This window comes from Pseudomonas sp. D47 (assembly GCF_045447305.1).
In the GTDB taxonomy this organism is placed as follows: domain Bacteria; phylum Pseudomonadota; class Gammaproteobacteria; order Pseudomonadales; family Pseudomonadaceae; genus Aquipseudomonas.
In genome coordinates this window covers 57,672-113,680 of record NZ_JBJGXU010000014.1, presented here as the reverse complement: position 1 = coordinate 113,680, position 56,009 = coordinate 57,672, and the positions used below count along the sequence as shown (strand labels likewise).

56 protein-coding genes and 1 pseudogene (1 of these 57 only partly in view) are annotated in these 56,009 nt (G+C 58.6%); 24 read left to right on the top strand and 33 right to left on the bottom strand.

All coding sequences use genetic code 11. The features are described from left to right. Positions 1-661, bottom strand: the 5' portion of a protein-coding gene (locus ACI77I_RS12490) for a WD40/YVTN/BNR-like repeat-containing protein (RefSeq protein ID WP_406997697.1). It extends 374 nt beyond the left edge of the window; 661 of the gene's 1,035 nt are visible here — the first part of the coding sequence; it begins with the start codon at positions 659-661; the stop codon falls past the left edge of the window. A 421-nt stretch (positions 662-1,082) separates the two neighbouring features. Between ACI77I_RS12490 and ACI77I_RS12485 the strand changes: the two genes are divergently transcribed. Further along, on the top strand, positions 1,083-2,198 hold the full coding sequence (locus ACI77I_RS12485; protein ID WP_406997691.1) for a Gfo/Idh/MocA family protein: 1,116 nt from the start codon (positions 1,083-1,085) through the stop codon (positions 2,196-2,198). A 326-nt stretch (positions 2,199-2,524) separates the two neighbouring features. Then, a complete protein-coding gene (locus ACI77I_RS12480; RefSeq protein WP_406997690.1) occupies positions 2,525-3,907 on the top strand; it encodes a M10 family metallopeptidase C-terminal domain-containing protein in 1,383 nt (460 codons plus the stop codon). A 219-nt stretch (positions 3,908-4,126) separates the two neighbouring features. Here the strand turns inward: ACI77I_RS12480 and ACI77I_RS12475 are convergent, their stop codons facing one another. Beyond that, a complete protein-coding gene (locus tag ACI77I_RS12475) occupies positions 4,127-5,752 on the bottom strand; it encodes a methyl-accepting chemotaxis protein (RefSeq protein WP_094950693.1) in 1,626 nt (541 codons plus the stop codon). Positions 5,753-5,986: 234 nt separating this feature from the next. On the opposite strand from ACI77I_RS12475, the gene ACI77I_RS12470 reads away from it, so the two are divergent. The 3 genes from ACI77I_RS12470 to ACI77I_RS12460 are packed head-to-tail and all read left to right on the top strand — an operon-like array spanning position 5,987 to position 8,445. Next, a complete protein-coding gene (locus ACI77I_RS12470; RefSeq protein WP_406997689.1) occupies positions 5,987-7,414 on the top strand; it encodes a nucleobase:cation symporter-2 family protein in 1,428 nt (475 codons plus the stop codon). Positions 7,415-7,426: 12 nt separating this feature from the next. Further along, a complete protein-coding gene (locus tag ACI77I_RS12465; RefSeq protein WP_094950691.1) occupies positions 7,427-7,888 on the top strand; it encodes an LEA type 2 family protein in 462 nt (153 codons plus the stop codon). 5 nt (positions 7,889-7,893) lie between these two features. Further along, positions 7,894-8,445: a GNAT family N-acetyltransferase gene (locus tag ACI77I_RS12460; protein ID WP_094950690.1), complete on the top strand. Its 552-nt coding sequence runs from the start codon at positions 7,894-7,896 to the stop codon at positions 8,443-8,445. 520 nt (positions 8,446-8,965) lie between these two features. Here the strand turns inward: ACI77I_RS12460 and ACI77I_RS12455 are convergent. Further along, on the bottom strand, positions 8,966-9,892 hold the full coding sequence (locus ACI77I_RS12455) for a carbon-nitrogen hydrolase family protein (RefSeq protein WP_406997688.1): 927 nt from the start codon (positions 9,890-9,892) through the stop codon (positions 8,966-8,968). A gap of 91 nt (positions 9,893-9,983) precedes the next feature. Between ACI77I_RS12455 and ACI77I_RS12450 the strand changes: the two genes are divergently transcribed. Next, on the top strand, positions 9,984-10,883 hold the full coding sequence (locus ACI77I_RS12450) for a LysR family transcriptional regulator (protein WP_406997687.1): 900 nt from the start codon (positions 9,984-9,986) through the stop codon (positions 10,881-10,883). On the opposite strand, the gene ACI77I_RS12445 is transcribed toward ACI77I_RS12450, so the two are convergent. Continuing rightward, complete coding sequence (locus ACI77I_RS12445) at positions 10,876-11,130, bottom strand: hypothetical protein (RefSeq protein ID WP_003190904.1); 255 nt, start codon at positions 11,128-11,130, stop codon at positions 10,876-10,878. The genes ACI77I_RS12450 and ACI77I_RS12445 overlap by 8 nt on opposite strands. 164 nt (positions 11,131-11,294) lie before the next feature. On the opposite strand from ACI77I_RS12445, the gene ACI77I_RS12440 reads away from it, so the two are divergent. After that, positions 11,295-11,624, top strand: a complete 330-nt coding sequence (locus ACI77I_RS12440) for a YqjD family protein (protein WP_242150255.1) — start codon at positions 11,295-11,297, stop codon at positions 11,622-11,624. A gap of 35 nt (positions 11,625-11,659) precedes the next feature. Here ACI77I_RS12440 and ACI77I_RS12435 read toward each other — a convergent pair whose 3' ends face one another. Further along, positions 11,660-12,697 carry an Ldh family oxidoreductase gene (locus ACI77I_RS12435; protein ID WP_406997686.1) on the bottom strand — a complete coding sequence of 346 codons (1,038 nt, stop codon included), beginning with the start codon at positions 12,695-12,697 and terminating at the stop codon, positions 11,660-11,662. Between the two features lie 445 nt (positions 12,698-13,142). After that, entirely contained in the window at positions 13,143-13,412 is a 270-nt protein-coding gene (locus tag ACI77I_RS12430; protein WP_094950684.1) for a PepSY domain-containing protein, read from the bottom strand. A 152-nt stretch (positions 13,413-13,564) separates the two neighbouring features. Here ACI77I_RS12430 and ACI77I_RS12425 point away from each other — a divergent pair, with 152 nt between their 5' ends. From ACI77I_RS12425 to ACI77I_RS12395, 7 genes are all read left to right on the top strand, one after another. Continuing rightward, entirely contained in the window at positions 13,565-14,560 is a 996-nt protein-coding gene (locus ACI77I_RS12425) for a FecR family protein (protein WP_263273252.1), read from the top strand. A 316-nt stretch (positions 14,561-14,876) separates the two neighbouring features. Further along, positions 14,877-15,329 carry a hypothetical protein gene (locus ACI77I_RS12420; protein ID WP_406997685.1) on the top strand — a complete coding sequence of 151 codons (453 nt, stop codon included), beginning with the start codon at positions 14,877-14,879 and terminating at the stop codon, positions 15,327-15,329. Continuing rightward, positions 15,329-15,880, top strand: a complete 552-nt coding sequence (locus tag ACI77I_RS12415; protein WP_406997696.1) for an adhesin — start codon at positions 15,329-15,331, stop codon at positions 15,878-15,880. The genes ACI77I_RS12420 and ACI77I_RS12415 overlap by 1 nt, the downstream gene beginning before the upstream one ends. Before the next feature lie 67 nt (positions 15,881-15,947). After that, entirely contained in the window at positions 15,948-16,691 is a 744-nt protein-coding gene (locus tag ACI77I_RS12410) for a hypothetical protein (RefSeq protein WP_406997684.1), read from the top strand. A gap of 61 nt (positions 16,692-16,752) precedes the next feature. Further along, the gene (locus ACI77I_RS12405) at positions 16,753-17,433 is read left to right on the top strand and encodes a C39 family peptidase (protein WP_406997683.1); all 681 of its coding nucleotides are present in this window, start codon (positions 16,753-16,755) and stop codon (positions 17,431-17,433) included. 38 nt (positions 17,434-17,471) lie between these two features. Then, a complete protein-coding gene (locus ACI77I_RS12400) occupies positions 17,472-18,218 on the top strand; it encodes a hypothetical protein (RefSeq protein ID WP_406997682.1) in 747 nt (248 codons plus the stop codon). A 49-nt stretch (positions 18,219-18,267) separates the two neighbouring features. Further along, the gene (locus ACI77I_RS12395; RefSeq protein ID WP_406997681.1) at positions 18,268-19,569 is read left to right on the top strand and encodes a hypothetical protein; all 1,302 of its coding nucleotides are present in this window, start codon (positions 18,268-18,270) and stop codon (positions 19,567-19,569) included. Positions 19,570-19,655: 86 nt separating this feature from the next. Here the strand turns inward: ACI77I_RS12395 and ACI77I_RS12390 are convergent, their stop codons facing one another. Then, positions 19,656-20,981, bottom strand: coding sequence for a sigma 54-interacting transcriptional regulator (locus tag ACI77I_RS12390; RefSeq protein WP_406997680.1), 1,326 nt, complete (start codon positions 20,979-20,981; stop codon positions 19,656-19,658). A gap of 344 nt (positions 20,982-21,325) precedes the next feature. Here ACI77I_RS12390 and ACI77I_RS12385 point away from each other — a divergent pair, with 344 nt between their 5' ends. Beyond that, a complete protein-coding gene (locus tag ACI77I_RS12385; RefSeq protein WP_083358686.1) occupies positions 21,326-21,586 on the top strand; it encodes a hypothetical protein in 261 nt (86 codons plus the stop codon). Positions 21,587-21,676: 90 nt separating this feature from the next. Here ACI77I_RS12385 and ACI77I_RS12380 read toward each other — a convergent pair whose 3' ends face one another. From ACI77I_RS12380 to gnd, 3 genes are read right to left on the bottom strand one after another with little or no spacing between them, the layout of a single operon-like run. Next, the gene (locus ACI77I_RS12380) at positions 21,677-22,501 is read right to left on the bottom strand and encodes an HAD family hydrolase (RefSeq protein WP_094950675.1); all 825 of its coding nucleotides are present in this window, start codon (positions 22,499-22,501) and stop codon (positions 21,677-21,679) included. Beyond that, positions 22,498-24,021, bottom strand: coding sequence for a glucose-6-phosphate dehydrogenase (gene zwf / locus ACI77I_RS12375; protein WP_094950674.1), 1,524 nt, complete (start codon positions 24,019-24,021; stop codon positions 22,498-22,500). Before zwf ends, ACI77I_RS12380 begins: the two co-directional genes overlap by 4 nt. Further along, a complete protein-coding gene (gnd, locus tag ACI77I_RS12370; RefSeq protein ID WP_406997679.1) occupies positions 24,018-25,001 on the bottom strand; it encodes a phosphogluconate dehydrogenase (NAD(+)-dependent, decarboxylating) in 984 nt (327 codons plus the stop codon). The genes zwf and gnd overlap by 4 nt, the downstream gene beginning before the upstream one ends. 269 nt (positions 25,002-25,270) lie before the next feature. Here gnd and ACI77I_RS12365 point away from each other — a divergent pair, with 269 nt between their 5' ends. The 4 genes from ACI77I_RS12365 (at position 25,271) to ACI77I_RS12350 (ending at position 30,075) form a co-directional block, all read left to right on the top strand. Then, a complete protein-coding gene (locus tag ACI77I_RS12365) occupies positions 25,271-25,447 on the top strand; it encodes a DUF6026 family protein (protein WP_155296013.1) in 177 nt (58 codons plus the stop codon). 151 nt (positions 25,448-25,598) lie between these two features. Continuing rightward, the gene (locus ACI77I_RS12360) at positions 25,599-27,341 is read left to right on the top strand and encodes a phosphoethanolamine transferase CptA (RefSeq protein ID WP_406997695.1); all 1,743 of its coding nucleotides are present in this window, start codon (positions 25,599-25,601) and stop codon (positions 27,339-27,341) included. Between the two features lie 129 nt (positions 27,342-27,470). After that, entirely contained in the window at positions 27,471-29,711 is a 2,241-nt protein-coding gene (locus ACI77I_RS12355; protein ID WP_406997678.1) for a TonB-dependent siderophore receptor, read from the top strand. 142 nt (positions 29,712-29,853) lie between these two features. Next, positions 29,854-30,075 (top strand): hypothetical protein, encoded by a 222-nt coding sequence (locus tag ACI77I_RS12350; protein WP_094950670.1) that lies wholly within the window; start codon positions 29,854-29,856, stop codon positions 30,073-30,075. Positions 30,076-30,188: 113 nt separating this feature from the next. Here the strand turns inward: ACI77I_RS12350 and ACI77I_RS12345 are convergent, their stop codons facing one another. The 21 genes and pseudogenes from ACI77I_RS12345 to ACI77I_RS12245 all read right to left on the bottom strand — a co-directional run bounded on the left by ACI77I_RS12345 (position 30,189) and on the right by ACI77I_RS12245 (position 46,565). Then, on the bottom strand, positions 30,189-30,680 hold the full coding sequence (locus tag ACI77I_RS12345; RefSeq protein WP_094950669.1) for a GNAT family N-acetyltransferase: 492 nt from the start codon (positions 30,678-30,680) through the stop codon (positions 30,189-30,191). Between the two features lie 158 nt (positions 30,681-30,838). After that, complete coding sequence (gene zapE / locus ACI77I_RS12340; protein ID WP_406997677.1) at positions 30,839-31,945, bottom strand: cell division protein ZapE; 1,107 nt, start codon at positions 31,943-31,945, stop codon at positions 30,839-30,841. 15 nt (positions 31,946-31,960) lie between these two features. Further along, on the bottom strand, positions 31,961-32,296 hold the full coding sequence (locus ACI77I_RS12335) for a nuclear transport factor 2 family protein (RefSeq protein ID WP_406997675.1): 336 nt from the start codon (positions 32,294-32,296) through the stop codon (positions 31,961-31,963). Positions 32,297-32,348: 52 nt separating this feature from the next. Then, on the bottom strand, positions 32,349-33,065 hold the full coding sequence (locus ACI77I_RS12330; RefSeq protein WP_406997673.1) for a helix-turn-helix transcriptional regulator: 717 nt from the start codon (positions 33,063-33,065) through the stop codon (positions 32,349-32,351). A gap of 583 nt (positions 33,066-33,648) precedes the next feature. Further along, the gene (locus ACI77I_RS12325) at positions 33,649-34,047 is read right to left on the bottom strand and encodes a hypothetical protein (protein WP_406997672.1); all 399 of its coding nucleotides are present in this window, start codon (positions 34,045-34,047) and stop codon (positions 33,649-33,651) included. 51 nt (positions 34,048-34,098) lie between these two features. Further along, on the bottom strand, positions 34,099-34,398 hold the full coding sequence (locus tag ACI77I_RS12320; protein WP_406997670.1) for a polymorphic toxin type 25 domain-containing protein: 300 nt from the start codon (positions 34,396-34,398) through the stop codon (positions 34,099-34,101). Between the two features lie 111 nt (positions 34,399-34,509). After that, complete coding sequence (locus tag ACI77I_RS12315) at positions 34,510-34,893, bottom strand: hypothetical protein (protein ID WP_406997668.1); 384 nt, start codon at positions 34,891-34,893, stop codon at positions 34,510-34,512. A gap of 398 nt (positions 34,894-35,291) precedes the next feature. Next, positions 35,292-35,408: a polymorphic toxin type 17 domain-containing protein gene (locus ACI77I_RS12310; RefSeq protein WP_406997666.1), complete on the bottom strand. Its 117-nt coding sequence runs from the start codon at positions 35,406-35,408 to the stop codon at positions 35,292-35,294. Positions 35,409-35,546: 138 nt separating this feature from the next. Further along, on the bottom strand, positions 35,547-36,260 hold the full coding sequence (locus tag ACI77I_RS12305) for a hypothetical protein (protein ID WP_406997665.1): 714 nt from the start codon (positions 36,258-36,260) through the stop codon (positions 35,547-35,549). Beyond that, the gene (locus ACI77I_RS12300) at positions 36,257-36,691 is read right to left on the bottom strand and encodes a hypothetical protein (RefSeq protein WP_406997663.1); all 435 of its coding nucleotides are present in this window, start codon (positions 36,689-36,691) and stop codon (positions 36,257-36,259) included. The genes ACI77I_RS12305 and ACI77I_RS12300 overlap by 4 nt, the downstream gene beginning before the upstream one ends. Positions 36,692-36,813: 122 nt before the next feature. Next, entirely contained in the window at positions 36,814-37,272 is a 459-nt protein-coding gene (locus ACI77I_RS12295) for an SMI1/KNR4 family protein (RefSeq protein WP_406997661.1), read from the bottom strand. Between the two features lie 6 nt (positions 37,273-37,278). Then, the gene (locus ACI77I_RS12290) at positions 37,279-37,989 is read right to left on the bottom strand and encodes an HNH/ENDO VII family nuclease (RefSeq protein WP_406997659.1); all 711 of its coding nucleotides are present in this window, start codon (positions 37,987-37,989) and stop codon (positions 37,279-37,281) included. Between the two features lie 80 nt (positions 37,990-38,069). After that, a complete protein-coding gene (pepN, locus tag ACI77I_RS12285; RefSeq protein ID WP_406997657.1) occupies positions 38,070-40,727 on the bottom strand; it encodes an aminopeptidase N in 2,658 nt (885 codons plus the stop codon). 13 nt (positions 40,728-40,740) lie between these two features. Further along, entirely contained in the window at positions 40,741-41,571 is an 831-nt protein-coding gene (locus ACI77I_RS12280) for a DUF2797 domain-containing protein (RefSeq protein ID WP_094950664.1), read from the bottom strand. Then, positions 41,568-41,828, bottom strand: a complete 261-nt coding sequence (locus ACI77I_RS12275) for a YeaC family protein (RefSeq protein WP_094950663.1) — start codon at positions 41,826-41,828, stop codon at positions 41,568-41,570. The genes ACI77I_RS12280 and ACI77I_RS12275 overlap by 4 nt, the downstream gene beginning before the upstream one ends. Positions 41,829-41,907: 79 nt before the next feature. Next, positions 41,908-42,399 carry a tetratricopeptide repeat protein gene (locus tag ACI77I_RS12270; RefSeq protein ID WP_406997694.1) on the bottom strand — a complete coding sequence of 164 codons (492 nt, stop codon included), beginning with the start codon at positions 42,397-42,399 and terminating at the stop codon, positions 41,908-41,910. Positions 42,400-42,426: 27 nt separating this feature from the next. Continuing rightward, positions 42,427-42,780, bottom strand: a pseudogene (locus ACI77I_RS12265) (tetratricopeptide repeat protein); the annotation flags it as partial. Between the two features lie 50 nt (positions 42,781-42,830). Beyond that, complete coding sequence (locus ACI77I_RS12260) at positions 42,831-43,316, bottom strand: hypothetical protein (RefSeq protein WP_406997656.1); 486 nt, start codon at positions 43,314-43,316, stop codon at positions 42,831-42,833. Then, entirely contained in the window at positions 43,316-44,665 is a 1,350-nt protein-coding gene (locus ACI77I_RS12255; RefSeq protein WP_094950660.1) for a 26S protease regulatory subunit, read from the bottom strand. The genes ACI77I_RS12260 and ACI77I_RS12255 overlap by 1 nt, the downstream gene beginning before the upstream one ends. 38 nt (positions 44,666-44,703) lie before the next feature. Further along, positions 44,704-45,678, bottom strand: a complete 975-nt coding sequence (locus ACI77I_RS12250; RefSeq protein ID WP_371917674.1) for a metallophosphoesterase — start codon at positions 45,676-45,678, stop codon at positions 44,704-44,706. Beyond that, positions 45,675-46,565 carry an NAD(+) kinase gene (locus ACI77I_RS12245; protein WP_003217892.1) on the bottom strand — a complete coding sequence of 297 codons (891 nt, stop codon included), beginning with the start codon at positions 46,563-46,565 and terminating at the stop codon, positions 45,675-45,677. The genes ACI77I_RS12250 and ACI77I_RS12245 overlap by 4 nt, the downstream gene beginning before the upstream one ends. Positions 46,566-46,710: 145 nt before the next feature. On the opposite strand from ACI77I_RS12245, the gene ACI77I_RS12240 reads away from it, so the two are divergent. Next, positions 46,711-47,658, top strand: a complete 948-nt coding sequence (locus ACI77I_RS12240; RefSeq protein WP_406997654.1) for a DUF1853 family protein — start codon at positions 46,711-46,713, stop codon at positions 47,656-47,658. On the opposite strand, the gene ACI77I_RS12235 is transcribed toward ACI77I_RS12240, so the two are convergent. Continuing rightward, positions 47,651-49,270 (bottom strand): PvdJ/PvdD/PvdP-like protein, encoded by a 1,620-nt coding sequence (locus tag ACI77I_RS12235; protein WP_406997652.1) that lies wholly within the window; start codon positions 49,268-49,270, stop codon positions 47,651-47,653. The genes ACI77I_RS12240 and ACI77I_RS12235 overlap by 8 nt on opposite strands. Positions 49,271-49,412: 142 nt before the next feature. On the opposite strand from ACI77I_RS12235, the gene pvdM reads away from it, so the two are divergent. The 3 genes from pvdM to ACI77I_RS12220 are packed head-to-tail and all read left to right on the top strand — an operon-like array spanning position 49,413 to position 52,965. Further along, on the top strand, positions 49,413-50,762 hold the full coding sequence (pvdM, locus tag ACI77I_RS12230) for a pyoverdine-tailoring dipeptidase-like protein PvdM (RefSeq protein WP_406997651.1): 1,350 nt from the start codon (positions 49,413-49,415) through the stop codon (positions 50,760-50,762). An 18-nt stretch (positions 50,763-50,780) separates the two neighbouring features. Then, a complete protein-coding gene (locus ACI77I_RS12225; RefSeq protein ID WP_406997650.1) occupies positions 50,781-52,061 on the top strand; it encodes an aminotransferase class V-fold PLP-dependent enzyme in 1,281 nt (426 codons plus the stop codon). A 31-nt stretch (positions 52,062-52,092) separates the two neighbouring features. Next, the gene (locus ACI77I_RS12220) at positions 52,093-52,965 is read left to right on the top strand and encodes a formylglycine-generating enzyme family protein (protein WP_242150303.1); all 873 of its coding nucleotides are present in this window, start codon (positions 52,093-52,095) and stop codon (positions 52,963-52,965) included. A 306-nt stretch (positions 52,966-53,271) separates the two neighbouring features. Here ACI77I_RS12220 and ACI77I_RS12215 read toward each other — a convergent pair whose 3' ends face one another. Beyond that, complete coding sequence (locus ACI77I_RS12215; RefSeq protein WP_406997649.1) at positions 53,272-54,099, bottom strand: N(5)-hydroxyornithine transformylase PvdF; 828 nt, start codon at positions 54,097-54,099, stop codon at positions 53,272-53,274. A 201-nt stretch (positions 54,100-54,300) separates the two neighbouring features. Between ACI77I_RS12215 and ACI77I_RS12210 the strand changes: the two genes are divergently transcribed. Beyond that, complete coding sequence (locus ACI77I_RS12210; RefSeq protein WP_094950652.1) at positions 54,301-55,953, top strand: cyclic peptide export ABC transporter; 1,653 nt, start codon at positions 54,301-54,303, stop codon at positions 55,951-55,953. Positions 55,954-56,009: the final 56 nt, after the last annotated feature.

Sequence of the window (56,009 nt, the reverse complement as noted above, 5' to 3'; positions counted from 1 at the left end):
CATACGGGCCTTCGAGTTTTTCCCAGGTCTGGCCGTCGTCACTGGAGCGGAACATGCTGCCTTGCTCGCCGACGATAAACAGGCCGGCATCCTTGATGTAGGCGATGGCGTTGAGGTGAAACTGGTCTTCGTTGTCGAGGCGCTCGCTGACGTCGTCCCAGGTTTTGCCGCCATCGGTGGTTTCGATCAACGCACCGTAGGCGCCCACGGCCAGGCCGTGGTTGGCGTCCTTGAACCAAATGTCGAGCAACGGCGCTTCGCGCTTGAGGTCCTGGTATTGCTGGGTCCAGGTGGCGCCGCCGTCGGCGCTTGCGAGAATTTGCGCATCATGGCCGACGGCCCAGCCTTGTTTAGCGTCGACAAAAAATACCGCTGTGAGCAGTTGCCGGGACGGCACCTTGGCTTGGGTCCAGGTGCTGCCCTGGTCATCGGAATAGAGGATGTGCCCCCGATCACCAACGGCCACCAGACGAGAGCCCGCGTGGACCACATCGATCATCAGGCCTTTGGCGGCCTTGGGGGATTCAATCGCAAATGCCGGCGCTGCGCCGGTATCGCCGGCTGCCAGCACGGGTGTCGACAACACCCCCAGCAGCGAGAGCGCTGTGGCCAACATCGCAACCCTGCGTGCGGCGCGTGGGCGGCAAACAACCCAACCCATGACAGGCTCACTCATAGACCTTTCTCCCGATTTATTATTGTTAGGTCGTCTCGCCTTCCTGGGCTCTGAAACCTGCAATCTAGAGCGCCTGGAGCAAGCAGGATCCATCCTATCGGGGTTTCGAATCGTCTGACAATCGGCGCTACGTTATCTTTTGTTAACTGGCGGCTTTTGGCCATGGGCTGAATATGACTGCATTACCGCGCTTGATGATGCTCACTCCCACGCTCCTGCGTGGGAATGCATCCCGTGACGCTCTGCGTCACCCGCAGGACGCAAAGCGTCCCCGGCGGCATTACCACGCAGAGCGTGGGAACGATCGAGATCGATCGCAATGAATTTTTATTCCACATCTTGAAATATGCGAATTTTTATTCCATTAATACCCCTCTTGAAAACAATAATTCAAAGGAACACCGCTATGCGTGAACTCGGAATCGGCCTGATCGGCACGGGCTTCATGGGGCGCGCCCACGCCCTGGCGTTCAACAATGCCCGCGCGGTCTTCGAACTGCCGGTACACCTCAAGCTGGCCGCGCTGGCCGATGCCGACACCGAACGCGCCCAACGCTGTGCCGCGGCCTGGGGGTTTGCCCAGGCCCATGGCGACTGGCAGGCGTTGATCAACGACCCCAAGGTCGACGTGGTGGCCATCACTACGCCCAACCACTTGCACTACCCCATGGCCATGGCAGCGATAGCGGCGGGCAAAGCGGTGTATTGCGAGAAGCCGCTGGCCGTCAGCCTTGAGCAGGCCGACGCCATGCGCTGCGCCGCCAGTGCGGCTGGGGTCGTCACACGGGTCGGCTACAACTATCAGCACAACCCGATGATCAGCCTGGCGCGGCAGATGATTGCCAATGGCGAGCTGGGCGAAATCATCAGTTTCCAGGGTGAGTTCAGCGAAGACTTCATGGCCGACGCGGCCTCGCCTTGGTCGTGGCGCTGCGAAGTGGAGCATGCCGGGGGCGCCCTGGCCGATTTGGGCAGCCACTTGCTGTCGATGGCGCGCTATTTAGTCGGCGATGTGCACAGCGTGTGCGCCGACACCCAGACCGTCCACGCCCAGCGCCCGGCCGTCAAAGGCAGCAGCGACCTGAAACCCATCGCAGTGGATGACCAAGTGCATGCCCTGCTGCGATTCGCCAATGGCGCGCGCGGCACGGTGAGCAGCAGTTGGCTCAAGCACGGCTACAAAAACCACCTGAGTTTTGAGATCAGCGGCACTCAAGGCACGCTGGCGTTTGACCAGGAACGATTGAATGAACTACAGGTGTGCCGCGTCGGCCAGGACGGTTTCCAACGTGTGCTGGCCGGTCCCGCCCTGCCCGGCTATGCCGCGTTCAGCCCAGCCGCTGGGCATCAACTGGGTTACAACGAGTTGAAGACCCTGGAAGTGCACGAGTTGATCATGGCGCTGGCTGGGCAAGGCGCGGATGGCACTGACTTTGATGCTGCCTGGGCGGTAGAGCGGCTGGCCGCCGCCATACGCCTGGCCGCCATACAAGCGCGATGGGTCAACGTCAGCGAGCTTTAGGACGCTCGGGTTCCTCGGCTGGGTCGGCGTGCCCCCCCAGGGTGTACGCCGCCAAGCATGCTCACATGCGCTGGGTTAAGGTATTCCCAATGCCCATACGCCAGGGTAGTTAATACAAAACGCGCCAGCCCTGTTTAACCGAATGACTTTTTCGTCCCGACAGACTATTAAGTTCCGACACACTTACACTACTTATCATACCCCCGCGCAAACCTGACCTATTTAAGTCGCATATAGAAATACACCCAAACTTCTATTCCCAACAAAAAAGATTATTTTATCGCCTCTCCCAACGCGTTCTTTATTCTTTTTTGCCGAGGACTGCCATGTCGCTCACTCCCGCGAATACGACTGCACTTTTCCATGCCCATCAATACAAAGCCGACAACCTGCAGACGCCAATCAAACATGACGTTCCGTCACCCGCCCATCCAAGGGATATCGCAACACAGCTCACCCGCGAAAATTTCAGAATCAAGGATCGAAACGGTGACGGCCAAATAACCATAGGCTACAAATTCTTCAACTCATCCGATCCCCAAGCGTCCTGGCTTAAAGACAGCGGGGCGTTGGCGTTCAGCGAAGCCAGGAAAAAAGCGTTCAGAAGTTCAATTCGGGCGTGGGAAGATGTGGTGAAGGTCAAGTTTGTCGAGAATGCCAAAAATGCAGACGCCTTGTTGGTCATTCATGGCAATAACGGTGTAGGCGGTTACGCCACCATGCCCAGTGACCATAGTAAAAACATGAACATCGGGATCGGCTTGGGCGACGATAACTCACCTTTGAACTCGTCAATGATTCACGAAATCGGTCATAGCCTGGGGCTTGGGCACCCGGTCGGAGAGCACCCTGAAAACAACAAGACCCATACGGCCATGTCCTACAACACCCATTGGTGGCGGCCCCGTGACGAGAATGGCGTCAGCGTGTCGGACAGCGCGTCAACCCCAATGATGCATGATATTACTGGGGGGCAGCGTCTCTACGGTGCCAACAATGAAACCCGTACGGGCAATACCACTTATGGCTTCAACTCCAACGCTGACCGCGATTACTATAGTTTGACCTCCGCCGATGAATTGACCTCCTTCTGCGTATGGGATAACGGCGGAAATGACACCTTGGACTTTTCTGGTTTCAAACAAAACCAGAAGATCAACTTGAACGCCGAACAGCTTTCGAACGTAGGCGGCAGGGAAGGTAATGTGTCTATCGCCAAGGGCGTTATTGTGGAAAATGCCATCGGTGGCGCCGGGCACGATCTACTGATCGGCAACGCTGTTCGCAATCGCATAACTGGAGGGGCCGGGGGCGACACGCTCTACGGCGGCGGCGGCGCTGATACGTTTATATACCGCAGAGTCAGCGACTCCTCTCCCAAAAGACCAGACAGACTTCAGGATTTCGTCAGTGGTGTCGATAAAATAGATATTTCCGGGGTCTTGAAAGAGTCTGGAATCTCTAAGGTAAGTATTACCGAGGCGTCTCCCGGCGAGCGCGGAACAATGGATGGTCAGAAAGGCGAGTTGATGTTGGACTATGATCCAAATGTTAGAATGCACCGGTTGATTCTGAATGTGGGTGATGGTTTCCACAAAGTATTAATGATCCTTAGCAAGCCCCCCATAAAACCAGACGATATATTGACAACCGCCCGCTCACGCCCTCAATTACACCGCCCACGCCAAAGCAGGGCTGAAACCGTATAAAACCTTTAACGATGATGCCGTCTGCGCGCGTCCTACAACAACTCGCATTTGCTCACGAAACTTACCCCGAGAGAGGAGAAAATCAACGTGAGCAACATGAGTAAAAACACACCCATAACGCTTAACCACGTCAATACATAGGCGTGAAATCCCAGTAAGGCGGCGATCTCTAAACGCCACCGCGGGAGCGCCGCACCGTCGCTCCCGCACATTTAAGTCTCAGATAACGAAGCGCGCGACCATCCCATTCAAATCCACCGCCAGGCGCGACAGCTCATGGCTGGCTGCGCTGGTCTGGTTGGCACCGGCTGCCGACTGGGTCGCCAGGTCGCGGATGTTGACCAGATTGCGGTCCACCTCACGGGAAACCTGGGCCTGCTCTTCCGACGCACTGGCGATCACCAGGTTGCGCTCGTTGATCAGGCTGATGGACTGGGTGATCTGCTCCAGCGCCACACCGGCGGCGCGGGCCATTTCCAGGGTGCTGTGGGTGCGCTGGTTGCTCTGCTGCATCGACTGCACTGCTTCACCGGTGCCGGTCTGAATGCCGGCGACCATTTTCTCGATTTCCTGGGTCGACTGCGCAGTGCGGTGGGCCAAAGCCCGCACTTCATCGGCTACCACCGCAAAGCCACGCCCGGCTTCACCGGCGCGGGCCGCTTCAATCGCCGCGTTGAGCGCCAACAGGTTGGTCTGTTCAGCAATCGCGCGGATCACGTCGAGTACCTTGCCAATGTCACGGCCTTGAGTGGCCAGGCCTTCAATCATCACCGAGGTGTTTTGCACGTCCTGGGTCATGGTCTGGATCGCGCCGACGGTTTCCACCACGCGGTCGCGGCCTTCACGTGCCGCTTGGTTGGACTGGCTGGAGGCTTCGGAGGTGGACACCGCGTTGCGCGCCACCTCTTCCACTGCAGCGGTCATTTCGTTGACGGCTGTGGCGGCCTGGTCGATTTCGTTATTCTGTTGTTGCAGGCCTTTGGAGGCCTCTTCGGTGACAACGCTCAACTCATGCGCAGCAGACGCCAACTGCGTGGCCGAACCGGCAATGTGCTGGATGGTCTGGCGCAGGTTGATTTGCATCGCCGACAAGGCGCCGAGCAGGCGCGCCGGCTCATCCTTGCCATCGTCTTCGATGAGCTTGGTGAGGTTGCCGCCGGCGATGGTTTCGGCCGCTTCCACGGCTTTGAGCAGCGGCGTAACGATGCTGCGAGTCAGCAGCCAGGCCAGCAAAACCGTCATCAGTGCCGCGACCACTGACACGATGATGATCCCGGTGACAGCTTGCTGATAGCTGCTTTCAGCATCCAGAGCCGCCTGGTCAGCGTCGGCGCCGTTGATGGCGATCAGCTTGTTCAACTGCTCGCCCATCCGGTCGGTGCCGTCCTTGATGCGCGTATTGATCAAGGTGCGCATCTCTTCAACTTTGTTCTGCTGGGACAGCGACATCATCTCGGCCTGGGCGGCTAAGTAACTGTCGAGGGTCGCGACGAAGGTTTTGTACAGCGCCGCCTCTTCCGCACCTGCCGGCATGACGGCATAAGCACTCTGGGCCTGCTTGACCTTATCGACCAATACGGCCACGCGGGTCTTGGCTTCTTCCAGGGCCGCCGGCTCGCGGTTGATCAGGATGCGAAAAGACAGGATGCGCAGGCGCAGGACGTTCTCGGTCAAGTTGCCGAGATACTTCACACTGGGTAATTGATTGGTCCCCATGTCCAGCGAAGACTGGCGAATCTGCGTCATGCGGTTGACGGCAAATACACCAAGGATCACGACGAGCAACGCAATGAACGCAAAGCCGAGAAACGCGCGAGGGGCAATATTCAGATGACGGAGGGACATAGGGCTGCTCTCGAGAAGTAGTGTTGGCGTGCATCCCTGCCGCGACACGATCAGCCGGCGTCAACGCGCAGCTCTGATCTTTGGGCACCACTGTTGTAATAGTTGGGTGGGCTTAACGAGGGTATCGGCAGGCGAGTGGATTTTATGCAGGATGTTTCGAAATATTTTTACACACTTCTGACAGCTGGAACTTTCTGGCATCCTGCGCGCCCCTTTCCTTCTCGGGCCTGTATTTTGTCTGAAGCTCAAACCCCTCGCCCCCGCTATAAATCCGACCTGATCTACGGCCTGGAAGACCGCCCGCACTTCACCGCGGCGATTTTTGCAGCGTTGCAACACGTGCTCGCCAGTTTCGTCGGCATCATCACCCCCACGTTGATCGTCGGCGGCGTATTGGGCCTTGAAAGCGAAGTGCCCTATCTGGTGAGCATGGCGTTGTTCGTGTCGGGCCTGGGCACTTTCGTGCAGGCGCGCACCTTTGGCCCGATCGGTTCCGGCCTGCTGTGCCTGCAGGGCACTAGCTTTTCGTTTATCAGCGTGATCCTCAGCGCCGGCTTTATGGTCAAAGCTCGGGGCGGTGGCACCGATGAGATTCTTTCGACGATTTTCGGCATCTGCTTCTTCGCGGCGTTTATCGAAGTGGTGCTCAGCCAGTTCATCGGCAAATTGCGCAAACTGATCACACCGGTGGTGACCGGTACCATCATCACGTTGATGGGCTTGTCGTTGATCAAAGTGGCGGTCACCGACATGGCCGGCGGCTTTGGTTCAAGTGACCTGGGCGCGGCGAGCAACATGGGCCTGGCGGCGCTGGTGCTGCTGACCATCGTGGTGCTCAACCGCTTCAACAACCCGTTCCTGCGTCTGGGTTCGATTGTGATCGGCCTGACCCTGGGGTTTGTGGTGGCCTGGTGGATGGGCCGCGTCGACCTGGCCGCATTGCCTCAAGTGCCGTTGATCAGCGTGCCGGTGCCGTTCAAATACGGTTTCTCGTTCGACTGGGTGGCATTTATCCCGGTGGCGGTGATCTTCCTGATTTCACCGTTGGAAGCCGCCGGTGACTTGACCGCCAACTCGATGATTTCCCAACAGCCAGTCAAAGGCCCGCTGTATATCAAGCGCATCAAGTCGGGCCTGTTGGCCGATGGCCTCAACTCGGCGATGGCGGCGACGTTCAACAGCCTGCCGATGGTGACTTTCGCCCAGAACAATGGGGTGATCCAGTTGACCGGCGTGGCCAGCCGTTATGTGGCGTACTTTATCGCCGGCCTGCTGGTGCTGCTGGGGCTGTTCCCGATGATCGGCGCGGTGCTGCAACTGATGCCCAAGCCGGTGCTCGGCGGCGCCACGTTGATCATGTTCGGCACCGTGGCGGTGGCCGGGATCAAGATCCTCGCCGAAGCCGGGCTGCACCGGCGCAATGTGCTGATCGTGGCGATCTCGCTAGGCATGGGCCTGGGCGTGGCCGCCGTGCCGGAAGTGTTGCGCGACCTGCCCAAGGCGCTGCACAACATCTTCGAATCGCCGATCACCGTGGGCGCATTCTGTGCAATCCTGCTGAACATTTTCCTGCCGGAAGAGTTCATAGAGCTGCAAGAAGATGAATTTGATCCGGAGTCCTCTACCCTCAAGGTCATGCAGGATCCGGACGTCACGAAATAGGAGCACCTTTATATGCGCAAGCTCATGGTTCTATCGTTACTGCTGCTGACCTTGAGCGCCTGCGCGCTGTTCCCCAACCGCGACCCGGTGAATATCACCGTGGTGGGCATCGAGCCGCTGCAAAGCCAGGACTTGGAAGTGCGCTTCGCCGTGAAGCTGCGGGTGCAAAACCCCAATGAAACGGCGATTGACTACAGCGGCGTAGCCCTGGACCTGGACGTCAATGGCCGGCCATTGGCGTCTGGGGTGAGTGATCAAACCGGAAGCATCCCACGCTTTTCCGAGACCGTGCTGACAGTGCCGGTCAGCGTTTCAGCGTTTTCTGTATTGCGCCAGACCCTGGGCCTGAGCCAGACCCAAAGCTTGAACAAGCTGCCTTACGTACTGCGCGGCAAACTCGCGGGTGGCCTGTTCGGAACCCAGCGTTTTGTCGATCGCGGTACGTTGAACCTGCCGAACACGGCCACCTGGTAAACGCCATGCAACCGACTTTGTTCACCGAAAGACTGATCCTGCGCCCGCTGACCCTGGACGATGTCGAGGCCGTCCAGCAGCAATTCGCGCATTGGGAAGTGGTGCGCTACCTCAGCGACGAGGTGCCGTGGCCCTTCCCGGCCGACGGCGCTCGCAGCTTCCTGGAACAGGTCGCCTTGCCGGCCATGGCCCGAGGCGAACATTGGCATTGGTCGATCCGCCTCAAAAGTGCGCCAGAACAGTTGATCGGCAATATCTGCCTGATGGATGAGCAGGACGATAACCGGGGCTTCTGGCTGGGCCCGCAATGGCAAGGCCAAGGCTTGATGACCGAAGCCAGCGCGGCGGTGACCGAGTATTGGTTTGATGTGCTCAAGCGCCCGCTGATGCGTGTGCCCAAAGCCGCACCCAACCAAGGGTCACGGCGGATATCGGAACGCGCCGGGATGCGCTTGATCAGGACGCAGACAGGCCAATTTGTCGCAGGCAGCTTCCCGCGGGACATTTGGGAGATGACCCGCGAGGAGTGGCTGGAACTCAAATCAGCCAAACAATGAAGATCTAATGGGGGAGCGGGCTTGCTCGCGAAGGCGGTGGGTCAGTCCGCTCATTTGCAACTGAAACACCGCCTTCGCGAGCAAGCCCGCTCCCACATTGGGATTTCATTACATCAGCTAAATAGGGTGGTGTGGTGCTCTGCTTTTGCTTCTACCACTCAGGTCGGCTACTAGGCCGCCGTGCTGTAGATTTTGATCTTGATCTGACAGGCCCCGTTAACCACGCTGGCCGCACGCAGGCTTGAATCCGTGGGTAACCCGGCAGGACGCCGGGTTAGCCGCGCTGGGCCAAGGATGGCCCATCGCGGCGGCCCACGGATTCAAGCCTGCGTGCGGGCATGCCGAGCCTAAGCGAGGCACCGAGTGGTGGGGCAAAGCGTTTTTTGGTTACTTTTTTAGGCGTTTGTAAAAAAGTGACTCGCTGTAAGAGCGAAACCCTAAGCCGCCGTTACCGCAGCAACGGATATGTACCCAATCTACCTAAAGAAGCGCCCCCAAAGACCGCTATCGCCGGCAAGCTTTAGTCAGTGATAGTGCGCACGCCCGGCTTGGCGCGCTCATCCACCACCAGCTCGAAAATATCCGGCCGCGCATAGTGCCCCACCACGTCATAGTCATAACGTGCGCGTACCAAATCATCGGTATTGATCTGCGCGGTCAGCAGCCCCGCCTCCCCCAGCAGCGGCCCAGCGAGAATGTCGCCCATCGGCCCGATAATCACACTGCCGCCAGCGATCAACGACCGGTCTGACGGCCAGTTGGCAACCTCCACGCCCAACGCCTCAGGCGATGCCTGCACCTGGCAAGCGCTTACCACGAAACAACGGCCTTCATGGGCGACATGGCGCATGCTCACCTGCCACATCTCGCGCTCATCCACCGTGGGTGCGCACCACACCTCCACGCCTTTGGCGTACATCGCGGTGCGCAGCAAAGGCATCATGTTTTCCCAGCACACCGCGCCGCCGAGGCGGCCTACCGCTGCGTCGATCACCGGCAAGGTCGAGCCATCGCCCTTGCCCCAAATCAGCCGCTCGGTGCCGGTAGGCATCAACTTGCGGTGCTTGGCCACCAGGCCGCCCGACGGCTCGACATACAGCACTGTGCAATACAGCGTGCTGCCACTGCGCTCGATCACACCCAGTACCAGGCTGGCGCCGGTGCGTGCCGACAACCCGGCCAGCGCCTCAGTCTCCACGCCTGGCACGTCGATGGCATTGGCAAAGTAGCGCGCAAACGCTTCGCGACCTTCGGGCAGGCGATAACCCAACTGCGTGCCGAAACCCTCGCCCTTGGGATAGCCGCCCAGCAAGGCCTCGGGCATCACCACCAGTTGCGCACCGCTGCGCAGGATCTGGTCCTCATAGGCGAGGATTTGCGCCAGGGTCTGAGCTTTGCCGCCGGGCGACGAACCGATTTGCAAAGCGGCCACGGTAGAAATGGGCATCACGATCACTCCAAATGTTAGGGGTTGCCCATTCTCCGGCCAGCCTCGATCATGAATAAAGCCCACCTCAGTGCTAAATGATATGAGCCAAATGAATATCGCCCAGGTTGATTTGAACCTGCTGAAAACCTTCGAAGCCTTGCACGATGAGTCCAGCGCCAGCCGCGCGGCATTGCGCCTGGGCGTCACCCAGTCGGCGGTCAGCGCAGGCCTGAGGCGTTTACGCGAACTGTATGGCGATCAATTGTTTGTACGCACTGGTCGCGGTTTGGCGCCCACCTTGCGCGCCAACCAGCTGAAACCGGTGATCAGCGAAGCGCTGGACCGCTGCCGACAGAGTCTGGCGATGATCAATCCGGATAACCCCGACTACCAGGGCCGGTCAGTGGTACTGGGCTTGTCCGATGATTTCGAGATTGCCCATGGCCGCCAACTGATGCAGGAAATTGCCCTGCGCGCGCCCAAACTGCGGGTGATCTTCCGGCAAACCCACAGCCAGATCGTCGCGGGCGCCCTGCTCGACCGCAGCCTGGACTTGGCGATCACCGCCGGCGGCTTTGCCGAGCGCCGGCTGAGCCGGCACGTGTTGGGGGAAGGCGATTACCGCTGCCTGGTCGACCCGCACAGCCTGGCGCCAGGCCAGCTCGGCATCAGCCTGGAGGCGTTCGTTGCACGCGAACATGTGTTGGTGTCGTCGGGCGGGTTTATCGGGATTACCGATGAAGGGTTGGCGGCCCAAGGGTTGAGCCGTCAGGTGTGCGCGTCCACCAGCCACTTTGCCGCACTGCCGTTCCTGCTCAAGGGCAGCAACGCGGTAGCGACGATTCCCGGGCATGCCGCCGAGGCCATTGCGCAGCTCAGCGGCTTGCGCGTGCTGCCCTGCCCGCTGGCGCTGCCGCGCTACCCGGTGGAATTGGGCTGGCGTACCCAGGCCCAGCGCGATCCGCTGCTGCTGAAAGTCCGCGAGGCGGTGGTGGCGTGCTTTACTTAGCCGCAGCCATCAGCTTGTTGACTTCGCTGCGCACCATGTTGGAAAACTCCGGCGGCGACATGCCATCAAGCTCGGCGCGCACCCACTCGGCCCACTTGCCTTTACGCTTGGCGCGCTCGCCAAACAACCGCGCCGCTTCGCCCTTGGCCTTGCCCAGGTTGGTCTGCCACAGGTCGTAGAGGCGGGACTTTTCATCTTCCAGCTCGGCGCGTTCGGCGAGGGTTTTGTTGGCCAGATTGAAGCTCATGTTGAATTACCTGCTGCACAAATAGGCGACATCTTACACTGTAGGTCGAAACTTCCAGATTCGGATTTTACTCAGCGCCGCGCCGCCAGCAAAAAAACTGCAACTTTTGGCGCGGCCCGACACTCCATTGTTCACTGTCACATTCACTCGCAAGGAGTCACACAATGGCCCGCAAAACTGCCGCCCAAACTGCCCAAGCTGTTGAAGATCAAATCAAGGATCAAGCGTTCAGTGAACTGACGGCGTTGATCGAAGAATCGGACAAACTGCTCAAAAGCAGCGCCGCCCTGATAGGCGAGGAAGGCGAAACCTTGCGCGAGCAGGTCGCTATCAAGCTCAAGCAAGCGCTGGACTCGGTGTCCAACGTGCGCGAGCGCAGCAAGCCGGTGGTGGATGCCACCGAGACCTACATCGGTGGCCACCCATGGCAGACCGTGGCCATTTCCGCAGGCTTTGGCCTGGTGGTGGGTCTGTTGCTCGGTCGTCGCAACTAAGCGACTGGGGCTGCTGCCTGCGGCAGCAGCCCGGTTCAACCTTCGGCCAATTCCTGTAGCTGCTGCAGATCCTTCGCTTCAATTTCAACCCCAGCCTCCTGCGACTTCGCCCGTGTGCGATGGCGCCGATCCCCCGGCAACCGCCGCAACCCCGCTGCATGCATCTGCCGCACCAGTTCCTGGCTGCGCTCGGCAAAGCTTTGCCCGGTGGTTTTGCTCGGGTCGATCAGGATCAATAACTGCCCGGTCCAGGGCGTGCGTGCCCCCGGGTGATCCGACCAATCGAACTCAAACGAGAAGTTGCCACCGGTCAACGCCGCCGCCAGCAGCTCGACCATCATCGACAGTGCCGAGCCCTTGTGCCCGCCGAACGGCAACAATGCACCGCCTTCAAGGATGGCTTTAGGGTCCTGGGTCGGCTGGCCAAGGCTGTCGACGCCCATGCCCGGCGGCAGGCGCTCGCCGTTGCGCGCGGCGATCTGCACGTCGCCATGGGCAATGGCGCTGGTGGCCAGGTCAAACACGATGGGCGCGCCGTCTGCCCGTGGTGCGGCAAAGGCGATGGGGTTGGTGCCGAACAGCGGGCGATCGGCACCATGGGGCACCACACAGGTCATGCTGTTGACCACGCTCAGCGCCACCAGGCCTTCTTCGGCGAAGGGTTCGACATCCGGCCACAACGCGGCAAAGTGATGGGAGTTGTGAATAACCAGCAATGCAATACCCGCACTGCGAGCCTTGGCCACCAGCAACGCGCGAGCCGCCGCCAGCGCAGGTTGGGCGAAGCCATTGCAGGCGTCTACCCGTAAGAAGCCGGACGCCACATCGGTGACCACCGGCACGGCCTTGCCGTCGACCCAGCCGCTGGCCAGGGTGCTGAGGTAACCGGGGATGCGGAAGATGCCATGGCTATGCGCGCCATCGCGTTCGGCGCTGGCGCAGTTGTGCGCCAGGATGGCGGCCACCTCAGGCGATGTGCCGTGCGTGACGAAGACCTGTTGTAGCAATACCACCAACTCAGTGAAGCCGATAGAGGTTGACGCCGTGGCAACTGTCGGAGACTGCGCAGACATTTGAAGCTCCGTTTTTATGATTGGAAGGGGGCAACGAATGGACATTCAGACCGTTGATTAAACACCACGCGCCGCGCCTGATGTCAACTTGCGCACGGCCTCATCAGAATCCGCAAAGAGGCTTCGCCTTTACTGTTCGCGAAAACAATAAGCGCAGGCTGTTTTTGGTCACTCGGTTCTTTCAACCGGACCTGGGTAAATACTAGAACCATCAGCAAGTGGGTTTGGAAAGACGTTGGTGGCGGCACTGAAACCAGTTCGGTTAAACAAAAAATCCTCAGTACCACCGGCGCCAAGCACCTAAAAGCTGCCCGACAGGTATTCATGAGCGACGCCGACACGCGCATGGACACCCTCTTGGCCAACGCCGATTCGGCGACGTGCTTGATTACTCACCTGGGCCGCGTATTGGATCCGGGGGCTTGAGCAGCCCCCAGAGGCACCGTCAGTCTTTCTGGTCGCGCAGGATGTTGCCGGAAGCGCCGTCGATACGCGCTTCATACACGGTGCCATCGGACTTGCGGCCTTTGACTTCCCAATAGCCGTTGTCGTCCGCTTCGGCCGCGTAAACCTCGACGTATCCAGCCTTGGTCTTGGCCACTTCGATGGCCTTTTCGATGGTAATCCAGCCCGCGCCCGGCTTATCAGCCATCGCTGCACCGGCACTGAGCAGGGCGGTGGTTGCACACAGGGCGACTAAGGTTTTCTTCAGCATGTTCGTACTCCATTGTGGGAATGACGGACTCGTGTCCTGTAATTTCTGATATTCCCAAACGAGAATAAGTTCCAATTGATGTGCAATCGCCATGATGGCTGTTCTCGCGGTCCGCCTCAGGAGGTTAGAATGCGCGAAATCAGGATGAGTTAATGAGCGAAAAGTCCCTTTCAGAAGCCGAATATGACGCCATCACCGACGCCGCCGCGCATTGGTGCATGCGCCTGCATGCCAGTGATTGCACGGCGGGCGAACGTCAGGCTTTTGCGCAATGGCACGATGCCGACCCGCTGCACGCCTTCGAATATGCGGCCATGTTGGAAATCTGGGACGTGGCCGATCACCTGCCGCGCAGCGAACCTGTGGCAGTGGTGGTGCCGTTCAAGCCGCGCAGCCGCTTGCGCACCTACGCAGTGGCCGCCGCAGTGTGCCTCGCCGCATTGCCGCTGGCGGCCTTTACCGGCTGGGAAGCGGGCTGGCTGCCCAGTTCCTATGAACACTTTGACGCCGCCAATGGCCTGCGCAAGGTCACCCTTGGCGATGGCAGCCAGGTCGAGCTGAACCTGGGCACTGAACTGGTCTACAGCAACTACAAAAACCAGCGCCGGGTGACCCTGAAAAAGGGCGAAGCGTTTTTCAAAGTCAGCCATGACGGCAATCACCCGTTTATCGTGCGCGCGGGCGAAGGGCAGGTTCGGGTCACCGGCACCCAGTTCAACGTCTGGAAGTATGAAGACCAGGTGCGGGTCACGTTGCTTGAAGGCTCAGTGCAGATTGCCAGCGACGCGCTGCACGCCAGCGTGCCGCTCAGCCCCGGCATGCAGGCCAGTTACCACACGGGGGATGCCGCCCCGCAGGTCGCCGTCACCCACCCCAACGACGCAGGCCTGGCATGGCGCCAGGGCAAGCTGGTGCTCGATAACCTGGCCCTGGCCGATGCGCTGCCGCTGATCAACCGCTACCTGAACAAACCGGTGATGCTGGCCGACGCCACAACCGGGACGATTCGCATCGGCGGCATTTACAACATCAATGAGGTCAATAACCTCATCCCGTCCCTGCCCAAGGTGCTGCCGGTCTACCTGACCCAGAACCAGGACGGCAACCCCGTACTCAACTCCATCCCGCGTAAAACGCCCAAAGGCTAAGCCTTTGTTGCTCCCATGGGCGTGCTTGCGCCCGCAGTGTCCATTTTTGATACACCTGCCTGGCCTGAACCGCCCACCCGGTGCGGACTCATGCTTTTGTCATGGGCACTGTTACATCGCTGAGACACCCCTGCGGTGGGGCTGGGCATACCCAGCCATACGGCGGGTGTCTCAACGCTGAAACACCCTGGCCATCACTTCGCCCCGCCTTAATCACAACCCACTGAATATCAACACAAAACCAAAAGCGGCACGCGTTCTGCTCTTTCCCTTACAGCGCTGTTTAGGGTCAGCGCGAAGAATAAGGAACACTGCCGTGGACACACACAATCCAGGCTCACTGAGCCTCCTGCTGATCAGCTGTGCATTGAGTGCCAGCGTGAGCTTTCCAGTGCTCGCGGCGGGCGACGGTGTGATCGTGACAAGCCGTGATGTGCAAGGTCACATGTACGGCCGGCCGTCATTCGGTCCTGACCCCTACCCTTCCACGGCCAACGCCAATCCCAGCAGAGAAATCATTAGCGCCACCGGTGAGCTCAGCGATCTGGATATTGGTGGTATCAGCAGTGGTTCGAGCATCGCACGGTCGATACAGGCCAGTGGCAATTTGTCCGGCCTTAGCGCCACACAAAACAGCATGTCGACACTGGGCAACAGTGCAACAGCCGGCCACGGTGCGGGCAGCGGCATGGGTGGCCAGATCAGCGACTCGATCCAGCGCGGCATGGCGCCCCTGAATAACATCGGCAGCATGATGGGGGGCAAATGATGAATCGTGCACTGCTGATCCTCACCCTGCTAGGCAGCGCCACTGCATGGGCGGATGACACCGCTGTGATCAACAACAGCGCAAAAGACTACAGCGGCAACTTTTCGATCAACCAGTCGGCCGGTAACCAACAACAAACGGCCAACAACCGAGCCATTGCACTGGGTGGGCAGGCCACCACTGTCAACATCCAGAACATGAACGGCAAGGTTGATCCGGCCCTGAATGCCAAGGCCGCGATCGAAGGCACCTCTTTTAGCAATGGCAACGGCATGTTAGGCGTCAACCAGACAGCCGGGGCCAATAACCAATCAGTCAATGCCGTGCGGATCAGCATCAACCCTGGCCCGCTAAGCATCGACGACAGCGTCCTGTTGCAACAGAACACGACGACGCTGGCAACCGACTCAGGGCTCACCCCCACCACTGGCAGCCGCCAGGTCGTTACCAGCGACCAGGCCTTCACAGGCAGCCGAGGAGTGATTCAGGTGAACCAGAGTGCAGGGGTGGGGAACCGAGTGGCTAACACCCTGAGCATTACTATCAAGTAAACGCTTGGTAGGACTCGCTGGACCGTACCAACACTTAACCAACTAATTAGAAGCAAGGAGAAACACCATGAAACCTCAAATGGCTCTCAAACCAATGGTTTTCGCTCTCGCCGCACTCATGGCAGCAGCTGCTCAAGCGGGTGGCTGGCACCCTGCGCCTCAACCCACCGGCGTGGTTGCCGCTGTCGTTACGGATGTTCAAAACAGCGGTGCCAACAAGTTCGATGACACCAAAACCGAAAATAACGCCTCTGCCGATAACTCGGTAAACGGCAACAGCGGTAACACCGGGGTAAACGTGCAGTCGGGCAGTGGTAACCAAGCCGACAACTCTGCCGCCATCTCCAGCGCTAAAGGCGACTTTGCATCCGTGTTTGGTTTGGTCGATGTGAATCAAAACAGCGCGCTCAACAGCTTCGTCAACAAAGGCACCCAAAACAACGCCTCCCTGGACAACTCGGTTAACGGCAACTCCGGCAACGTGGGTTACAACGGCCAAGCGGGTCAAGGCAACCAGGGTAAAAACAACCTGGCAATCACCACCGCTGACGGCAAAAACATCTCTGCAGCCGCCAACACCGAGCAAAACTCGCTCGCCAACAGCTACCTGAACACTGCCGCTTCCAGCCACGGGTATGGCCATGGTGGCAAAGCTCAATATGTGTCCAACAACTCGAGCCTCGACAACTCGGTTAACCGTAACTCCGGCAACGTAGGCGTAAACCTGCAATCCGGTGCGGGCAACCAAGGCAGCAACAGCCTGTCGATCGGCCAGGGTTGCAGCGTGTGCGCCAGCGGCGTGCGCTTCTGATCCAGCGGGGCCTTGGCAACAAGGCCCTTTTTTATTCCAGTGTCCATCAGGTCATTCGATCATGCGCCTCGCGACCTTTACCCTCTTGATGTTACTCACCGGCCCTTCGTGGGCAGGCACCATGGCGATCTCAGCCATGCCTGGCGGTGCAGTGATTTTCAAGAAGGTCGAGAGCATTCGTGAGCGCCGTTTCGCAAACCTGGTGGAACAGAAAACCGATTTCAGCTGCGGTGCAGCCGCCCTTGCCACCATCCTGCGCCAGGCCTACTGGCTCGACGTCGACGAAGATCACATCATCAAAGGCATGCTGGTCAACGCCGATCAGGATCTGGTACGTACCCAGGGCTTTTCCATGCTGGACATGAAACGCTACCTCGAAAGCATCGGCATGCGTGCCCGGGGCTACAAGATCGGCCCCGACACCCTCGTCACTGTGAAGATCCCTGTGGTGGTGTTGCTGGAAATTCGTGGCTACAAGCACTTTGTGGTGCTGCAACGGGCTGACAAGGATTGGGTTTATATCGGCGACCCGGTACTGGGCCACAAGCGCTACTCCCATGGCGACTTCATCAACGGTTGGAATGGCATCGTGTTTGCGGTGCTGGGCGAAGGCTACGACAAAGCCAATGCCTTGCTCGACCCGCCGACACCGCTGACCGCCAAAAGCCAGTTGAATGAGTTCAGACCCGTGGGCGATGCCGAGCTGATGGATTTCGGTTTTATCCAGAGCGACTTCTTCTAAGAAGCGCAATAAGGAGCAGGACGCTCCAGGAGCAGAAGATGAACACGTCCCGTTGGCTGACGGTCTTGTGTCTGGCAGCCTCAATGCCCGTTTATGCTTCATCGGCGTTCAAGCCGATCGAACTCAAGGATTCGGAAATGGCCGAACTGCGCGGCCGTTACGTGATGCCGGGACGAATCATCAGCTTCGGCATTGTCATGAGCAGCACCTGGACCAACGCTATCGGTGACACCATCACCGGCAAGGCCAGCATGCAGATCGACAAAACCACCATCACCCCGCAGTTCTACGTACAGACCACCGGTTCGGCGGGGACCGGGTCCAACCAGAACACTGGCACCGGTAACGTGGTCGGCGGCGCAGGCCTTGGCAGTGGCCAGGGCGTAACCCAGAGCGTGCGTGCGGCGGGCGATGGCAACACCGCCTATAACAATGTAGGCGTCACCATATCCCAGAACGGTTTTGCACCCGGCAATGCCGCGCAATCAGGACAGGTGCTGGTGGCTGGCGGTACCGTGACCGGTGATAGCCCGGCAGGCCGAGTGAGTGTGTCAGCCAATAACGGCGGCTTGCAGATGGCGATCCAGGCCAACCACAATCAGGGCAACAGCCTGCAGCAGATCGGTGGCGGTAATGTGCTGCAAGGCACGGTGTTGACCGGCAATACCAACTTCGTCAACAACATGACCCAGCTCAACGTCGTGATGAACAATAACGGTTTGAACAACGGCGCCTTGAACTGCAACCTGGATCAACTCAAAGGCCTACGCACGCTCGGTTATTGAACTACGCTGACCCTCGACACTTTTGCATTAGAAAAGGACGGCTTATTTCATGCATCGATCGTTATCGCTACGTGCGGTGGTTTGTTTAAGTACACTATTGCCCGCATCCATGCTGTATGCAGCGCCCGACGCCGACATCGAGACCCTCAAGCAAGAGCTTCTTGAGCTCAAGCAGCGGTACGAAGTGCAGCAAAAAGCCTTGGCGGTGCTGGAGCAGCGTGTGCGTCAGGTAGAGGATCAACCTGAGACACCAGCCCCCAAACGCCTGGCCAAATCCCCGGCCGACTTCAAGAAAGGCGGTACCACAGTCGCGGGTACCGGTGCTGCGGCAGCCTCCGGTGGTGCCGGCGGCGGTGGCAGTTCTTATGGGCAGGCGCTCAAGGATGACTCAGCCCCTGCGCAAAGTGTGAGCAACCTTTACAACGAAGCCAGCGGCTTTTTCGGCAATGGCAAGTTCAGCTTTGAAACCGGCATGACCTATGCGCGCTACGATGCTCGGCAGTTGACCCTCAACGGTTTCCTGGCACTGGACTCGATTTTCCTCGGCAATATCAACCTGGACCGGATCAAGGCCGATAACTGGACCCTGGACCTGACCGGGCGCTACAACGTTGATAACCGCTGGCAGTTCGACGTCAACGTCCCGGTGGTTTACCGCGAATCGACCTACCAGTCGGGCGGCAAGGGCAACGATGCCTCAGCAACGTCGGAAGCCTCGGTGACCCGCGACCCGACCATCGGCGACGTCAACTTTGGCGTGGCATACAAGTTTCTCGACGAAACCCCCAACATGCCGGATGCGGTCGTGTCGGTGCGGGTCAAGGCGCCTACGGGTAAAGAACCGTTTGGCATCAAGCTCGTCAGGCAAACCGCCAATGACAACCTCTACGTGCCCGAAAGCCTACCAACCGGCAACGGTGTCTGGTCGATCACGCCAGGTATTTCCCTGGTCAAGACCTTCGACCCTGCAGTGTTGTTTGGCTCGCTTTCCTATACCCACAACCTCGAGGAATCGTTCGACGATATCAGCAGTGACGTCAACCAGAAGGTCGGCGGTAAAGTGCGCCTGGGTGACAGCTTCCAGTTCGGTGTCGGTGTCGCATTTGCCTTAAACGAGAAGATGAGTATGTCGTTCTCGGTGTCCGACTTGGTGCAACGTAAAAGCAAGCTAAAACCCAGTGGCGGCGATTGGCAATCGGTGGTCTCCAGCGATGCGAACGCCGGTTATTTCAACGTCGGCATGACCATTGCGGCGTCGGAGAACCTGACGATTGTGCCGAACCTGTCCATTGGGATGACGGATGATGCGCCGGACTTTACGTTCAGTTTGAAGTTTCCGTATTACTTCTAGGGACAGCCGGGCGCGGAGCGTCCCTGGCCACAAAGAAAAGCCCCGCAACGATAAGGGTCGTTGCGGGGCTTTTCGGTTTACCCGCCCTAGCGGATCTGGTGTTTGTGCAGCAACCGGTAGAAGGTCGGCCGGGAAACCCCCAGCACACGGGCCGCGACACTCAGGTTGTCGCTGTGCCGGTTGAGCACATCGCACAGCGCCTGACGTTCGGCGCGGTGCTTGTAATCTTCCAGTGTAGCCATCGGTGGCGCGATTGCCTGCTCAACTTGCAGCCCCAGATCAACGGCTTCGATCTGCCGCCCTTCCGCCAGCACCAAGCCACGGCGTACACGGTTGGCCAACTCGCGCACATTGCCCGGCCACGGGTGTTGCCCCATCGCCACCAGCGCATCTTCGCTGAAACTGCGTGGGCGACGCCCGGTTTCCTGGCTGTAAAAGCGCGAAAAGTGATTGGCCAGCATCGCCACGTCGCCATGGCGCTCACGCAGCGGCGCGGTAATCACCTGCAGGACATTGAGCCGGTAATACAAGTCTTCACGAAAAGTGCCCTTCGCTACCGCCGCTTCCAGGTCGACGTGTGTCGCCGCCAGTACGCGCACATCCACCGGGATGGGCTGGCTGCCGCCGACGCGTTCGATTTGTTTTTCCTGCAGAAAACGCAGCAGGTTGGCTTGCAGTTCCATCGGCAAATCGCCGATCTCGTCAAGGAACAGCGTGCCACCGTGGGCCGCCTCAATGCGCCCGACCTTGCGCTGGTGCGCGCCGGTAAACGCACCTTTTTCATGGCCGAACAGCTCGGACTGAATCAAGTGTTCGGGGATCGCGCCGCAGTTGATCGCGACAAATGGCTTGGCATGCCGCTGGGATTGGCGATGCAGGGTCTTGGCCACCAGCTCTTTACCGGTGCCGCTGTCGCCGCGAATCAGTACCGGCGATTCGGTGGGCGCAAGCTTAGCCAGCAATTTACGCAGTTCACGGATGGGTCGGCTGTCGCCGAGCAGTTCATGTTCCGGCTCGTCGACCAGCGCGTAGCCTTTGCCGCGCAGGCGTGCCATGCCGAACGCGCGCCCCAGCGTGACCTGCACGCGTGCCACATCAAAAGGCAATGTGTGGAAGTCGAAAAACCATTCGCAGACAAAATCACCGACTTTTTGCAGACGCAGAACATCCGGGCTGAGCACGGCGATCCATTCGGTACCACTGCGGCTGATCAATTCCTTGACCGCTTCTGGGCGTTCAAGGTGCTCGGGCTGCAAGCGCAGCAAGCCCACATCACACGAGCGATCGCCCACCGCACCTAGGGCACAGCTGTCCACTTCCCACCCGGCGGTGCGCAGGCCGGGCAATAGCCCATGGCAGTCGTCACAGGGCTCGACCACCAGCAGGCGACGTTGGGCAGGTGTAACAACCATGACTATTCCTTGGCGCCAGAATTATTAAAGTTATTTAGAAACAATGGTTTGTGATGCCTGACGCTAACACTAGCAAGGTATTGACGCGCGCCTTGTACCGTTTCGCTATAAGTGTTGGCAAAAAGCCACCTCCCGGACTTTTCGACTAAAAACTAGAGGCGCGCCGAAACGTTCATTCAGCTTCCAAAACAGCCGCTTACATGACGTTAATCACGGAAAGTTAAAATTTCTTGCTCTAGGATGTGACCCGTACCCCGCCATCGTGCATCAGTACAAGTAACTAGCCGTTTGGCTCGCCCAACCGACGGCACTCACTTGAATGGGCATTTAGAGAGAACACCCACATGAACGCCCCGCTCCGCATCAACGAAGCTCTTTTGATCGCAGACCGTGCTTTCCAGCCCTTTCAGTGCGTGGCCTGGCACGATGGCAATGGCGCCCTCAGCCTGAGCGTCATCGACCGTACCAATACCCGTATCGGCAGCAAACAACTGTCTTCGAGTGCCTATACCGACCCGGCGCAACTGGAAGATTTGTTGTTGCAGGCGCGCGCCGAACTCGACAAAGATGGCCATCAGTTGCAATCGTGGGCAATGCCGAAGTAATGCGAGGCAGCAACTTGCGATCATTGTCTGCAAGCAGAAACAATGATCGCAAGTTCGCTGTTAGAGCGTGGCCAATTCAAACTGGCGCAGTTACTTCTGCGCGAGAATAAACCGCTCGATAGCTTCGGCTGCGCCATCCTCGATATTACTGCCGGTGACGACGCTGGCTTGACGCTTGACCACTTCTTCGGCCTGGCCCATGGCAATCGACAACCCTGCCACGTGAAACATCGCCGGGTCGTTGCCACCGTCACCGATGGCCAGCGTTTGCTCAAGCGGCACCCCAAGGTGCGCCGCCAGGGTCTTCAGGGCTTCACCCTTGTTGGCGAGCATGGCGGTCACGTCCAGGTACACAGGTTGTGAGCGCGACACATGCGCCAACCCTTCGACCTTGGGTTGCAGCTGTGCTTCCAACTCTTTGAGCAATTGCGTGTTGTGACTGGCGGCGACGATCTTGTCGACTCGATCCAGGTACGGCTCGAAACTCTCGACCACCACCGGCCCGTAGCCCAAGCCATCCGCTTCCCGCGCGACCATAGGGCCAGGCGGGTCACGGCGCAGCCAATCACCGTCGGCAAACAGCCAGACTTCTACGTCCGGCTCTGCGCTGAACAGCGCCAGCGCAACCAATGCCGCGTCTGCCGGCAGATGATGCGCCAGCAGTATGCTGCCATCGGGGTTGACCAACGTACCGCCATTAAAGCCCGCTACCGGCACATCAATGCCAAACGCTTCGACCATCTGCATCATGGCCTTGGGCGGCCGCCCGCTGGCCAAGCTGAAGAACACCCCGGCCTCGCGCAAAGCGCGCACCGTGTCGATGGTGCGCTGGCTAGGCGTGTGGTCAGCGCGCAGCAACGTGCCGTCCATATCACTCAGTACAAACCGGATGGGATGGATCGCGGCGTCACTCATCCGAGGCTATGCCAGGTGCGGCCATCGCGGGCCAGCAAGGCATCGGCAGCGGCCGGGCCATCTTCACCGGCCTTGTAGGCCTGGATACCGTCGTCTTCTTTCCAGGCATCCAGGAACGGCTGCACCGCACGCCAGCCGTTTTCGATGTTGTCGGCGCGCTGGAACAGGGTCTGATCACCGGTCATGCAGTCGTAGATCAGGGTTTCGTAACCCGTAGACGGCTGCATCTCGAAGAAGTCCTTGTAGTCGAAACCCAACTCGATATTGGCCATTTCCAGGGTCGGCCCAGGTTTTTTCGCCAACAGGTCGAACCACATGCCTTCGTTCGGCTGGATCTGGATTTTGAGGTAGGTGGGCTTGAGCTCATCCACTTCGGTATCGCGGAACTGCGCGTAAGGCGCGTGCTTAAAGCAGATCACGATTTCAGTGTCGCGAATGCTCATGCGCTTGCCGGTGCGCAGGTAGAACGGCACGCCGACCCAGCGCCAGTTGTCGATCATCACCTTGAGGGCCACGAACGTCTCGGTGCTGCTGTCGGGCGCGACGTTGGCTTCTTCGCGGTAACCGGGAAGCGCCTTGCCGCCGATCTGGCCGGCGGTGTACTGGCCGCGTACCGAGTTAGCCCGCGCATCTTCCAGTGACCAGGGCCGGATGGCCCCGACGACCTTGGCTTTCTCACCGCGTACCGCATCGGCGCCAAACGCTGCCGGCGGCTCCATGGCGACCATCGCCAGCAGCTGGAACAGGTGGTTGGGCACCATGTCGCGCAGGGTGCCGGTTTTTTCGAAGAAATTACCCCGGGTTTCCACGCCGACGGTTTCCGCCGCGGTGATTTGCACGTGGTCGATGTAATGGTTGTTCCAGAACGCTTCGAACAGCACGTTGGAGAAACGGCTGATGAGAATGTTCTGCACCGTTTCCTTGCCCAGGTAATGGTCGATGCGATAGATCTGCTTCTCGCTCATCACCTTGAGCAGGCACGCGTTCAGCGCTTCAGCGGTGGCGAGGTCAGAGCCGAACGGCTTTTCGATCACCACACGACGGAACGCGTCATCGGTTTCGTTGAGCAAACCGGCGCTGCCCAGGCGCTGCACCACTTCACTGAAGAAGCGCGGTGCAGTGGCCAGGTAGAACACCGCGTTACCGGTGCCGCTGTCGGCGATTTTCTTGCTGATGTCGGCATAGGTGCTGTCGTCGAGGAAGTCACCCTCGACGTAGCTGATACCTTTGGCCAACTGCGCCCACAGCTCAGGGTCCAGGGCGTTGTCGGCATTGCCCTTGACCTTGCTCGCGGCCTCGGTGCGGATGAAATCCTCGAGCTTCTTGGCGAAGTCGGCGTCACTGATGGCGTTGTGATCAACGCCGACAATGCGCAGGCCATCGCCCAGCAGCCCGTCACGACTCAGGTTGTAAAGCGCAGGCATCAGCAGGCGCTTGACTAGGTCGCCATGGGCGCCAAACAGAAACAGCGTGGTGGGTGGAGCGGGTTCGGCCTTGGGTTTCTTGCCGTTAACGGTCATTTTTTGGAAGTCTCCACATGGCCGCCAAAGCCGAAGCGCATGGCAGACAGCATTTTGTCACCGTAGGTGCTCTGCTGGCGGGAACGGAAACGCGCGAACAACGAGGTGGACAATACCGGTACCGGCACCGCTTGCTCCATGGCCGCTTCGATGGTCCAGCGGCCTTCACCGCTGTCGGCCACGGAGCCTGAGTAACCGTCGAGTTTCGGGTCGGTAGCCAGGGCGTCGGCAGTCAGGTCCAGCAGCCAGGACGAGACCACGCTGCCACGGCGCCAGACTTCGGCGATGTCGGCGACGTTGAGGTCAAAGCGCTGGTCTTGCGGCAGGTTTTCCGAGTTCTTGGTTTTGAGGATGTCGAAGCCTTCGGCAAAGGCCTGCATCATCCCGTACTCGATGCCGTTGTGAATCATCTTCACAAAGTGCCCGGAACCGGCCGGGCCAGCATGGATGTAGCCGTGCTCGGCGCGGCTGTCAGCTTGGGCGGAACGGTCCTTGGTGCGTGGGATATTACCCAGGCCCGGAGCCAGGCTGGCGAAGATCGGGTCGAGGCGCTGCACGGTCTCGGCGTCGCCACCGATCATCATGCAATAGCCACGTTCCAAGCCCCAAACGCCGCCAGAGGTGCCGACGTCGACATAGTGCAGGCCTTTTTCCGACAGCGCTTTAGCGCGACGTACGTCATCCTTATAGTTGGTGTTGCCGCCGTCGATGATCACATCACCGTCTTCCAGCAGTTCGCTCAGTTCATTGATGGTGTTTTCAGTCGGATCGCCTGCAGGCAGCATGACCCAAACGGCGCGCGGCTTTTGCAGGCCGGCTACCAGGGCTTTCAAGTCGGCGACGCCGGTGGCGCCCTCCTCGCTCAAGCCTTTTACAAATGCTTCGTTACGGTCGTATACAACGGTGGTATGCCCATTGAGCATCAGGCGCCGCGCAATGTTACCGCCCATGCGGCCTAGTCCGATAATCCCCAGTTGCATGTGCTGATGCTCCTAACTGCTAAAAAATGTGTGACATAGTTTATAGCGCAATGAGGCTAATGAGGGTTAGTCCAGAGCAGATCCGTGTAGTTTCATGACAAAAAAATAGCCATCGTTTCAGCATCACGGCCCAAAAAGTCACAAGACCATCAAAAATAAAAAAGTTCCCTTGATTCAAAAAAGAATTCAGAATTGCTTCCGACTGTTGTCGAGAACCTTGATTCAAGCGTTCCGGCACCGCGATCTACCGGCTATTTGCGAGGTAAGCAATGAGCACAGCACAGATGACCCGCCCGCCACAGACCCTCTACGTCAGCGTCCGACGCGATGAATTGCGCCAGTTGAAAGACGAGCGCGATCAGTTGCAGCAGGAAGTGCTGCGCCTGCGCTCACACCTTCAGGCCCAAATCAACCTAGCCTCCGGCACCCAGCCCGCCCTTTGCTGAACGTAAGCTGAACGAGCCGTTCAGGAATAACTCACAAAGTTTTCACATCTTCCTCCCGATACTCCCGCCGAAAAGGGCCGCCCACGTGCGGTGGCCCTCTGTTGCGCGCATTCCTGCGCGACGACTGGCAATTATCGGGTTGGAGCGCTGGATGGCGATGTTCAAACGCAGCACGAAGTCTGCGAAAGGCTTTGATTGGGCTGGCCTTGGCTGGCTGTTCCTGTTTTTCTGGTACTTCTCGGGTATTACCCAACTTCTGATCCAACTGACCGGCACCTCCGGTTTCAGCGGTTTTCGCCAAGCGTTCTTCATGAGTGCGCTGTGGCTGGCGCCGATGCTGCTATTCCCACGGCGTACACGCTTGCTCGCCGCCTTGATCGGTGTGGTGCTGTGGGCCTGCTCCATGGCCAGCCTGGGTTACTTCTTCATCTACCAGCAGGAATTTTCGCAAAGCGTCATCTTCATCATGTTCGAGTCGAACATCTCTGAAGCCGGCGAATACGCCACCCAATACTTTGCCTGGTGGATCGTGCTGGCGTTCATCGCCCATACCGCCCTGGCTGTTTTTCTGTGGACCCGCGTGCGTCCGGTTTACTTGCCGCGTGGCCAGTCGATACTGGCGGCGACCGCCATCGCATTGGCCGTGGTCGGTTACCCGCTGGTCAAACAGATTGCTACCAATGACAGCATGGAACACGCCATCGACGGTTTCGAGACCCGCATCGAACCTGCGGTGCCGTGGCAGATGATCGTCGCTTACCGCCGTTACACCGAACAGTTGAACAGTATGCAAGGCATGCTGACCAGCGCCAGCCAGATCCCGCCCCTGAAGAACCTCAAGGACAGCATGGCCGGCCAGCCGTCGACCCTGGTGCTGGTCATCGGTGAATCCACCAACCGTCAGCGCATGAGCCTTTACGGCTACCCGCGCAACACCACGCCGGAACTGGACAAGCTGCGCGACCAACTGGCGGTGTTCGATAACGTCATCACCCCGCGCCCCTACACCATTGAAGCGCTGCAACAGGTGCTGACCTTCGCCGATGAAGAGAACCCGGACCTGTACCTCAAGACGCCGTCAATCATCAGCGTGATGAAACAAGCCGGCTACAAGACCTACTGGATCACCAACCAGCAGACCATGACCAAGCGCAACACCATGCTCACGACCTTCTCCGAACAGGCCGACGAGCAGGTGTATCTCAATAACAACCGCAACCAGAACGCCCGCCAATACGACGGCGACGTGCTGGCACCGTTTGCCAAGGCCATGGCCGATCCCACCGAGCGCAAGTTCATCGTGGTGCACCTGCTGGGTACGCACATGAGCTATCAGTACCGCTACCCGCCGACCTTCGACAAATTCACCGATCGCCAGGGCGTACCGCCGGGCATCAGCGACGCGCAGCTGCCGGTCTACAACAGCTACGACAACGCCGTGCTGTACAACGACTTCGTGGTATCAAGCCTGATCAAGGACTACGCCAAGACCGATCCCAACGGTTTCCTGCTTTACCTGTCAGACCACGGCGAAGACGTGTACGACTCGGTCGGCCACAGCACCCTGGGGCGTAACGAGGGCAAGCCGACGGCACCGATGTACACCATTCCCTTCATGGCGTACGCCTCACAGAAATGGCGCGAAACCCACAACTGGAGCTTCGCAAGCAGCCTGCAGCGGCCCTCCAGCAGTTCGCAATTGATTCACACCTGGGCAGACCTCGCCGGGCTGAGCTTCGATGAATGGGACCGCAGCAAAAGCCTGGTCAATGACAGCTTCAAGCCGCGCCCATTGATGATTGGCGACCCCTATATCGCCCAGAAAAAAGGCCTGATCGATTTCAGCTTGATCAAGCCGAAGAAGCCGGATGCGGCTGAGGTGGTTGCCAAATAGTTGAGGGCTCTGCAACAGAAAGATAACAATCATTCTCGTTTAAGCCTAAAGTTCCCCGCCTCCTTTCGTCTTTGAGCCATGGCCTTCCCTTTCCGGGGCGGCCTCAAAGACGACAAGGAGTCTACCGCGATGTTCGCGCCTTTTACCCGTTCCATGACCCTCACCCTTGGCCTGTTTGGCGCTGTTTTAAGCCCGGACCTGCTGGCTGAAACCGACCCCGAACACCCTCCGGCGAAAGCCCTTGAGCTGGGCGCCACAAGCATCACCGCCGAAGGCCTGGGCGCCAACACCGAGCACACCGGGGCCTACACCACGGGCTCGATGAGTACGGCGACCAAGCTCGACCTGTCCATTAAAGAAACCCCGCAGTCGATCTCGGTGATCACCCGCCAACAGATGGACGACTTCAATCTCAACACCCTGACCGACGTGCTGCGCCAGACCACGGGTGTCAACGTCCAGCACAACGACTCCGACCGCGTTTCCTATACCTCCCGTGGCTATGGCATTACTAACTACCAGGTTGACGGTATGCTCAGTACCTTCGGGTATATGAAGTCAGACGCCGACACCATCATCTACGACCGCATCGAGGTCGTCCGCGGTGCCACGGGGCTGACCACCGGTGCAGGCGACCCCTCGGCCACCGTCAACATGGTACGCAAGCGCCCTACCGCAAAATGGCAGGCCAAGACCGGCGTGAGCGCTGGCAGCCATGACAACTACTACAGCTACGTGGATGTGGGCGGCCCACTGGCATTTGACGGTCGCTTACGCGGGCGCAGCGTGCTGGCCTACCGCGACAGCAAGTCGATCCGTGACAACTACGGGCTGCAGCGCACCGTCGGCTACGGCATTCTAGAGGGCGATCTTTCAGACGACACCGTGCTGGCCGTAGGCTTTGATTACCAGGACAAGCACGTGCAAGGTACCTCCTGGGGCACCGTGCCTTACTGGAATAGCCAAGGCGGCAAGGCCAAGCTCTCGCGTTCCACCAACATGGCGGCGGATTGGAGTTCCTGGCCACTGACGGACAAGACCACCTTCGTGACGCTGGACCATCGGCTCGCGGGTGACTGGCACCTGAAAGCGGCCTATACCCATCGTCAAAGCGATACAGACGGCAAGGTCTACTATGGCGGCGCCGGCTTTCCTAATGAAAATCGCAGCGGCATGAACGCCTGGAGCAGCCATATGCTCGGCACCTCCAGAATGGAGGCCATTGACCTCAGCCTCGCCGGGACTTATGCGCTTGCCGGTCGCGAGCACAAGCTGATGGTGGGGTATGCGGAAGCCGCGCAACGCGACACCTCACCATTTATGCGCAGGGGCAAAACACCAGACGGGTACAACACCATCGACGACTGGAAATACATGGGCGGGATCGGCAAGTTTCCCGACACGGTCACCCACCTCAAAGGTGAACACAGCAATAAAAAACAAAAGGCGGGTTACCTTGCCACTCAACTGAACCTGACCGATCGCCTGCACGCCGTGCTGGGCAGCCGTTATGGCAGCTGGGAATACGAAACGGCCGTCCCTGACTATGACGCCAACGACCAGCTGAAGAACAGCGACAAGTCCCGCCAGACGCACAATGATATGTGGACGCCTTATGCCGGGCTGCTCTATGACCTGACGCCGGAGTACACGGTCTACGCCAGTTACACCGATATTTTCACACCACAGGACGCCCTCGACGCAAGTAACAAGTACCTGGAACCCGTCGTAGGTAGCAATTACGAGGTGGGCCTCAAAGGCAGCCTGCTGGAACAGCGCTTGAATGTGGCCGCGGCTTATTTCTGGAGCACCCAGGACAACGTGGCAGAACGGGACGACTCGGTCCCACCGAACCCGACCACAGGCGAGGAGTACTACAAATCCGGTGGCAAAGGTAACAAGGTAAAGGGCTTCGAACTGGAGGTCGCCGGTGAAGTCATGCGCGATTGGAATGTGACTGCCGGCTACACCTATACCCACTCGCTGAATGGCTCAGGCAAACGCAACAATACCGAACAGCCACTCAACCTGCTGAAGGTCTCCAGCGCCTACCGGCTGCCTGGCGCGTGGCACAAGCTGACCGTCGGTGGCGCGGTCAACTGGCAGAGCGACACGTATGACTTCAGCAACCGCCCGACGGGCGCCCGGGATGGCGAGGGCAACCTGATCACCACGCGGGCGAAGATCACCCAACAGGCCTACACCGTGGTCAACCTGATGTCGCGTTATCAGTTCGACGAGCATGTTTCGGCATCAGTTAACGTCAATAATCTATTTGATAAAAAATATTACGAACGTATCGGCTTTTATAATGGCGTGTATTGGGGAGACCCGCGCTCTATCACGCTCGCGCTGGACTGGAGGCTTTAAGCCACGCCCCCGAAGTTAACACAATCGTTAACTTTTGGGGCGCGCCCCGTTAATTCCCTCTTAATAAGGCCCCTCCAAACTCGCCCCATGAATCTGATCAAGGAGCGACCGGAAACCTATCACTCTTAATGGGAATACTGCCATGAAACTCTCGACCTTGATGCTTGCCAGCCTGATGACCCTGACCTCCGCTGCCGCCTTTGCAGAAGGCGGTTCAGAGCGCTCCAAGCAGTTTTACAACGACTTCACATTCATGCAGCAAAAGACACACGGCACGGCTGACAAAACAGCGATTGCCGATGGCAAGACTGTAAAGCCTCGCACTACCGAACAACCGGATGCCGAGCAAAAACCGAACAGCTAATTTAATACTTAGTTAATCCGCACTACCCTGCGCCATTCCGCTCCGTTGGCAAAGGTTAACTTGGCGCCATTTAATGGCGCCTTTTTTTGTTTTGAGTTTAATAACCGCAACTATTAAAGCGGTTTATTCCAGAACAACATGCGCCCGTGAGCCGGGTCAAAAATCGAATCATCAAAACCGAACTTGCGATACGCCGACTGAGCCACCTCATTGCCCTCGAGCACCTCCAGGGTGATCTTGCAGCAACCACGCTGACGCGCGATCTCTTCGACCTTCTGCAACATTTTCTGACTCAACCCCAGGCCCCGAAACTGATTCATCACCACCACGTCGTGAACGTTGACCAACGGGCGGCAAGCAAACGTCGAGAACCCTTCAAAGCAGTTAACCAACCCCGCCGGCTCGCCGCCGACAAACGCCAGTACGCTGAACGCGTGGGCGCGCTTGGCCAGTTCGGCGGGCAGTTGCTGCAGCAAGTCCGCAGGCAACGTATGGCCGCCGCCCATTGGGTCTTCGGCGTAATGGTTAAGCACCAGGCCGATGGCCTCGGCATGAACGGGGTTGGTGTAGCTGGCTTGCAGCACCAGGATGTCTGGGGTGTCCATGTCCTTCCTCAATCACGACAACAAGGGAATAGGCTCCCTTTGAGGGGAACAATTGTAAGCGCGGAGCCGGCAGTAGATGAAGGAGATTAACTACAAATGCCCGATAGAAAGCGCGAAGGTTGTGCGCATTAACAGGCGCCATCAGCCTCGGATTTTTCCTATGCGCCGAAACGTTGAAGTTGCATCTCTTGTAAGCGGCTCAGGGTCCGTCGAAATGCAAACTCCAGATAGCCTTCGGTGTAGAGGTTTTGCAGCGGCACGCGGGCCTCGATGAACAACGGCACTTTACGGTCATAACACTCGTCCACCAGCGCTATAAAACGCCGCACGCTGTCATCATGCACCGACAATTCAGGTAACTCACGATCACCGGCCACGACGCGCTGGGCAGCATCTTCGGTGCCCCGGGCAATGCGCGCCGGGCGTTTTTGCGCGCTCAGGTTGGGGACTTCACCCAGCAGAATCGCCTTGAAGCGGTCGCACAGCAGCATAAAGTCCATGGCCGCCAGCGGCTGTTCGCACAGATCACAGTAGCGGCACCACAGCACCGTGTCGCTGGACTGCACCGCCACAATCGAACGATAGCCAACCGTGACCGCCCCGCCGCTCACCGCCTGCCCTTCACTCAGTTGCTTGAATACCGTGGCGAGTGCATCCGGCTGGTTCACCCAGTAGCGTTGCAGGCCCACACCAGGATGCAACCGGTGATCTTCACCACCGTCTACCGCCACCACTTGCATGTGCTGCTTGATCGCCTCAATGCCCGGCAGGAAACGCTCGCGATTGAAGCCGCCGGCGTAGAGCTGGTCGGGCGGCTGATTCGACGTGCAGACCACCACCACGCCCTCCTCGAACATCACCTGGAACAAGCGGCCGAGAATGATCGCGTCACCGATGTCATTCACGAACAGCTCATCGAAACACAGCACACGCACTTCCCGGGCGAGTTCCCGGGCCAAGGCCTGCAAAGGGTCCTGGATACCGCTGAGCTGGAACGAGCGCTGATGCACCCAGCCCATGAAGTGATGGAAATGCTGGCGTCGCGCGGGCACCCGCAGGCTTTGGTAGAACTGGTCCATCAACCAGGTTTTGCCGCGCCCCACCGGCCCCCACAGATAAACCCCGGTGATGGGCGCGCGGCCTTGATGCAAGGCCTCGTGGCAGGCTTGCAGGGCTTGCACCGCCTGGCACTGGGCGTCGTCGGGGACGAACCCTTGCTGGGCGATGGCGTGTTGGTAAGCGGCGAGAGGCGAGTCGAAAGTCATGCGTGCCAGTATGACTTACACGGAGATATCCAGCCGTGAAATCTTGCCCTGCCCGTTCAGGCGGAAGGTGTAGCGCAGCTCCAGCGGGCTACCGGGGAAATTGCCGGAAACCACATTACTGACCAACACCTTGCCGGTGCGATGCTGCACGTTGAGTACTTCGACCCGCGGCTGGTAGCGACGCCCGGTGTCTTCCATCCAGCGGGCAATGGCGGCACTGCCGGCCTGATGCTCGCCCTCATCGAACACGTTGGCGTCCTCGGCAAACCAATCGGAAACGGACGAAATGTCGCGGGTATTCGTCGCAGTGATATAGGCCACGATGGCCGGCGCCAATTCAGCAGTAGACATGGCACAGCTCCTTGTTTGGTGATTTGTAACGCCATGCTAAGCCAGGGCTGTGTCAGTTTTTGTCAGGAGTAAACGGCCCGGTTTCATTCTGCTCCATCAACTTGCGCCAGGCGCGTAGCCAGTCGCTGCGTCGCCCCGGATAACGCTCGCCGTGGGCTTGGGCGGCGGCCACCCGGTCGGTGCGAAAAGTGCGATAGGCACCGCGCAATTCACACCAGGCCACGATCACCCGTACCTCGTTGAGAAAGCCCAGGGCCAGCGGCCAGATCAGGCGCTGGCTCTGGGTTTGGCTCGCGTCTGCGTAATCGATATGCAATTTGGCCTGATTGCGAATGGCCTCGCGAAACACATTAAGCGGCACACGGTTTTCCGGATAGCCAAACCCCGGCGGGCCCGGCAGCAGCGTCGGGTTACGCAAGGCTTCCTGCGCCGTCGGGTCAAGCACATCGGCAATCTTCGCCAAAGCGTTCGCGGCGGCGCGGCTCAGTACCTCATCACCGCGCTGATCCACGTAGCGCAAGCCCAGCACGATCGCTTCGGTTTCGTCGGCGTTGAGCATCAATGGCGGCAGAAACAAGCCGCTGCGCAACACATACCCTACCCCGGCCTCGCCGAAAATCGGTGCGCCCAAGGCAGTCAATTCGGCGATATCGCGGTACAGCGTGCGCTCGGAAACTTCCAGCTGTGCAGCCAGTACGGCGGCTGTTACCGGGCGTTTTTTGCCGCGCAGGGCTTGGAGCAAAGTCAGTAGACGAGTGGTACGCGACACGTTGATCCCGCCTGAAAAACGAAAATGTGCCGCAGCTTAGCAGAGCCCCCTGTCAGAAAATGTCAGCAGTAAAAAAGCCGTCTGACTGAATAGCTGACGCAGATCATTTTGTTTTCGATGGCGACCTCGCAGCGGGTGGCAACTTACTAAATACCGGCGCGCGCCCTCGGCCATAGGTGGGATTTTTCTATTTCCGAATTTTGGTCGTAGCTAAAATCCCAACCACTATGAAGCAGCTACAACACTACCGACCATGGAAGTCTTTCGACGGCCACCGCTGGCTCTAAGTGTCAGAGCCGATAGCTGCCATCCATGAGCGAGAGCGCGGGCCGGATGACTGCGTAAACGCTCAGCTAGAGGCGACCTTCAAGCTGCATGATGAAGAGCGAGAGGTCCAAATACAGTAATCGGCCGCGTATTGAACATGCACTGCGTTAAGTGTTGGGTGCAAGCGGCGCCTAAAACTGATTCGTATCCTCCTGATTGGCCTCATTTTAAGGCGCGAAGGTGTCTACGAAACTAGGGGCGATTCAGTTGGGATTTTAGCTACGACCAAAATTCGAAAATAGAAAAATCCCACCTACTACCTTCCGACCCAAAAAGCATATGCAATCGAAAGAATATAAATCACTCTTACAAGCCACAAAAAAACACCTTGAACACCCTCACCCCTATTTACTAGAAAAACATAAAAAAAATCAATGGAGCCTATGTTGTTATTTTTGTAATGCCTTGAAGTTATTCGAAAATACAACACCGCAGCCCAAACCGACACGATCAGTGGAAAACACTCAGTACCAGAATCATCGACTAAGTATTTATAGACATATATGAAAGGAATGCCCAAAAACAAAGAAATCCTTCTCAGCGTCACCCCGGCATATTCTTCTCTAAGGAAAAAAAGGCCGCTAAAATAGTCACTCATAGCGCCGGCAGAGCTCAAGTTCAAATCACGAGCCTTAGCATAGATGTAGAACGACATAAAAAAAAGCCAATATAGAAATAGCACCCAAAATCATCTCAACCTTCATCTCTACTCCCCTTTATTAAAGTTGTAGTTGTAGATCTCGGTACCGGAGGAGCCATTTAAATCGACTTGTTGGTCACCTATACTCTTCGACACACCACTCCAGCCCAAAGAGGGCCGGATCCCTAAGCCAAACCCGATACCGTCTTTTTCATAAGATATCTCAACGGTCCCCATTCCCTCGCCAAGGCTAAAAGTATTATTTCTGTCCGTTACCCCGGCCTTCGGGAAATATGGACCAAATTGTATTCCTACTTGACCTGACAACCGACCACCAATAGCTAGAGTTCCACCTCCGCTCACCATGAACTGTATACATATCTACCTTGCTACTGAGAATAAAGGGGATAGATTTATTTAAGCGACACTGCGCTTCGGAAAACGAAATAAATCTATCCCGCTTTTTTGGGGCTTGCTCTACGGAGCATTGGCTTTCATACCCAAGCGGAACATTTCAGTTGGAAATAAAGGCTCCAGAATCACCTCATTATTAAAAATAAGTAATTTCGGCGACAACGCTATTACATCATAAATATTTTCAGAAACTAATTTTAAATTGGTTCGAAATACTGGAACACTTTTATCATCTGCAAAGACGAACACATCATCATCTCTTATAGGATGCGCGCTCAATAAAGCCTCAATATTTTCATAATCCGAGCTTTTCATCTCTGTCCACATGACGTTTCCTTGTGCAAAGGGAAACCCATGCAAGACCTCAATAACATCCTGAAGAGCTTGCCCCTCGACCACATTAAAATCAGCACCAAGTGCCTCTTTGCACTCTTCAAACAACGTCATTTAATCTACCTGTTTAGCTGTTTCAATATCGTTTCAAAGGCTTTCTCATTACCCTCAAATGGTACAACCTGCTTTATTGCTTTACCGGATCCTTTACCCCGCGAATAAGCCCATGTATTAATGTGAGAAAATAAATAGTGGTCAGACCACAAATAAATAGCAAATAAAAAGGGGGGCAGACCACGATTACACCTTTCTATTTAGACGGAAAAGCGCCAAAACCCTAAAAATCGTATTCTTTTTTCGAAAAAATAAATCCCAAATCATTAAAGAGCTAAATCTAAAAACCATATATCAACCAACTAACAAAAATCACATCTAAAAAAATCGTGGTCTGACCCCGTTATTTTAACAACTAACTGCTAAAAATCCACCTCGGAAAAATCGTGGTCTGCCCCCTATTTCCCTTTGCTCGGACCACGAGGAAGGGGGCGAGATGGATTATAGTTCTCCGGCGGTATATATCGAATTTTACCCTGAGTCGGCAGCTCCACATGCTTGATACGGCCCTTCATTGACCAAGGCTGAGCGGCTCCCACTGAGCCAGCAGGATTAAACGGGGGCTCATCTACATACTTAAGTGCAGATGAGCCTTTTGGACCATTTCATAAATCCTAAATTCAAATAAACCCCTTTCCTTCAATATATGCCCACTAGACCAGCCCTAAGATCGGCTTGATCTGTTCATTCATTTGTACAAAAGTTTCATAGGACATGTTCGGGTCATCATTGAGAATTAAATAGACCCCACCCATCAGCCGTACCGCCATACGACACTTGCCTTCCAATCGTGAAATTACTTCATCAGGGCCATAGCCTAGAGCACGCTGACAAAGGGCTGCATCCCAGAACTGGGCAGGATATAGCGTATAAATATTGTTGCGCCCATCAATATCTAAAGTTTTGTCCTCACGCAACCGATTATAAACCTCGTTGTCATCGTTCAACCCTCCTTGATAATACAAACCATACAGATCATAGGATACATGAGCCCTATATCCCTTGAACGCCTCAATCACTTTTGGTAAGTGCTCATTCACAACAAGTTTATAATCAATAGCCTTGTTTGATATCTTAAATCCAAACCGCAAGTGCTCGTCATAGGAAGCCCTATCTTCATATATGTATCGATCACCACGATACGCATAGTCCCCCACACACCGGAGCCCTCTGATGGGAAGTTTAACTGTATAGGTAGCAACTAACCCGTCGCCGCAACTCGGGGTAGCCGGAAGCTCAAGACCCGCAAACCCTAAAGGAGCACCAATCCGAGACATGCTATCCATGATTTCAGCATGTCGCTGATTTATAGATAGAGTTTTATCAGGACACGCATAAAACCATAGTTCTATATCTGCTGCACTCATGGGGTTCTTGTCCTAGCACTAACAACGCTATCGAAACCATTGGACCGAATGAAAGCCTTAGCCTGAGCCTCAACTTTTTGATTCGGAAACTCATATACAACTTTATATCCGGGATTCTGATCAACGGCAGATTTCACACGCTGCAAAGTATCCAAAACCGACTTTTGCGTTGAAGGGCTCCAGATGGCCAACTTTGTCTTTGCATCAATTAACATAACAGACGAACCATCAACTGCCGTCTCAATTCCGTCAAACTTAACAAAATTGACGCCTTTTTCATTGGGGTTGGTATAGCGCAGCGCCGGCACCCCTCCTTTACCTGTCGCTAAATCAGTAAACGCGCCATTGGTACCCGCCTGAAAGTCCTGCGCCGCAGGCTTTCCTTTTGGGCCTTCCGCGACATAAATCAGACCTTTATTTTCACCACCCAAGGCTCTTGCCTCAGTCTCGGTAAGTACCCGGGTATTGAGGTTTGGCAGTAAGTCATCGACCTTACTTCCAAGCCCTTTTGGACCTAGCCTTTCTCAACCATTTTTAAACGCATAATCATTATTCAACTGAAAGAAATTATTCTTTTTTCTAAGAAATCGATAAAGTTTTTCGCATACAAACTAGAAGTTTGATTAGAAAGATCAAGCCTATAAACAGGATATTCCCCATCATGAAGACCATCGTCCGTGGCAAAATAAAATGATTCCCCTGCACCCGGCGGTTCACAGATAAATAGCCTCTCCTTCCCACACAACCCATTTCGACCGTTAACGATTGACATATAAACGATATCACCCCCCCTTACACTATCAAAATCCATTTCGTAGATACTATAAATCTCCTCCCCAGATATTTCCCCTCCAGAATAACACTTCAGCCACCACTTATAGCTATCAGGCAATTTCAACCCAAGACGAGTTTCAGCTTTATAAATCCACTCATCAGCAATGCCGTCACCATAGTCAGCAAACTCAACGGAATCCGACTCTTTAATAAGATTAATTATTCTCGAATAATCCACGTCTAATTACTCCCCGCTCCGAGCCCGTAACTTCCAATAATCCGACTGATAAGAGTTAAACTCTTTAGCCTGCTTTGTCAATGTTTTTGCATTCAAATCCGTAGGAACTGAAACATAATCAGTCGTAGGGTTTCTGTATTCTGCAGAGTCTTTGTAACGAGTATACCTAAAGCTTTGAGCGGCATTGGATGGGGCATGAAGAACACTGCTATTCTGGCTATGGAAAACAGAACCAACTTCTGCAAGTGAACCACGAGTACCAGCGAATCCATTAACTTCAGTTTGCGAGAGATGATGTAACTCAACTGATTTCCCATCATACCCAATTGGTGCTCGACCCGAGGCCATCCTCTCAAGGTTTGAGCCTTGAACAGTTTTACCTCGTACTCTCCAGGTCGATAGGGCTTCTGGGTCAAAGAGGTCGTTACGTTGATAGACAGTCCTATCTAAAACTGTTGTTTTATTCCAAAAAACACCAGCTTTAGGCGTTGTACTTGCAACATTACTACCCGCCGTCGTGCCCGTACCAGCAGAACCCGGCCCTTTTGCACCCTGAGAATTCCGAGCCGCTGCCGCAGCATCAGCAGTAGCAGCAACCTCCTTCGCCGCAAGACTGCCAAATCCTCCCACACCCAGCGCCGTACCGCCAAGCGTCGCGGCACCAAAAGGCACCTCAACCGCTGCTAATGCCAGTTCGGTACAAACAACCGGGTTCATCCCACAGGAATTTAACAGTGCTGGGCCACTGAGACGAAAAAAAACGGCCTGAGCAGGCCGTTTTTTTTCAAGCGCAGAACTTACGCAAGGCTCTTGCTGACCACCTCGAACACATCGCTGGACAGCTCACCGCAGGCACGAATGCGCTCCAGCTGCGCCTTCATCAGCGCCTGGCGCGCGCTGTCGTATTTGCGCCAGCGAGTCAACGGCGCCAACTGGCGCGAGGCGATCTGCGGATTGAAGGCGTTCAACTGGATCACCAAGTCCGCCAGGAAACGGTAGCCCGAGCCATCCGCCGCGTGGAAGTTGATCAGGTTCTGCCCGGCAAACGCGCCGACCAGTGCCCGTACCTTGTTCGGGTTCTTGATGTTGAACGCCGGGTGTTCCATCAACGCGTTGACCCGCGCCAGCCCGCCCGGCAAGGTGCTGCCAGCCTGCACGCTGAACCACTGATCCATGACCAACGGGTTGTCCTTGAAGTTCTCGGCAAACACCGCCAGCGCCTTGGCCTTCTCGGCCTCGAACGGCGAATTCACCAACACCGCCAGCGCGGTCAGGCGTTCGGTCATGTTGTCGCTGGTGTCAAACTGGTCCAGCGTCGCCACCAGCACTTGCGGCTTGCCGCTGAGCATCAGGTACGACAGCGCGATGTTCTGCAAGGCGCGACGGGCAAAGTGCTCGGCCGCCGCCACGTACGGCGTCTGCTTGGACAGCTCGCGATTGGCCTGGTAGCGCAGCCACAGCGATTCATAGAGGTTGTCGGCCAGCTGCTTGCGGGCAAACTCACGGGCAGCGTGGATCGCATCCACATCCGCCACTTCACTGATTTCGGTCAGGTAGGCTTCGCTTGGCAGCGAGAGCATCTCGGCGACCATCGCCTGGTCCAGGCTTTCATCGCTCAACACCGTGCGCAGCGCGTCGATCAAGCGCTGATCCAGCTTCAGCGGCTGACCCGCCTGATGCTGACCGATCAGCTCCTGCAACACCTGCACCGACAGTTGCTGGCCGGCATCCCAGCGGTTAAAGCCGTCGCTGTCATGCTGCATCAGGAACATCAGCTGGTCGCGGTTGTACGGGAAGCTCAGTTTCACCGGCGCCGAGAAGCCGCGCAGCAACGACGGCAACGGCTGCTCGGCGATATCAACGAACGTGAAGGTCTGCTCGGCTTCGGTCACCGAAATCACCCGGGACGTGGCGCCAGCGCTTGCCTCACCGGCGAGGCGCAAGGCGATAGCGGCGCCCTTCGCGTCCAGCAGGCCCAGCTCAATCGGAATCACGAACGGCAGTTTTTCAACCTTGTCCGGGGTTTGCGGGCAGCTCTGGCGGAAGGTCAGGCTGTAGGTCTTGGCAGCGGCGTCGTAGGACTCGCTCACCACCAGGCGTGGCGTGCCGGCTTGGCTGTACCAGCGCTTGAACTGCGTCAGGTCGGCGCCGTTCGCATCTTCCATGGCCTTGATGAAGTCGTCGCAGGTCACGGCCTGGCCGTCATGGCGTTCGAAGTACAGGTCGCTGCCTTTGCGGAAGCCTTCGGCGCCGAGCAAGGTGTGGATCATGCCGACCACTTCCGAGCCCTTTTCGTACACGGTCAGGGTGTAGAAGTTGGAGATTTCGATAAAGCTGTCCGGGCGCACGGCGTGGGCCATGGGGCCGGCGTCTTCGGCAAACTGGTGGGTACGCAGGTACGCCACGTCCTGAATGCGCTTGACCGTGGCCGAGTTCATGTCGGCCGAGAAGCCCGAGTCGCGGAACACGGTGAAGCCTTCCTTCAACGACAGCTGGAACCAGTCGCGGCAGGTCACGCGGTTGCCCGACCAGTTGTGGAAATATTCGTGGGCGACGATCGCCTCGACCCGCTGGTGCGCGGCGTCGGTGGCGGTTTCGGCGCGGGCCAGCACGGCGCTGGAGTTGAAGATATTGAGGCCCTTGTTCTCCATGGCGCCCATGTTGAAGTCATTGACCGCCACGATCATGAAGATGTCGAGGTCATACTCGCGGCCGTAGGTCTCTTCATCCCAGCGCATGGACTTTTTCAGGCTGTTCATGGCGTGCTGGCACTTGTCGATATTTTCTGGCTCGACGTAGATGCGCAGCGCCACTTCGCGGTGGGTCATGGTGGTGAAGGTGTCTTCAACACACCACAAATCACCGGCCACCAGCGCGAACAGGTAGGCCGGTTTCTTGAACGGGTCTTCCCAGGTCGCCCAGTGGCGGCCGTCCTCACCCGGGCCGCTGGCGATCGGGTTGCCGTTGGACAGCAGCACCGGGTAGCGGTGTTGCTCGGCGATCACGGTGGTGGTGAAGGTGCTCATCACGTCCGGGCGGTCGAGGTAATAGGTGATTTTACGGAAGCCTTCAGCCTCGCACTGGGTGCAGAACATGCCGCTGGATTTGTACAGGCCTTCCAGGGCGGTGTTGGTTTCCGGGTGGATGCGCACGCTGGTGTCGACCGTGAAGGTGTCGCTGGTCGGGTGCAGGGTCAGGTGGCTGTCGGTCAGCTGGTAGTCGGCTGCGCTCAGTTCACGGTCGCCCAGGGTGACGCTCAACAGCTCCAACTGCTGGCCATCGAGCAACAGCGGCGGCAGGCCGGCGCCGCGCTCGGGGTTGCGGCGCATCACCAGCTGCGCGTGGACCAGGCTGTGGTCCTCGAACAACTCGAAGGTCAGGTGCGTCTCTTCAATCAGGTAGTCCGGCGCCTGATAGTCCTTCAGGTAAATCATCTTCGGTTGTTCGGTGCGCATGGGTGGCATCCTTCTACTGATGCACGGCGAGCTGGTAGGCCGTGTACTTACGAATGTTGATAACGCCGGTGTCGAAGATCAGGTATTGGCCCTTGATCCCCAACAGCGTGCCTTCGGCAATCGGGTTCTTGTCCAGGTTGAAGCTGACGATCTTGGCGGGATACTGCTCCACCGGGTAGCGGATTTCGAGCGGTTCGATGTCGGTTACCGGTTGGATGGCTTGTAGGCCAAAGCGTTCCTGCAAATTCAACAGGCCTTCGGCGCACGAGGCGAATAGCTCATCGCGCACCTGCGCAAGGTCCACCGATTGCGCGTCGCCCTTGAGTAAAGCACGCCAGTTGGTCTTGTCCGCCACTTGGCTGCGGAACAGGTCTTCGACGAAACCTGACTGCTGGCGAGTCGCAACGCGCATGATCGGCAGCGCCTGGCTGGCGCCCTGGTCCAACCAACGGGTTGGCAACTGGGTGGCACGGGTGATGCCGACCTTGATGCCCGACGAGTTAGCCAGGTACACCACATGGTCGGTCATGCAGAATGTTTCGCCCCAACCCGGATCACGGCAGGTGCCGGCGTCGTAATGGCAACGCTCGGGGCTCATGATGCACAGGTCGCACTGGGCCAGTTTGGTCATGCACGGGTAACAGTAACCCTGGCTGAAACTGGTCTTGGTCTTGCGACCGCAATGGCTGCAATGGATGGCGCCGAGGTATTCCAGGCGCACGTGAGTGCCGATCAATGGGTTGACCGGCACCTCGGTATCGCCAAGGCGAAACGCGTATTGAACGGTCGGCTCACCGAGTTGCGCCGACATTTTGCTGACTGCACCGCGACCAATTTCAATCAATGGATCGCATCCGACTTGAACAGAATGTTCGGCACCGGCGCCGACTTGGACGCACATTCCTGCGGGCCCATGTAGCCGGTACGCTGCTCTTCTGGCAGGTTCTGGATTTCCCAGGCGATCACCGCTTGCAGCGACAGTTCGCGCTGCTCAGCAGTGAGCTTGCGGCCATCGGACCACTTGCCGATTTCCACGGCGAGCTTGAGGCTCTCGTAGACGTCCGGGGTGATGTTTTCGATCATTTCAGCAAAAGACGACATGTGCACAACCTCTAGATAACGGTCGCTGGTTCAGCGAATGCAATGATGACAATTGACGGCCGGGCGCGATACCGGCGCGTCAGAATTCCTTGGACAACTTGACCTGGGCCAGCTCCTTTTCCAGCAAGCGCCGGAAGATCTGCGGCGCCGCGAAGGTATAGGCCGCAAACGCCAGCCACACCCAATCAATCATCTGAGCCACTTGTGGATGACCCTGGGTCGCCAGGGTGATGACCACCACACGATAGACCACGAACATAAACAGCAGCAGGACAATGGCGCGGGTGGCGCTGCGCTCGTTCATCCAGCTGTTGAAGCGCCACCAGGCACCAAGAAACACATTGCTGCGGGCTTTTACCGCCGTCAGCAGGTGCAACGCCGCGACATTCGTGGCGTTTTCCTGCAAGGCCCAGATGGCATGGTCGCGGGCGCCGTTGATATCGCCTTCGCGCAGCAGCAAATGCCCCAGCACCACCACCGCGCCCGCATTACTCGGATCGGCCTGCAACGCCTGGCGCGCGAACTGATGCGCCTGGTCCCAATGGCCGCTGGCACGATGAAACTGCGCCATGGCAACCAGATTGGAAGCGTCGTCGGGGCCCAGCTCCAGGGCTTTTTCCAGTGGTTCGCGGCTCTGCGCCAGGCGGCCGGTCAATTGATACAGTTCGGCCAGGCAGCGGTAATTGACGGGGTTGAGCGGTTCCATATCCAGCAATTGGGTCAGATGTTCCTGGGCCAGGCTGAATTTGCGCAGGGCAATCGCCACCTGGGCCGCCGCGTAGTGGGCCAACGGCATCTGCGCATCGGCCGCCAGGGCCAGCTGCACTTCACGCTTGGCCGCGTGCACGCGCCGCATATTCATCAAACAGATCGCCAATAACGCATGGGCTTCGGCCGAATGCGGGTCGCTGGCCAGCAACTGGCGCAACGCATCGATGGCGCCGTCATTGTGGTCAGCCTGTAGGCGTTGCTAGGCCAATTGCAGCAAGTAATCGGTATTCATCAGCTCATCACCAGATACCAAAGGGTGCTGGGCACCCATTTGACGACCATGCCCTTGAGCACAAAGCCACCAATCAACGCCAAGGGAAGACCAAAGCGGTTGAGGACACCGCCGTAGTACTGGTAAATCTCGATGGTCGCGTTCTGCTGCATATACAACAGGTAACCAATGCTCAATTTCCACACCACCAGCACCAGCAAGGCATATTGGATCTCGGCCTGGCTCTGGATGTAGCCCAAGCCCACCAGTTGCAGCAACCCGAAACCGATCACCACGCTACCCACCAACGCCACGCCAGCCAGGCCCCACTCACGCACGCGTGTCGGGCTGCCCACAGCAATCGAGTTGAACACAAACCATGGCAAGCCGAGCCAGGCACCGCCCAGCATCAGGCCCAACAATGGCCAGAGCGGTGAAACCGCCCACTTGGCCAAGGCGCCCGGGCGCGGTTCATCTTCGATGCGGTAACCACCGTATTGCGCCATCAGCGACCCTTCCCGTGCTTGTCGAGGAAGGCCAGCACCTCGTCATATTGATTGCCTTCATTGGCATAGCGCGCGTAATTGCGCGCCGTGGTCAGCCACTCCAAGGTGGTAGCACGCACGTCTTTCAACGCTGCCTTGAAATGGCGGTCGCAGATCGACTGTTCGGCGCCACTCTCGATAGAGGCTTCAATCGCCTCGTCGGCGGCGGTTTCCACCAGCTCGCTGAGGTCCGCGCCCGAGAAGCCCGAAGTGTTCTTGGCCAGGAAGGCAAAGTCGATGTCATCGGCCATCGGCCGGCCTTTCATCATCACCTTGAGCATGCTTTCGCGCGCTGCGCGATCCGGTGGCGGCACGAACAGCACCCGATCAAAGCGACCGGGGCGACGGAATGCCGAGTCCACCGACCACGGCACGTTGGTCGCGGCGAGGATCAACACCCCGTGGTTGTCATTGGTAAACCCGTCCATCTCGGACAAGAACTGGCTGACCAGTTTTGACGACGTCGACTCGCGGGTGTTGGACCGTTTGCCACCCAGCGCCTCGACTTCATCGAAGAACATCACCGCAGGCGCCTGTGCCCGTGCCTGTTCGAACAGCGCGTGCAATTTGCGCTCGGATTCGCCGATGTACATGTCCAGCACATCGGAAATGGCCACATTGAAAAACGTCGCCTTGCACTCCCCGGCCGTGGCACGAGCCAACAATGTTTTGCCACAGCCCGGTGGGCCGTACAGCAGCACGCCGCCGCCGACCTTCTTGCGAAAGCGCTGGAACAAGCCTGGTTTTTGATACGGCAGAATGATCTTTTTGTGGATGGTCTTTTTCAGCTCATCCAGGCCACCGATATCATCAAAGGTCAGGGTTTCCTTTTCCGGCACCAACAGGCGCACCACTTCGCTCTGGTCGGTGTCGTCATTGGAAATCACGCGCAGGCGCGGGCGCCCTTCGGCGGCCGGAAAATCCAGCACCGAGACATTCAAGCGGCGCCACAGCGCCATGTCTTCCAGCGCCGGGTTGGCATCGACCGCCGCGCGGTATTCCACCTGGGCTTCCTTGAGGCGCTCCAACGCCGCCAGCGCACGCGCCTTGAGCAGGCGCGCGGCAGGCTCATTACCCTCAATCAGTTGCAAGGCACGCGAGGCTTGGCCGGCGGCCAAGCACAGCTGCGCTGCGGCCAGCTTCAGGGCGGCAGCATCGGGCCACTGTTCAAGGTCGGCCGGCAGCAGTTTAAGCCCCCGCTCATGCTCGCCGCGCTCAAGGCTGGCGCCAAGCAGCAGCGTCAGCAGCGCGACATTGCCGGGCGCCGCAGACAACGCGGCCTCCAACTGGTCGAACGTCGAATCATCCATGGTGCTTCCTTAAAAGTTCAGTGACGGCACACAGAGGCTCATGCGATCACCTCCGGCCGTTCAACATCGACCCACACAAACTTGCGCGGATCCAGTTGGGTTTCCTGATCCAGCCGGTAGGCCACCAGCTTGCCGTACAGCACGGCGCTGTAGTCCAGGCAGGCCAAGTTGGGGCGGATCGGTGCCGGTTTGCCGCTGCGCCAGTAATGGCCGACGAACAACAACGGTTCGTCGACGCCATAACGCAGCAGGGAGTTTTTTTCGGTCGACGACAATGGCGTACGCGCCACCGGCTCCGGCAGCGCATCGGGCTGGAACACGATGTCGCCGTAGGTTTTCGGGTCGTCTTCCCAGAATTTGGTGCGAAAGAACGAGCGCGTCAGCCCATCGCCACCGGTCAGCGTCAGGCCATCCGGCAGGCGCATATCGGTGCCGCGCAGTAAGCGGTCGAAGGCGTTGCAGGCAAAACTGCCCGGCACGGCAGCGGCCTGCAGGAAATGCTGGTCGATGCAGCCATCCGGGAAAGTCGCACGCAGCGGCTGGATAAACCCGTCATCCCAGCACGCATGCACCACGCGGAAACGCCCCGCATCGACAAACAGCGGCATGTCGTAGAACCAACCGAGAAAATCGTGCCAGTCGCCCGGGTGCTGTTCGAATTGGGTCAGGGTTTCGTGGATCAATCGCGCGTGGCGTGGGTTGTGCTCGCGCACGAACTGCTTGCCGCTGCCCGGCGGCGCGGCTGTGCTCCAGCCCAGCGCGTTGAATTCGTGGTTGCCCATGATGCACAGCGCCTGACCGGCCTCGGCCATGTCGTGGACGATATGCAGCGCCTCGCGAATGCGCGGGCCACGGTCGATGATATCGCCGAGGAACACGGCCATTCGCGACGGATGGCGCCAAGTGCCACCCTGCTTGTGGTAACCCAGCCGGTCGAGCAAATGCTCAAGGGTATGAGCGCAACCGTGCACGTCACCAATCAGGTCGTAGTTACGCGCGGGATCGAGCATCAGTCGCCTCCACCCCCCAAGCGGCTACCCCAGCCCAACTTGGTGCGGCACACTTCGTAGTAGTTGTGATCCAGCGGGTGGATCAACCGCAACTTCTGCGCCTTTTTGCTCACGGTGATGGTGTCACCGGGGGCGCAGGTGAAATGGTTCTGCCCGTCACAGGAGACTTGCGGGTAGATCTGCATGTCTTTGGACACCACGATTTTCAGCTCACTGTTGCCATCGACCACAATTGGCCTGCTGGACAACATATGGGGGTACATCGGCACGATCACAATGGCATCCAGCTTGGGATGCATGATCGGGCCGCCTGCCGACAGCGCATACGCCGTGGAACCGGTCGGCGTGGCGACGATCAGGCCGTCGGCCTTCTGGCTGCACACGAACTGGCCGTCGATATACAGCTCGAACTCGATCATCCGCGTGGACTTGCCCGGGTGCAGCACCACATCATTGAGTGCATCGCCCTGGCCGATGGCCTCGCCGTGGCGGCGCACTTCGGCTTGCAGCAGGAAGCGGTTTTCGACCAGATAATGGCCGTCGAGCACCTTGGCCACTTCGACTTCCAGCTCATCCGGGCGGATGTCGGTGAGAAACCCCAGGCTGCCGCGGTTGATCCCCAACACCGGCACGTTATGCCGCGCCAGGGCCCGGGCTGCGCCGAGCAGGCTGCCGTCGCCGCCGACCACAATGACCATGTCGCAGACTTCGCCGAGCATTTTGCGCGACGAGGTTTGCAGGCCGTGGCCCGGCAGGATTTCGGCGATGGTGTCTTCGAGGATCACGTGCAGGTGGCGCTCGAGCAGAAACTTTTTCAGTCGGCGGACGGTGTCCAGCACCTGGGTACTGCCCAGGCGACCGATAATGCCGATATTGCGAAATTGCTCCATGGGGCTCCTGCGGGATGTTGGGTGTGGCGAAAAACAACGATTATGGGCGAAAGGCCGCTTCAGGCAAAATCCTTTGTCGCCATGAAGCCTTGATGACAATGGTTCTCAGCCACCTGTCCTGCGCTTAAAAGGCTATGCTCGGACCATGACTGTGTTCCCGGATCTGCACAACCTGCCCCGCCAGTTGCGGCACCCCGAGGTGCGCGACCTGGCGTGGGTGATGCTGGCCCCGCCGATGCTCGCGCAAACGCCTTGGCCACAGCGCCACCCGCTGGCCGGTAGCGACTGGGTGCAGGCACCGCACCTGCTGGAACACTGGTTGCGCACTCTCGACCAAGACAGCCGCGCCTTGCAGCATTGGCTCAGCCTGTCACGCACCCGCCGCCTGGGCCTGTATTACGAACGCCTGTGGCAATTTGCCGTGCAGCATGCGCCGGGCGTGGAATTGCTGGCTGCCAACCTGCCGATCCGCCGCGCCGGGCATACCTTGGGCGAGCTGGATATGCTGCTGCGCGACCGCGATGGCGTGCACCACCTGGAACTGGCGATCAAACTCTACGTGGGGCCGCAGAGCGGCAATGGCCTGGACACCGCGCAATGGCTGGGGCCCGGCTGTCATGATCGGCTGGACCGCAAGTTAGCGCATCTGGCCCAGCACCAACTGCCGATTTCAGCACGCCCGGAAAGCCGCGAGGCGCTCGCAGCGCTGGATATCCAGCAATTCGACGCGCACTTGTGGCTCGGCGGGTATTTGCTCTACCCCTGGCCCGGCCAGGCCGAGCCGCCCCACGGCGCCCATCCGCTGCATTTGCGTGGGCGCTGGCTGCATCAGCGCGATTGGCCGGCGCTGGTCAGTGCCAGCCCACCGGGGCGCTGGCAACCGCTGCCCCGGCACGCCTGGCTGGCGCCGGCGCATTACCCGCAGGCGCAAGTGTGGAGTGAGGAGCAGATGCACGGCTGGCTGGCAGCGCTGGACCCGATGGCACCGGCGCAACTGTTGGTGCGCCTTGTGCAAAATGGCGAGGATTGGGAGGAAGCCGAACGCCTGTTTCTGGTAGCCGATCTCTGGCCAAACGTCCCAGGCGTTACTTGACCTTCAAGTGCCGTGCATACCAGGGCCGCCTCGGCACACGCTTGAACAATGCCTGCAAGCCTTCGTCTTCGGCGGAAAATGTAATACGCAGCGCCAGCTTCATGGTCTCCGGGTCCATTTCCATCGAGCGCCCCATCTGTAACCCCGGCGTGGTGCTGCAGCCGTGGGTGTCCGGCCCCAGCCACGGGTCGCCCACTTCCACCCAACGCCCCTGCGCGAACCAGTTCACGCCATTGACCTCAAGCCGGCTGACCTCGCCTGGATTAAAGCGCTCGTGGGCGCGATACCAATCCTCGATGCGGTCGTCGATCCAGCCGTGAAAATGCCAGAACACCGGGTTTACATGCGATGAAAACGGGTCGCCGAGAAAGTCGTTTTCCGGCGCATACCAGCGCGCGGCGAAGTCCGACGGATCGCGGGCGAACGGCACCGGCGCGCCGTTGGACGGGTCACGCGGCACCGAGGCCCAGCGCATGTGCAGCCAGTCGTGCAGGCCCAGTTCCATCTCCGAGCCCAACTGCCCCAAGGTCAGCTTGGCCAAGTAACGCGGATCGCGGTATTGGGATTCCCAGACCTGGAAGTTGCTGTGGTAGGCCTCGGCCGCCTTGATATCACTGACCCATTGGGTGTAGTCGCTGTCATCCGGCGCCGACCAACACGGCGGCAGCGCGAAGCCGTCGTGGTTATCGAAATAACGCACAAAGCCCAGGCGATCGCGTTCCAGCGCCGGCTGCGGTTCGGGGAATTGCGGCCACGACGGCAAATCTTGCATGGAGCGTGCGGTGCCGAGCATGTGGCGGTGCATGAAAAAGAAGTCGATACCCGAACCGTTGCGGTCTTTGCGCTTGCCGCGTGCGTCGCGTTCCTGGCCGCGCGGGCCAGGCTGCCAGCCGATACCGCGCAAGGCGTCGCGCTTCTCTTGCGAGAGTTTGTGCCACTGGTCACGGGTGGCATGCCAGAGCTGGTGAAACAGGCGGTGCTCGGGCGAAATCAGCCAGGCCAGCAGCGTCGGGTTGAGGCCGATGCGTTGGCGGGCTTCGGGAAACAGCTGCTTGTGGGCGATAAAGCGGTTGTCGCGTTCGGTCAACGCCAACGGCCGATCGAGGTTGAAAATCTGCCCGCTGAGGGTACTGCTGCCGGCGTTGGCGAAGTCGGCCCAGACTTCATCGAGGGTCATCTTGAACTCATAGGCCGGTGCGCCGTCGGCCGCATCGCGGTCGATCAGGCGCCAGTAAAGCAAGGCGCCCTCGCCTGTCAGCACATCACCGAGTACGCGGTAGCGCGGCTCACCTTCGGCGCGCAGGTTTGCAGCGGTGTCGAGGTAGCCGCGCAAGCCACGGCCACGCGGGGCAATGTCCAGCAGCAGTTCCAGACCTTGCAACGGCAGGCCCTTTAGCCCAGCGTCGCGGCCTTCCAGGCGCAGGCTCCACACACCGCGCAAAATGTTCGCCAAGTGCTGGCCTTCGGTGTCGGCCAACTCCACCGTGGCCTCGCCCGGGGTGATGGGGAACTCTTCTTCACGCGTCAGCTCGCGATGGGCATAAAAGGCCGCCGGCACGGCGGCGCCTGTCAGCGCCAGGCCTGCGATGAACCCACGTCGAGAGATCGTCATTGTCTACCTTAGGAAACGGCTTAATCAGAGCTAGAACGTTTGCAGCCCCGGGAAATTTACCGCAGCGCCCACCAGGCCTAAATTTCCCCCGCCATGGCTCGTTCTTCCCTGATAGCAAAGGCCTCAACTGACTGAGATGGCAATGACAAAACCACGTTCGAAAAAGGCGCTGTTAATCGGCCTGCCGCTGGCATTGGCCATCGGCGCCGGGGCTGGCTTTCTGGTCTGGGACCACTGGTTCCGGGGCAATGCCGGTTACCCGCTGGAGGTGATCAAGCAAGCCAATGAAATGCAGGACCGCCTGCTGTCGTTCGACAGCCACATCACCGTGCCGATGGATTTCGGCACCGCAGGCAACGAGGCCGACAAAGATGGCAGCGGCCAATTCGACTTGGCCAAGGCCGCACGCGGGCGCTTGTCGGGCGCCGCGCTGACGATTTTCGGCTGGCCGGAAATCTGGAACGGGCCCAACGCGCCGCACAAACCCACTGACGGTTTTGTCGAGGAGGCCCGCCATGAGCAGGAGGTGCGCTACAAGATCATCTCCGGCATGGTCCGCGACTTTCCCAACGTGGTCGGCATTGCCTACACCCCGGACGATTTCCGGCGCCTGCATGGCGAGGGCAAGTTTGCGGTATTTATCAGCATGCTCAACGCCTACCCGCTGGGCGATGACCTGAACCAGCTGGACCTGTGGGCGGCGCGCGGCATGCGCATGTTCGGTTTCAGCTATATCGGCAACAACGCCTGGTCCGACTCATCCCGCCCACTGCCGTTTTTCAATGACACCACCGACGCCCTCGAAGGGCTGTCGCCCATCGGCCAGCAAGCGGTGCATCGCCTCAATGACCTGGGCGTGATCATCGATGTGTCGCAAATGTCGACCAAGGCCCTGGAACAGGTGGCGCAACTGAGCCGCACACCGATGGTGGCGTCCCACTCGGCACCGCGCGCCTCGGTGGATATCCCGCGCAACCTCAGCGACAAAGAACTGCAACTGATCAAGAACAGCGGCGGCGTGGTGCAGGTGGTGGGTTTCCCGGCCTATTTACGCCCGCTGAGCCAGCCAACCCAGGAAAAACTCAACGCCCTGCGCGCGCGTTTCGACTTGCCGCCGCTGCCAGACCTGGCCATGGCCTTGATGCCCGGCGACGCGATTATCGCCGCCTGGTCCGAGCAGAAGTTCGGCCAGTACGCCCAAGGCCTGTACGGCATTCTTGAAGAAGAACCCAAGGCCACCCTCAAGGATTGGGGCGATGCCATCGACTACACCGTGCGCAAGATCGGCATTGATCACGTCGGCATCTCGTCAGACTTCAACGACGGCGGCGGCATTCAGGGTTGGGAGAACGTCGGCGAGGTGCGCAACGTCACTGCCGAACTGATCCAGCGCGGTTATTCCGAAGCCGATATCGCCAAACTGTGGGGAGGCAACTTCCTGCGGGTGTGGGACCAAGTACAAAAAGCCGCCAAGCCATTGGCCAACCGCTAACCACTTAGAAGCAAGTCCATGACCGACCGCCGTACATTTCTCAAGCAGGCCGGCGTATTCGCCGCCAGCCTGCCGCTGGGCGCCGCCCTCCTCCCGCAGGCCCTGGCCGCCGAGCCGGCACCCACTACAAACGACCCGTGGACGGGGCTCAAACAACTGTTCACCCAGGACCCGAATTACCTGCATTTTTCCAACTTCCTGGTCACTTCACATCCCCGGCCCGTGCGCGAAGCGATTGACCGCTACCGCCAACAGATCGACCGCAACCCCGGCCTGGCGATGGACTGGGGCCTTGAAGAAACCTGGATACGCGAAGGCCAGGTGCGCGAATGGGCCGGCCGCTACCTGAACGCCAAGCCGCCACAGATCGCGCTGACCGGCAGTACCTCGGAAGGCCTGGCGATGATCTACGGCGGCATCAAGCTTGGGCCCGACCAGGAAATTCTCACCACCGAGCACGAACACTACGCCACGCAGAGCGTGCTGGATTTTCGCGTCGCCCGGCAAGGCACGCAGGTGCGTCGAATCCGCTTGTTTGAGAATGCCAGCCAGGTCTCCAGTGACGAAGTGCTGGGCAACATCAAGCGTGCCATTCGCCCCAATACCCGCGTACTGGGCATGACCTGGGTGCAATCGGGCAGTGGCGTGAAGCTGCCCATCGGCGAGATCGGCACGCTGGTCGAAGAACTCAACCGCAACCGCGACGAGCAGGATCGCATTCTCTACGTGGTCGATGGCGTGCATGGCTTCGGCGTGGAAAACCTCGACTTCCCAGCCATGCACTGCGACTTCTTTATCGCCGGCACCCACAAATGGATGTTCGGCCCGCGCGGTACCGGGCTGGTCTGCGCGCGTGACGCCGAGAACAAATACGTCACGCCGATGGTGCCGACCTTCTCCGAAGACACCAACTTCGCCACCACCATGACCCCTGGCGGTTACCACGCCTTTGAGCATCGCTGGGCGGCGGACGAAGCCTTCAAACTGCACCTGCAATTGGGCAAGGCGCCGGTGCAGGCGCGTATTCACGCACTCAACACCGAGCTCAAAGACCAATTGCTGGCCCACCCGCAGATCGAACTGGTCACGCCGCGCAGCCCCGAGCTCTCGGCAGGCTTTACCTTCTTCCGAGTCAAGGGCCAGGACAGCGAAGCCGTGGTCGCGCACATGATGAAAAACCGCGTGGTGATCGATGCAGTGGACCGCGATGTCGGCCCGGTGATTCGCACCTCACCCGGCCTGCTCAACAGCTCGGATGAGATCCAGCGCTTCATGACCTTGCTGAGCCAACGGTTGTGACCCCACTTTTCCCTTTGAACGAGATGCCCACATGACTCCATCCCGACTCAAGCCCCTCACTGCCCTGGCGCTGACCGCCCTGTGCGGCGCGCTGTTGCCCGGCCTGGCCCAGGCCGCCACCCCGCAGCCGGGCAAAGTATTCAAGGACTGCAAGGACTGCCCCGAAATGGTCGTGCTGCCTGCCGGCACCTTCACCATGGGCACTCCTGAAGACGAAGTCGGCCGCGAGCCGGATGAAGGCCCAATGCATGCGGTGACCTTCGCCAAACCCTTCGCCATGAGCCGCTTCCACGTCACCGCCGCAGAGTGGGACAGCTACGTGCGCCAGACCGGGGTCAAGATCGCCAATGGCGACGACCGCCCAGGCCGCGAATGCATCGCCAGCAAGCCGCGCTACCCCCAAGGCCCGCGCCAGCCGGCGGTGTGCATGGACATGGACGACATCAAGAACTACGTGGCCTGGCTGTCGAAAAAGACCGGGCAGAAGTACCAGATGGTCAGCGAAGCACAACGTGAATACGCCGCCCGCGCCGGCTCAACCGGGCCCTTCCCTTTCCCCTTCGATGAAGGCAAGGGCTACAGCATCGCCGAGCATGCCAACACCTACGGCCCGGCGGATGGCTACAGCTACTCTTCGCCGGTGGGCAGCTACCCGCCGAATGCATTCGGCATGTACGACATGCACGGCAATGTCTACGAGCGGGTTGCCGATTGCGAGCATCCCAACTACATCGGCGCACCCACCGACGGCAGCGCCTGGGTAGAGCCGAACTGCGAGAGCTACCAGATTCGTGGCAACGACTGGGGCGAGGCACCCGTGTTTTCGCGCTCGGGCAACCGCAACAACATCTACCCGCACACGCGCGGTGACTGGATTGGGTTCAGGGTCGTGCGCGAACTCTAAGACCACCACCTTTCAAAGGTGGGAGCGGGTTTGCTCGCGAAGGCAGTGTGTCAGCCACCTGATGCATCGACTGATTCACCGCTTTCGCGAGCAAGCCCGATCCCACATTTTACCCTGGGTACATCAGGTAGAAATTCGCGGCAATGACTAGAGGGATACGCGAACGCTGCAGCGGACACTATCAATTGTGGGAGCTGGCTTGCCTGCGATAGCGGTGGATCAGGCAAATAATCTCAGATGGCCTGCCGTCATCGCAGGCAAGCCCGCTCCCACATTTTGATCTGTATGCACCCAATAGGGTTAGGTTCAGGCCTGCTTGGCCAACAACTCCAACCCTTCATGCAGCGCCGGGAATAGGCTGTTGTTGAAGTTGTTCCAGCGCAGTTCGAGGATGGTGTCCTCGGGCGAAATCTCGGTTTTGAGTACATCGTGGAACACTTCACCGGAGTCGATGCCGTTATCCACGTAGTGGAACGACGCCCCAGTGAGGTACAGCGGCTCCGACGGCGTGGTGGCCTTGGTCGCCCAGTCCACCACGGTTTGCCCGCGCGCGCCGTACAACGCATTCCAGGTGGCGTAAGCGCCACGGCGTTCGTAAGGCGATTCGATGCGGGTGATGCCTGGGTGGATATTCATGATCCGCCGTGCAAACGGCGCCCCTGGACGCACCAGCTCATCCAGAATCACCAGCAGACCATCCAGCACGACGATATCGGCCTTTAACTCCACCAGCGTGTCATGCAGGCGACGCTCGAAATCCTGCTTGCCCGCAATGTGCTCGGCGCTGCCGCGCGGCAGGCGGCGATAGGTGGATGGCACGCTCAGCAACAGGTCGTTGACCAAGCGCCCCTGCACCTGCAAGTCCGCCGGGTACAACCACTGGCGGCCTGGCTTATACGCAAAACCGTAATCGCTGACCAGTTGCTGATCACGCGGGTTCTGCTCGTCATCGTCGTACACCACGCCGACCAGGTTGTAAGCCTCGCCCAACGGCGTGTCGTTCAGCGAACCCACCAGAAACTCCAGCACCGATTTCATGTAGCGCGCGTGGTCCTTGTAGGCCACCGGCTGCCCGGCCTTGTCGGCGGCGGCATTTCTCAGGGACCAGACATACACCAGGTTCTTTTTCGTCATTGTTTCGCTCTCGCTGAATGGACTGCGCGCCGTGTCGATACACGTGCGCCTACAGCACAAGAACGAACCAGCCCGGCGGCAATTTATCCCGCGCCGCCAGCAAAGGGCACGCCGCGCTAAATACTCGCGCCGGCGCTTCGTTTGTCATGGGTAAGGGTCTGTGTGCCCAGCCCCCTCTTTTTGACTTTCCGGGAAGTATTTATGACCGACCCCAAGCGCGGCGCCTTCAAAGGTTTGCTCGCATTGCTCAGGCCTTTTCGCACTATCGTGACGGTCTCCGTCGCCCTGGGCATGGCCGGCGGCCTGGCCATCACGTTGCTGCTGGCGACGATCAATAACGCCCTGCATTCCACCACCGGCATGACCCAGGGCGTGATCCTGACCTTTGCCGCGCTGTGCCTGTTGGCGCTGACCAGCTCCATCGTCTCGGATATCGGCACCAACTATGTGGGCCAACGGATCATCGCCGCCTTGCGCAAGGACCTCGGCGAGAAAGTGCTGTCGGCGCCCATCGAGCAGATCGAGCGCTACCGCGCCCACCGCCTGATTCCGGTCCTCACCCACGACGTCGACACCATCAGCGACTTCTCCTTCGCGTTCACGCCACTGGCCATCGCCACCACGGTGACCCTCGGCTGCCTGGGCTACCTGGCCTACCTGTCGGTGCCGATGTTCCTGATGATGATCGTGGCCATCGTCATCGGCAGCAGCGTGCAGTTCATCGCCGGCCACAAGGGCATCCGCGGTTTTGACGAAGCCCGCGACCTGGAAGACGAACTGCAACGCTACTATTCAGCGATTGCCTCGGGCGCTAAGGAGCTGCGCATCCACCGGCCACGACGCTACCGGATGAACACCCACCGCATCCAGGCAACCGCCGACCAGATCAGCGCTATCCAGGTGCGCTCGGTGAATATTTACATCGTGGCGAAAACCTTCGGCTCGATGCTGTTCTTCGTGGTCATCGGCCTGGCCCTGGCCATGCAGGCCTACAACCCCAACCCGGACCCTGCAGTGATCACAGGCTTCGTGCTGGTGCTGCTGTACATGAAAGGCCCGCTCGAACACGTGGTCGGTTACCTGCCGATCATCGGCAAGGCGCGGATTGCCTTTGCGCGCATCACCGAGTTGTCGGATCGCTTCTCGTCCCCCGAGCCACACTTGTTGATGGACGGCAGCGAAGCGCCCACACCGGTGGTCAACAGCCTTGAATTGCGCGGCATCAGCTACAGCCCGCCGCCGGTGGAAGGCAGCGAGCCGTTCCACCTGGGGCCGATCAATCTGAGCATCAAGCAGGGCGATATCGTGTTTATCGTCGGCGAGAACGGTTGCGGCAAGACCACCCTGATCAAGCTATTGCTCGGTCTGTACCAACCCGACGCCGGTGAAATCCGGCTTAACGGCGACACCGTGACCGACCCCGTGCGCGATGACTATCGCCAATTGTTCACCACGGTATTCGCCGACTACTACCTGTTCGACGACCTGGTCCAGGGCAGTGCCACGCAATCGCTGGACAGCGCCGCCAAGTACCTGGAGCGCCTGGAAATCGCGCACAAGGTCAGCGTCAAAGACGGCGTATTCAGCACCACCGACCTCTCCACCGGCCAGCGCAAACGCCTGGCGCTGGTTAATGCGTGGCTCGAAGAACGCCCCGTGCTGGTGTTCGACGAATGGGCGGCCGACCAGGACCCGGCGTTCCGCCGCGTGTTCTACACCGAGCTGCTCCCAGACCTCAAACGCCTGGGCAAAACCATCATTGTGATCAGCCATGACGACCGCTATTTCGATGTCGCCGACAAGTTGGTGCGCCTGCGTGCGGGCAAAGTCGTGCACGAGATGGAGCCGGCATGAAATTTCTTTTCCGGTTTCTTCGGATAGGAACGTCTCACTAGTGGTAATGAGAATTG

What these genes read in the sequence shown, in the direction of transcription:
- zapE (WP_406997677.1), bottom strand. Translation starts at nt 31,945, where the DNA reads ATGACTTTCGACTCGCCTCTCGCCGCTTACCAACACGCCATCGCCCAG.
- ACI77I_RS12440 (WP_242150255.1), top strand. Translation starts at nt 11,295, where the DNA reads ATGGCCCGCAAAACTGCCGCCCAAACTGCCCAAGCTGTTGAAGATCAA.
- ACI77I_RS12485 (WP_406997691.1), top strand. Translation starts at nt 1,083, where the DNA reads ATGCGTGAACTCGGAATCGGCCTGATCGGCACGGGCTTCATGGGGCGC.
- ACI77I_RS12270 (WP_406997694.1), bottom strand. Translation starts at nt 42,399, where the DNA reads ATGGCGCAGTTTCATCGTGCCAGCGGCCATTGGGACCAGGCGCATCAG.
- ACI77I_RS12290 (WP_406997659.1), bottom strand. Translation starts at nt 37,989, where the DNA reads ATGAACCCGGTTGTTTGTACCGAACTGGCATTAGCAGCGGTTGAGGTG.
- ACI77I_RS12385 (WP_083358686.1), top strand. Translation starts at nt 21,326, where the DNA reads ATGAACGCCCCGCTCCGCATCAACGAAGCTCTTTTGATCGCAGACCGT.
- ACI77I_RS12345 (WP_094950669.1), bottom strand. Translation starts at nt 30,680, where the DNA reads ATGGACACCCCAGACATCCTGGTGCTGCAAGCCAGCTACACCAACCCC.
- ACI77I_RS12365 (WP_155296013.1), top strand. Translation starts at nt 25,271, where the DNA reads ATGAGCACAGCACAGATGACCCGCCCGCCACAGACCCTCTACGTCAGC.
- ACI77I_RS12235 (WP_406997652.1), bottom strand. Translation starts at nt 49,270, where the DNA reads ATGACGATCTCTCGACGTGGGTTCATCGCAGGCCTGGCGCTGACAGGC.
- ACI77I_RS12455 (WP_406997688.1), bottom strand. Translation starts at nt 9,892, where the DNA reads ATGCCCATTTCTACCGTGGCCGCTTTGCAAATCGGTTCGTCGCCCGGC.
- ACI77I_RS12405 (WP_406997683.1), top strand. Translation starts at nt 16,753, where the DNA reads ATGCGCCTCGCGACCTTTACCCTCTTGATGTTACTCACCGGCCCTTCG.
- ACI77I_RS12410 (WP_406997684.1), top strand. Translation starts at nt 15,948, where the DNA reads ATGAAACCTCAAATGGCTCTCAAACCAATGGTTTTCGCTCTCGCCGCA.
- ACI77I_RS12245 (WP_003217892.1), bottom strand. Translation starts at nt 46,565, where the DNA reads ATGGAGCAATTTCGCAATATCGGCATTATCGGTCGCCTGGGCAGTACC.
- ACI77I_RS12325 (WP_406997672.1), bottom strand. Translation starts at nt 34,047, where the DNA reads ATGTCGTTCTACATCTATGCTAAGGCTCGTGATTTGAACTTGAGCTCT.
- ACI77I_RS12305 (WP_406997665.1), bottom strand. Translation starts at nt 36,260, where the DNA reads ATGAGTGCAGCAGATATAGAACTATGGTTTTATGCGTGTCCTGATAAA.
- ACI77I_RS12430 (WP_094950684.1), bottom strand. Translation starts at nt 13,412, where the DNA reads ATGCTGAAGAAAACCTTAGTCGCCCTGTGTGCAACCACCGCCCTGCTC.
- ACI77I_RS12390 (WP_406997680.1), bottom strand. Translation starts at nt 20,981, where the DNA reads ATGGTTGTTACACCTGCCCAACGTCGCCTGCTGGTGGTCGAGCCCTGT.
- ACI77I_RS12435 (WP_406997686.1), bottom strand. Translation starts at nt 12,697, where the DNA reads ATGTCTGCGCAGTCTCCGACAGTTGCCACGGCGTCAACCTCTATCGGC.
- gnd (WP_406997679.1), bottom strand. Translation starts at nt 25,001, where the DNA reads ATGCAACTGGGGATTATCGGACTAGGCCGCATGGGCGGTAACATTGCG.
- ACI77I_RS12225 (WP_406997650.1), top strand. Translation starts at nt 50,781, where the DNA reads ATGACCGACCGCCGTACATTTCTCAAGCAGGCCGGCGTATTCGCCGCC.
- ACI77I_RS12480 (WP_406997690.1), top strand. Translation starts at nt 2,525, where the DNA reads ATGTCGCTCACTCCCGCGAATACGACTGCACTTTTCCATGCCCATCAA.
- ACI77I_RS12315 (WP_406997668.1), bottom strand. Translation starts at nt 34,893, where the DNA reads ATGACGTTGTTTGAAGAGTGCAAAGAGGCACTTGGTGCTGATTTTAAT.
- ACI77I_RS12350 (WP_094950670.1), top strand. Translation starts at nt 29,854, where the DNA reads ATGAAACTCTCGACCTTGATGCTTGCCAGCCTGATGACCCTGACCTCC.
- ACI77I_RS12220 (WP_242150303.1), top strand. Translation starts at nt 52,093, where the DNA reads ATGACTCCATCCCGACTCAAGCCCCTCACTGCCCTGGCGCTGACCGCC.
- ACI77I_RS12475 (WP_094950693.1), bottom strand. Translation starts at nt 5,752, where the DNA reads ATGTCCCTCCGTCATCTGAATATTGCCCCTCGCGCGTTTCTCGGCTTT.
- ACI77I_RS12465 (WP_094950691.1), top strand. Translation starts at nt 7,427, where the DNA reads ATGCGCAAGCTCATGGTTCTATCGTTACTGCTGCTGACCTTGAGCGCC.
- ACI77I_RS12260 (WP_406997656.1), bottom strand. Translation starts at nt 43,316, where the DNA reads ATGGCGCAATACGGTGGTTACCGCATCGAAGATGAACCGCGCCCGGGC.
- ACI77I_RS12355 (WP_406997678.1), top strand. Translation starts at nt 27,471, where the DNA reads ATGTTCGCGCCTTTTACCCGTTCCATGACCCTCACCCTTGGCCTGTTT.
- ACI77I_RS12275 (WP_094950663.1), bottom strand. Translation starts at nt 41,828, where the DNA reads ATGTCGTCTTTTGCTGAAATGATCGAAAACATCACCCCGGACGTCTAC.
- ACI77I_RS12320 (WP_406997670.1), bottom strand. Translation starts at nt 34,398, where the DNA reads ATGGTGAGCGGAGGTGGAACTCTAGCTATTGGTGGTCGGTTGTCAGGT.
- ACI77I_RS12460 (WP_094950690.1), top strand. Translation starts at nt 7,894, where the DNA reads ATGCAACCGACTTTGTTCACCGAAAGACTGATCCTGCGCCCGCTGACC.
- ACI77I_RS12380 (WP_094950675.1), bottom strand. Translation starts at nt 22,501, where the DNA reads ATGAGTGACGCCGCGATCCATCCCATCCGGTTTGTACTGAGTGATATG.
- pvdM (WP_406997651.1), top strand. Translation starts at nt 49,413, where the DNA reads ATGACAAAACCACGTTCGAAAAAGGCGCTGTTAATCGGCCTGCCGCTG.
- ACI77I_RS12335 (WP_406997675.1), bottom strand. Translation starts at nt 32,296, where the DNA reads ATGTCTACTGCTGAATTGGCGCCGGCCATCGTGGCCTATATCACTGCG.
- ACI77I_RS12395 (WP_406997681.1), top strand. Translation starts at nt 18,268, where the DNA reads ATGCATCGATCGTTATCGCTACGTGCGGTGGTTTGTTTAAGTACACTA.
- ACI77I_RS12310 (WP_406997666.1), bottom strand. Translation starts at nt 35,408, where the DNA reads ATGAAGGGCCGTATCAAGCATGTGGAGCTGCCGACTCAGGGTAAAATT.
- ACI77I_RS12425 (WP_263273252.1), top strand. Translation starts at nt 13,565, where the DNA reads ATGAGCGAAAAGTCCCTTTCAGAAGCCGAATATGACGCCATCACCGAC.
- ACI77I_RS12240 (WP_406997654.1), top strand. Translation starts at nt 46,711, where the DNA reads ATGACTGTGTTCCCGGATCTGCACAACCTGCCCCGCCAGTTGCGGCAC.
- ACI77I_RS12210 (WP_094950652.1), top strand. Translation starts at nt 54,301, where the DNA reads ATGACCGACCCCAAGCGCGGCGCCTTCAAAGGTTTGCTCGCATTGCTC.
- pepN (WP_406997657.1), bottom strand. Translation starts at nt 40,727, where the DNA reads ATGCGCACCGAACAACCGAAGATGATTTACCTGAAGGACTATCAGGCG.
- ACI77I_RS12255 (WP_094950660.1), bottom strand. Translation starts at nt 44,665, where the DNA reads ATGGATGATTCGACGTTCGACCAGTTGGAGGCCGCGTTGTCTGCGGCG.
- ACI77I_RS12415 (WP_406997696.1), top strand. Translation starts at nt 15,329, where the DNA reads ATGAATCGTGCACTGCTGATCCTCACCCTGCTAGGCAGCGCCACTGCA.
- ACI77I_RS12215 (WP_406997649.1), bottom strand. Translation starts at nt 54,099, where the DNA reads ATGACGAAAAAGAACCTGGTGTATGTCTGGTCCCTGAGAAATGCCGCC.
- ACI77I_RS12400 (WP_406997682.1), top strand. Translation starts at nt 17,472, where the DNA reads ATGAACACGTCCCGTTGGCTGACGGTCTTGTGTCTGGCAGCCTCAATG.
- zwf (WP_094950674.1), bottom strand. Translation starts at nt 24,021, where the DNA reads ATGACCGTTAACGGCAAGAAACCCAAGGCCGAACCCGCTCCACCCACC.
- ACI77I_RS12360 (WP_406997695.1), top strand. Translation starts at nt 25,599, where the DNA reads ATGGCGATGTTCAAACGCAGCACGAAGTCTGCGAAAGGCTTTGATTGG.
- ACI77I_RS12450 (WP_406997687.1), top strand. Translation starts at nt 9,984, where the DNA reads ATGAATATCGCCCAGGTTGATTTGAACCTGCTGAAAACCTTCGAAGCC.
- ACI77I_RS12445 (WP_003190904.1), bottom strand. Translation starts at nt 11,130, where the DNA reads ATGAGCTTCAATCTGGCCAACAAAACCCTCGCCGAACGCGCCGAGCTG.